The sequence below is a fragment of the Izhakiella capsodis genome (genome assembly GCF_900115045.1).
Classification (GTDB): domain Bacteria; phylum Pseudomonadota; class Gammaproteobacteria; order Enterobacterales; family Enterobacteriaceae; genus Izhakiella; species Izhakiella capsodis.
Genome location: NZ_FOVC01000006.1, coordinates 55,928 through 113,598, shown reverse-complemented (window position 1 = coordinate 113,598; position 57,671 = coordinate 55,928). Strand labels below are relative to the sequence as shown.

Genomic DNA, 57,671 nt, shown 5'->3' with positions numbered 1-57,671 from the left:
CCGATTAGCGCACCGGTTTTATGGCGATGAATCTGCTCCAGTGCTGCGAGCGAAATCTGCTTGCCTTCGGCGGCGAGATCTAACGCCTGGCCGCCGCACATACCGGCTACGCCGCTAGCGCGGGCCAACTCGGAGAGCATTGCGATGCGCGTCTGGCTGTTAACGTCGGGTAATGGACTGTCCAGCAAAATGGAAAAGGCCAGCGTTTGCAGTGCGTCACCGGCCAGAATGGCGGTATCTTCGCCATACTTAACATGGCAGGTCGGTTGTCCGCGACGCAGCTGATCGTTATCCATCGCCGGAAGATCATCGTGAATCAATGAATAGGCATGAATGCATTCTACCGCTGCTGCCGGTACATCGAGACTTTGCAGATCGGCACCTAGCATGCTGCCGGTTGCATAGACCAGAAATGGTCTCAGACGCTTACCACCAAGCAACGCGCCGTATTTCATGGCTTCGACCAGCGGATGATCTTGCAATGGCAGCCCGACAAGATAGCGGTTTAATGCCGCGTTGATACGAGCCTGATGAGCGTCAATTAAATCGTTGAACTCCATCTACTCGGCATCCGGTGTAAACGGGGTGAGCGGTGCATCGCGATCGTCACTTAATAATATTTGTACTCGCTGCTCCGCCTGCTGTAGCTGTTGCTGCCCTGTACGGGCCAGTTGCACGCCGCGTTCGAATTCATTTAACGCCTCTTCCAGCGGTAGATCACCACTCTCCAGACGGGAAACAATCTGTTCCAACTGTTGCAGCGCATTTTCAAAACTGACGGGCTTTTCGGCTTTTTTAGGCATAGTGGCTTATCTGGCTCAGTCGTGATTTTCTATCCGGGAAGCACTCATGGTAGCTGACCCCAAATGATTAGCAAAACAATGGTTGATATAACAGATGAATAAGCAACGCTGTCACAAAAGTGGTATACTCGCGGCCCTTGAAGGCAAAGGGCCATGAGCCATTTTGCTCTACGCCTATTTTATCAGTTAAGTGGCAATAATTTTAGCCTCTAATCACCAGACGAATCTGCGCTGCTATGAAGTTTATTATCAAGCTTTTTCCAGAAATCACCATCAAAAGCCAGTCGGTACGCCTGCGCTTTATTAAAATCCTTACCGGCAATATCCGTAACGTGCTGAAAAAATTTGATGAAGATATCGCAGTGGTGCGCCACTGGGATCATATCACCGTTCGCGTAAAGGCACCGGAACAGCAAAAGGTGGTACGTGATGCGCTTACGCGTATCCCTGGTATTCACCACATTCTGGCGGTTGAGGATCGCGAATTTAGCGATGTTCACCATATTTTCGAGCAGGCGCTGACCCAGTATCGTGAGGCGATTGTTGGTAAATCTTTTTGCGTGCGGGTTAAGCGACGTGGTAATCATGAGTTCAGCTCACAGGACGTTGAGCGATACGTTGGTGGCGGGTTGAACCAACATGTTGAAAGCGCATGGGTGAATCTCAGCGCACCTGAAATCACGGTGAACCTGGAGATTGAGGACCGTCGTCTGCTACTGGTAACCGGCCGATATCCCGGTATTGGAGGATTTCCTATCGGCACCCAGGAAGATGTGCTGTCGCTGATTTCCGGTGGCTTTGATTCCGGCGTGTCGAGCTATATGCTGATGCGCCGTGGCTGTCGCGTCCATTACTGCTTTTTTAATCTTGGGGGCGCCGCCCATGAGATTGGTGTACGTCAGGTGGCGCATTATTTGTGGAGCCGCTTCGGTAGTTCTCACCGTGTACGCTTTGTTGCCATCAATTTTGAGCCGGTGGTCGGTGAGATCCTGGAAAAGGTGGACGATGGTCAGATGGGCGTAGTGTTGAAACGTATGATGGTCCGTGCAGCCTCTAAAGTTGCCGAGCGCTACGGGGTGCAGGCTCTGGTTACCGGTGAGGCGCTGGGTCAGGTTTCCAGCCAGACGCTAACCAATCTGCGCTTAATTGATAATGCTTCAGACACGCTGATCCTGCGCCCGTTAATCTCTCATGACAAAGAGCACATCATTAACCTGGCGCGTGAAATAGGCACCGAAGATTTTGCCCGCACCATGCCGGAATACTGCGGAGTGATTTCTAAAAAGCCGACGGTGAAAGCAGTGAAGGCAAAGATCGAGGCGGAAGAGGAACGGTTCGATTTTTCTATCCTCGACGCGGTAGTGGAAAACGCGACCAATGTTGATATTCGCGAGATTGGCAGCCAGGCTACCGGAGAGGTACCAGAGGTAGAAACCGTAGCGTCTTTCGGTCCACAAGATGCTGTGCTGGATATCCGCTCGCCCGATGAACAGGAAGATAAGCCACTGGCGCTGACCGGCGTTGAAGTTGAAGTCCTGCCGTTTTATAAATTGAGCACTAAGTTTGGCGATCTCGACCAGAATAAAACCTGGTTACTTTACTGCGCTCGTGGCGTCATGAGTCGCTTGCAAGCGCTCTATTTGCAAGAGCAGGGTTTTAAAAACGTGAAGGTTTACCGGCCCTGATGCTAGAGTAAACGCCGGCTTATGATCAAACCGGCGGAGTCAGTTAATCCTGGTAATTATAGATACCGGCAGCCAGAACCAGCTGAGCTGCCACGTCAGCGGCTTTCTTTTTTCCGACTAACAAATCTATAAGCTTCAGGGCAAAATCTATCGCTGTTCCCGGCCCCTGGCTGGTTAACAAGTTAACGCGCGGATCCCAGACAACGCGTTTTTCCATCCACTTGTCAGCCGGAATATTCTCTTTCAGGCCGGGGAAGCCAGTCATGTTGCCGAGCGGAAAAAGGTCGTGAGGAACCAGAACCGTGCCGGGTGCAGCGCAGATTGCGGCAACAATCCGGCCTGAAAGATGAAACTGGCGCACGGTTTCAATCAGCAACGGGCTGTCATGAAATGCCTGGGCGCCTTGCAGGCCGCCAGGCAGTACAATGGCGTCAAAGTTGCCGTCTGCTACCTCAACCAGCGCGACATCGACCAGCAGCTGCACGCCGCGCGAACAGCGAATCTTCAGTGAGCCATTACTGGCCACGCTGGCTGTGGTTACGCTGATACCTGCTCGCACCAGCAGATCGATAGTGGTAACCACTTCGGTTTCTTCACTGCCAGGTGCGAGACAGACCAGTACCGAGGCTTTCGTGCTCATAAAATTGCTCCTTACGCTTAATCAAATCGTACAGGCGGCTGTTCTCAGGTGCCGCCATGCCCTGAGCACGGGCGCGTCGGACCACATAGCCGTTGATATAATCAATTTCAGTGAGCCGCTGGGCACGAACGTCCTGCAACATGGATGAAAGGTTGTCTGCGGTACTTTCAATAATTTGCATGACGTAGTTGTACAAGTTTTCTTTGGAACTATGATAGCCCTCGCGCTCCATAATGTGTGCTATCTCGGCGCACAGTCGCAGAATTTCAGCCTGCTGCTCCTTTAATGCACCGTTGCGGCAATCGTACTGTACGCTCAGTGGATTGATAATGCAGTTAACCGCCAGCTTTTGCCAGGCGGCGGGGGCCACGTTGTTGTGCCATGCTACGTCTGGTAAAGCCTGATGCAACGGCTCCGCCAAATCGCTCAGTCGGGCAGCCGGGGCGGAGGTTGGGCCAATATGGGTGATACCGCTGGCGGTGTGAACGATCACGTGACCATCCCGGGTGGCCGCGTGAGTGGTCACGCCCTGCAAAATTGGCTGTGGCAGACCCCTTAGCTCTTCCAGAATGCCAAGACCGTTATTCAGCAGCAGGATTGGACAGGATGGAGCGATTAAAAATTCCAGATTCTTTAGCGCAGAGGCAACCTGCCAGGCTTTGAGGGTGACAATGAGTAAGCTGCTTTGATTAAGAAAATCGGGATCGTTGGCAACGTAAGTTCCATTACTGACGCTGCCATCCAGGTGAACCACATTGGCTGAACAATAAGGTTGCGTAACGCGTAGCCAGCCTTGTACCTCATGTCCCTGACTTTCAAGCGCGGTCAGCCATAACTGACCTAAAGCACCGCATCCCAGCACGGTAATTTTCATTTTCCCTCCCTCAGTTCGGGTTGGATCCACAACACATTTAATTATCGACCAGCAATTTCACTTACTGCGCGCATGGCGGTATTATGCCTGTCAATTTATATTCAGGAGAAAAATATATGCCATCCTTCGATATCGTTTCCGAAGTTGACATGCAGGAAGTGCGTAATGCGGTTGAAAATGCTAACCGTGAGCTGGCTACTCGCTTCGATTTTCGTAATGTGGAGGCCAGCTTCGCGTTTAAAGAAAAAGAGAAGAGCGTGTGCATTTCCAGCGAATCTGATTTTCAGGTTAAACAGCTGGTGGACATTCTGCGTGAGAAACTGCTCAAACGCGGCATTGAGAACGCGGCACTGGACGTACCGGAAAATATTGAACACAGCGGTAAAACCTGGAGTGTCGATGTGAAAATGAAGCAGGGAATTGAAAGCGATGTGGCGAAAAAACTGGTGAAGCTTATCAAAGACAGCAAACTCAAGCTGCAATCTCAGATTCAGGGAGAGGAGGTGCGGATAACCGGCAAATCACGCGACGATTTGCAAAGCGCAATGGCGTTAGTCCGCGGTGGCAATCTGGGACAGGCGTTCCAGTTTAAAAATTTTCGCGATTAAGCTCCTTCGCGCAGCCGTAGTAGGCTGCGCTGTTGCCCTGTGTCACAAGATGATAACGGTGCTGTGGAGCAATAACGGGTTTTGATTAGCACGGGATTAAATTCAGCAGTGCGCAATTTGCCACACTGTTCCTTCCCCCACAGGTGAGTAAAGCTCACCGCGCATGAATGCATATTATTGCGACGCTGGCGTGCGGAGAGGGTAACGTACACAGTCGGACAGCGCAGCGCCGGGTTATTTGTCAGTATATACGGTTCGCCAGTCTGCTTAGTCTTACCATCTCAACCTCCATTCATCATCCTATTCTTCCCTGTGCAACAAATAAGTTTCATCCCTTCAGCCGATAAGCTGCGCGGTAAGTTATTTGACACCGGCCCGGACGATATATGTGCGCCGGGCCGGAGTTTGTTAGTAACACGGTGTGTGGCTTAGTGAGGGCTGTTTCAATCAGGAATAAGTTGGAATTCATCCTGTTTGCGCTGATTCATAAATGGATACATCAGCTATTTATGGTGAAGGGATGATGCACGTTGCCGCGATTGAACGTGGCGATTAATCCCGGTGAAGACCTTTAGGTCCGGGGCTAATGTGCTGGGTTTGGCAAAACAGAATGGCCAGCGAGTCAACGCAGGAGATTGAAGCCGCTCGGAATGGAGTGAGTGGCATCACGCTTATTCACTCCTGCCGCTTTTAGTGTGATGAGTCGCCGGGTCTCATAAGATGGTGCCTGATTAACATCACCAGTTAAGCGCTTATTCGTCAGTGCCGACATACCGCCAGATCGGTCAATAGATTAGATGAAAGACGAGGTGATTTATGCAGACTCTGAAAGCCGCTATCGTAAAATCTTTTGGTGAACCGCTGGTTATTGATCAGATGTCGGTGCCTGACGTGGGAGCAGGACAAAATCTGGTAAGAATAGATGCTACGGGAGTCTGCCATACTGACCTTCATGCCGCTGAAGGAGACTGGCCCGTTTAGCCAAAACAGCCATTTATTCATGGTAATAAAGGCGTGGGTGAAGTTGTAGCTTCGGGCGCGGGCGCCACGTATCTCCACTTGGGTGAACGGGTTGTTATTCCCCGGCTGTACTCTGCTTGCGGGCATAGCGAACATTGTCTGGATAGCAGGGAAACCTTGTGCCATTCACCGCAGAATGTAGGTTATTCGGGCAAGGGTAGTTTTGCAGAAGACTGCCTGGCTGATGCCACTATGTTGGTATTCTGCCGGATAACATGAGTTATCTGGAGATTGCGCCGATTCTTTGCGCGGGGTGTGACCGTCTATAAAGGATTGAAAATGACCGATACCAGGCAGGAGATTGGATTGTTATTTCGGGGATTGAAGGGCTGGGTCACATGGCTATTCAGTATGCTGCAGCAATGGGGCTTACTGTGGCCGCTGGCGATATCGATGTTAGCAAATTGAAGTTTGCAAAATGTCCTGGTGCCAGTGTAGTTGCGAACGCACGCAGCGTCGATCCCGCTGAAGTTTTCAACGCGAATTCGGTGGAGCACATGGGATGCGGGTGACGGCGGTATCGCCGAAGGCGTATGAACAGGCTGTTGGCGTTATGCGCCGTGGTGCTTAACGGTTTGCCGCCGGGTAAATTCGACGGGTCAATTTTCGCCATGGACCTGGATGGCATTACCGTGCGCGGTTCTATTGTCGGGACGCGCAAGGATCTTCAGGGGGCGTTAGATTTTGCCGGCAGACATAAGGTTAAGGCCAGTATAACCGTAGAGCCATTGAAAAATATCAGTGATATTTTCGCCCATATGCCTGCCGGTAAAATTGAGGGCAGAATCGTCGTTGATATGAACATCTCATGAAGTGCGCCGCTGAGAAGGGCCACTAAACCGGACGACCAGATATATCTGAGTCGTCCTCTCTGAATTCCTCCGGCAATTCAGCAGCGGCTTTAGCGTCAGGTGCTGGCGACGAGCGCTTCCAGCTCAGGTCGGCTGATGACTTTGCTGTCAATTTTTACGTAGGCGCTTCTCTCTTCGGCAGCGATGAATACTGCAGAGACGCCGGGCTGAGCCTTGAGGCGCTTCTCCAGATGGTCAAAATCGACCACATCGTTAAGTACGATGCGCAGGCTGCTGACGTACGGCGGTTCATGCATGGTGATACTCAGCAGTAGCCAGGCTGAGGCAATAACTGCCCCAACGAGAAATACGGTCTGCGCCTCGAAGTTGCCGAATATCCAGCCACCGAGGCTACCCCCGATGGCAACACCGATGAACTGGCTGGTAGAATACAGTCCCATTGCCGTGCCTTTGTAGCCAGCAGGGGACTCTTTGCTCACCAGTGAAGGCAAAATAGCCTCCATCAGGTTAAAACCAATAAAGAACAACTGGACACCGAAAACCAATGTCCAGAAATGGTTACCCGCATGCCACAAAATGATTTCAGCCATCAACAGCAGCGCCACGCAGCCGATAAATACAGATTTCATTTTGCGTTTTACCTCTGCGTAGATGATAAACGGGATCACCATCACAAAGGCAACCAGCATGGTCACCAGATAAACTTTCCAGTGCTGCGAGGCCGGGAAGCCTGCTTGCTCAAACTGACCGGGTAGCGCAACAAAGCTCGACATCAGCAGAATGTGCAGGCAGAGAATACCAATATTTAACTTCACCAGCCGCTGATTAGTTAATACCTGACGAATAGAGCCCTTTACCATGCCGGACTCGCGGTTCAGCAGATGATGTTTGGCTGATGGAACCAGCATCAGGGTAATGACAATAGCGCAGCAGGCGAGAATGGCGATCATCCAGAAGAGGGCGTGCAGCCCGAAATAGTGAGTAATTACCGGCCCCAGCACCATAGCGATGGCGAAGGTGATGCCAAAAGAGATACCGATAAAGGCCATCGCTTTGGTACGATTTTGCTCGCGGGTAAGATCGGACAGCAAGGCCATTACCGCTGCGGCTATGGCACCGGAACCTTGTAATGCGCGGCCGAGAATTACCCCCCAAATACTCACGGTGCTGGCGGCGATAACGCTGCCCAGTACGAACAATAGCAGCCCGCCGACGATAAGGGGTTTACGGCCAATCCGATCGGATAACAGCCCGAAAGGGATCTGGAATACGGCCTGCGCCAGCCCATAAATACCAATGGCCAATCCGATTAATGTTTCACTTGCTCCTTGCAGCGCCATACCATAGGTTGTGAGTACCGGGAGAACCATAAACATCCCTAACATCCTGAGAGAGAAAACTGTTCCCAGGCCCCATGTCGCCCGTAGTTCGACCGACGTCATTTTATTATCGTTCATTACAACCTCAGTAATTCGCCTAACCGTATTTTATGCGTGAGTGCATGAGCAGTAAAACACCACTTATTAAGCAGTCGTTACAGAACGGTCCAGGGGGCCAAACAAAAAGGGCGCGATGGTCTATCGCGCCCTGATATCAGATTATTGGAGCGTTGGGTTTTACCGGACGAAGGTCAGCAAGTCTTTTGATGCTGGTGTCATAAAGTCTACGGACATCATGACGCTCAGTGAAGTAATGGCAACGATAGAGAATACGAACAGTTTGCGTGCCCATACGCGATCGTCATTCGCAGTTTTGTAACCGGAAAGCGCCATACCCAGCCACCAGACGCTGACTGCTGCTGCAACCACCAAATACTTATAACCGGCATAGCCACTGAGCGTCAGCATCAACGTTGCAACCATAAACGCCAGAATGTACAGCGTGATATGATTCTTCGCCACTGAAATGCCTTTGACGACGGGCAGTACCGGAATATTGGCGGCCTGATAATCTTTAAGACGGAAGATAGCAATCGCATATGAATGCGGCATCTGCCACAGGCTAAAGATCGCCAGCAGGATCAGTGCGCCGGCATCGAACTCGTGGCTAACGGCGCAATAGCCGATCACTGGAGGCGCCGCGCCGGAAAGACTGCCTATCAGCGTGCCGTAGACGGATTTGCGTTTCATGTAAAGGCTGTAAATGCCCACGTAAACCACAAAGCCTATCACCGCCAGCCACATGGCTAGCGGGTTAGCGCCAAAATACAGCAACGCAAATCCAGCAATACCCAGGATGGTTGCATAAACCAGGCTAACTTTCGGCGAAATGAGTCCTTTAACCAGCACCCGATTTCTGGTTCTCTCCATTTTTCTGTCAATATCGCGGTCGATTACGTTGTTATAAACGCAACCCGACGCCACAACCAGTGACACGCCAACCATGGTGGTGAGAAACAAGGTGTAATCGATGCTGCCCTTTGAGGCCAACAGGAATCCACCGATGACAGAAATTAAATTTCCGAAAATAATTCCTGGTTTTGTAACTTGCAGGTATCGCTTAATCATTACGGTAACTCGGTTAGTGGTCCATCATCATGTTGTAGTTGAGGTTCCACATAATCCATAGTGAGCCGATAACGACGATCAGGATAATGATGGACGCAAATACCATTGCCACCATGTTCCAGCCGCCTTCAGATTTTGTATTCAGGTGCAAGAAGTAAATCAGATGAACTACAACCTGCACTAACGCGCATATTACAACGACGCCGATAATCACGGCGTGAGAGGCTGATCCTTCCATTACCATCCAGAACGGGATCGCTGTCAGGATGATTGAAAGTATGAAGCCTACTATGTAGGACTTCACACTACCGTGAGAAGCACCATGCTCGCTTACAGAATGACTCATTACATGGCTCCCATCAGATAAACTACGGTGAATACGCAAATCCACACCACGTCGAGGAAGTGCCAGAACAAGCTCAGACACATAATGCGTGTGCGGTTTGCTGGCGTCAGGCCGCGTGTTGCAATCTGGTACATCAGCACAGCCATCCATATCAGGCCAGAGGTTACGTGCAGACCGTGGGTACCGACCAGGGTAAAGAAGCTGGACAGGAAACCACTGCGGTTTGGACCGTAACCTTCCATGATTAGATGATGGAATTCATAGATTTCCATTCCGATAAACCCGGCACCAAACAGAAAGGTTAATGCCAGCCAGCCATTAACTGCGCTCTTACTATTATGGTTCATGGCGATGACCGCCATGCCATAAGTAATCGAGCTGAGCAGCAGCAGGGCGGTTTCCACTGCCACAAAAGGCAATTCGAAGATGTCTTTACCTGCCGGACCACCGGCAGTGTTGTTGACCATGACCGCATAGGTTGCAAACAGTGTTGCAAAGATAATGCAGTCGCTCATCAAGTAGATCCAGAAACCAAATACTTTTCTGGCTCCCGTTTCTTGCTCATGGTGCGCATGGTTGTCATGCGCGCCGTGGTGGTTTGTCAGAGTTTCAGTCGACATTATTTCAGGCCTGCTTTGCTGATTTCGTCAAAGTGTTGTTTTTCAATCTGCTCGATCTCTTTGACCGGAACGTAGTAGTCCACGTCGTCATCGAAACTTTTGATGATCCAGGTTGCGATCATGCCGATAAAGCAGATGGCAAACAGCCACCAGATGTGCCAGATAGCGGCGAAACCAAACACCGTCGCGAAGGCAGCGATGACGATGCCCGCGCCACTGTTCTTGGGCATATGAATTTCTTCATAATTTTCAGGCTGTTTGTATGCCTCGCCTTTTTCCTTCATTTCCCAGAACGCATCACGCTCGTGAACCTCAGGAATAACTGCGAAGTTGTAGAACGGCGGCGGCGAAGACGTTGACCACTCCAGAGTACGAGCGCCCCAGGGATCGCCAGTGAGATCGCGGTTTTGTTCTCGGTCGCGAACCGAAACCCAGAACTGGATAACCTGGCACAGGACGCCGCACGCAATCAACGCTGCGCCGAACGCTGCAACCACCAGCAGCGGATGAAATTGTGGGTCGATGTTCTGGCTGATACGGCGTGTCATGCCCATAAAGCCAAGGGCATACAGCGGCATAAAGGCGGTAAAGAAGCCAATAATCCAGAACCAGAAGGCACGTTTACCCCAGGTTTCGTTGAGGGTAAAACCGAAGGCTTTCGGGAACCAGTAGGTAACGCCGGCAAAGCAACCGAAGACCACGCCGCCAATGATAACGTTATGGAAATGCGCAATCAAAAACAGGCTGTTGTGCAGAACGAAGTCAGCGCCTGGTACTGCCAGCAGCACCCCTGTCATACCGCCTACCGAGAAGGTGACCAAAAAGCCGACGGTCCACAGCATGGCCGAGTGCATTTGAATACGGCCCTGATACATGGTGAACAGCCAGTTAAAGATTTTCACGCCGGTAGGAATGGCGATGATCATCGTCATAATACCGAAGAAGGCGTTAACGTTGGCTCCGGCACCCATGGTGAAGAAGTGGTGTAGCCAGACGACAAACGACAGAACAGTAATGGCAATCGTTGCCCATACCAACGAGGTATAACCAAACAGGCGCTTCTTAGAGAATGTCGCGGTCACTTCTGAGAACACACCGAATACCGGTAGAACCAGAATATATACTTCCGGGTGACCCCAGATCCATATCAGGTTGATATACATCATCATGTTACCGCCCATTCCATTGGTAAAGAAATGGAAGTCGAGGTAACGATCGAGGGTCAGCAACGCAAGACTAACGGTTAGCACCGGGAACGCAGCGATAATCAGTACGTTTGTGCAAAGTGCAGCCCATGTGAAAACGGGCATTTTGAACAGACTCATGCCTGGCGCGCGCATTTTCAAGATGGTAACGAAGAAGTTGATGCCTGTTAATGTCGTACCAATACCGGATAGCTGTAGACTCCATATCCAGTAGTCAACTCCGGTACCGGGACTGTATTCCAGCTCTGATAGTGGTGGATAGGCCAGCCAGCCTGTCTGGGCAAACTCACCAATACCTAGCGACAGGTTAACCAGAATAACCCCGATAATCGTAAACCAGAAGCTGATGTTGTTCAGGAACGGAAAGGCAACGTCGCGTGCGCCAATCTGTAATGGAACAACTACGTTCATCAGACCCACCACGAAAGGCATGGCGACGAAGAAGATCATGATAACACCGTGAGCGGTGAATATTTGATCGTAGTGATGGGGAGGCAGGAAGCCCGCTTCACCTGCCGAGGCGAGTACCTGCTGGCTACGCATCATAATGGCATCGGCAAAGCCGCGTAGCAGCATCACAAATGCCAGTATGACATACATGATACCCAAGCGTTTGTGGTCAACGCTGGTCAGCCACTCCTTCCATAAATATTGCCATTTACCAAAATAAGTTATGGCAGCAACAACCGCCAGACCGCCAATAATGATGGCAGCGCACGTAACCATGATAATCGGCTCATGGTACGGGATCGCATCCAGTGTTAATTTTCCAAACATCGTATTATTCCTCGGCTCCGGCGTGAGCGGAATGATTCATGTCCATGTCTCTGTGCTCGGACATATTCATGTTATTTCCGTGGCTCATGAATTTTTCAACAACATCTTTGAACAATTCAGGTTTGACACTGGAAAAAAACTCAACCGGATGGTTTTCGCTAGGAGCGGCCAGTTTCTCGAAGTCTTCCATTGTGTTAAGCGTATTGGGAGACTGCTTAGCCTGAGCTATCCATTGTTCAAAGGTCGCATTATCCGGGGTGGCAATGGCTTTAAATTTCATACCAGAAAAGCCGCGACCGCTGAAGCTAGATGAAATACCGTCGAAGGTGCCTGCCTGATTGGCAATCAGGTGCAGTTTGGTCTGCATACCCGCCATGGCGTAAATCTGGCTGCCAAGAGTGGGAATAAAGAAGGAGTTCATTACGGAGTTCGAGGTGATACGGAAACTCACCGGTGTGTCAACCGGGAAGGCAAGCTGATTAACGGTAGCGATACCCTGCTCCGGATAGATAAACAGCCATTTCCAATCAAGTGCTATCACTTCTACTTCAATCGGCTTCACATCTGAGGCCAGTGGTTTACTTGGCTCCAGAGCATGCGTTGACTTCCAGGTCAAAATGCCGAGAAAAAGAATGATAAGGATAGGAATTGTCCAGACTACGGCTTCCACTTTGTTCGAGTGTGACCAGTTAGGACTGTATTTAGCATTTGTATTGGATGCCCTATATTTCCAGGCGAAGATAACAGCCATCGCAACTGCAGGAATAACGACGATCAACATCAGGCCGAAAGCCGTCAGAATCAGTGAACGTTGCTCCAGAGCGATTTGGCCTTTGGGATCTAACAAAGCACTGTTACAACCACTTAACAATAAAGTGCCTGCAATTAATGACAAAATCCCCAAACTTTTATTGTATTTCCTGAGTCTCATTTAACGACCTCAATGACAAGGGCTCTATTGTCGCTTAAGTGTGTCGGTATTTTACGGGAAGGTTTCCATACTGTAAACCAACTTCAAGACCTGTCAGGATTGTGTAGGCACCTTTTGCTAAGCAGGTCACAAATGATTTAGGTGGAGGAGAAAATGCTGTGCTGGCAGAAGGTTGAGGCCAATATAACAAAATTCAATTAAGGAAGTTTTTTAATAATTACATGGCTATAAAAAGTTAAAAATAATTGCATTTCGTTAACATCAAGGCGTTATTTTGATGGTGGGAATGATACAAAATTAAATTGTTCACCCAATTTAATTTTACGTGAAAAAACAAGCCAGCCCCGTGATGAAGTGATGAAATAATTTTTTTGATCTGGCGCAATAAATTTGCAGATTTGCGGCGGGTAAATTGATTAACAATTAATACATATTATTAATATTGTGAGTGCCAATTAATTTCAAGTTTTCATTGCTTAATAGTTAAAAATTGTGACAGAGCGGATGGGGGATTTCTCAAATGACTCATCAGCCATCACTTAACTTATATCTCAGGGCGACAATGCTGTGATCGCAAATCTAACAGCGTTCCAGCTGTAACCCCTGCGAACAGGCAAATAATTCCGCCTGCAAACAGCCATTCGCTGAAGGTGATAACGTTGAACCATTTCAATGCCCCCAGAGTGATCAGCAGTAGCCAGCAGGCCAGCAGAACCGCTCCAGCCATCGCCAGATAGCGCGCCAGCCGGTAACCGGTCTCAAAGCGATGGCGCAGGGTAAAAGCCATATCATCCCGAAGATGGGAAAAACTTTGACGGCTGGCAATCAATAACAGTAGGCCGGGCAGCGAGGCGATAAGGGAAATAGCAAAAAGTGTTGACCAGCCCCATCCGGCAGCAATCCATCCTGCTGCGGGTCCCACGTATACCCGGCCTATCGCCGAAAGCGCGGAAAGTAAGGCAAACTGGGTTGCAGAAAAGGATTTATTACACAGGGCCATCAGCAAGGCGACAAAAGCAGCCGTTCCCATACCGCCACAGAGATTTTCAATCGTCACGGCCATCGCCATGCTCCAGATGTGCGGAGGCGTGACCGCCAGTAGCCAGTAACCCAGGTTGGAAATTCCTTGCAAAATACCGAATAGCACCAGGGCGCGAAACAGCGTCATGCGCTGCATTAATATTCCGCCAAACAGTGCACCAATAATGGTAGCGGCCAGTCCCAGGGTTTTATTGACGATACCGACCTGGCCGGGATCAAAGCCTAATCCCTTGAGTAAAAAAAGCGTCGACAGGCTGGTAGCAAAGGCATCACCCAGCTTGTAGAAGATAATTAATGACAGCATCATCCAGGCGTTACTGCGACTGAAAAATTCTTTCAACGGTGTGAATACGGCTGCATGTAACGATTGCGGCACCTCAATTTTTTGGCTCGGTTCCGGCGCCAGCAGCGTGGCGATAACACCAGGGATCATGGCTAGCGCCATCAACCAGTAAGTTGCCTGCCAGCCAAGATATTTGTCTGCAAGCCATAGCGCCAGACCGCCGGATACCATCATCGCCAGGCGATAGCCCAGGACGGTAATGGCTGCGCCAGCCCCACGCTCTTCGGCGGATAAAATATCGGTCTTCCATGCGTCAAAAACGATATCCTGTGACGCCGAGCAAAATGCAACCAGCACCGCCAGCGCTGCCAGCATGGTCAAGTCCCGCGAGGGCTGTAAGGTACCCATCAGTGCGATCGCCGCGATTAATGCAATCTGGGTAAGCAGTAGCCAACCACGACGACGACCAAGGAAAGGCAACGTGAAGCGGTCCATCAGCGGCGACCAGAGGAATTTGAGTACGTAAGCCTGACCAACCAGCGAAAAGAATCCGATAGTTTTGGTATCGACATTTTCAACGGACATCCAGGCTTGCAGAGTGCCTGCAGTCAGCGCCAGCGGCAGTCCGGATGCAAATCCGAGAATGAGCAAAATTGCGGATTTACGCTGAGTAAAAATTTTAAGATAGTGGCTGGTCATACGGTTCCGAAAGATATACCCGGCCGGTTTGCCGGGCGTTACGCGTATTAGCGTGCGTTTTGCTTAATGAAATCCTGGGTGCTGGTATCCCGGGCCATATCGGTGATAACGTCACTTAGTGTCTGATTAACCGCTTTCGCTATTTTGTCGTTTGTGGCTGCAAATGCACCTTCTACGCTGTATGTCTGGCGGTAATTTTTGATTTGTTTGTTGCCATTTTTGGCGGTGGCGATAATTGAGATATCGGCGTTAGTGGTAATGCCGTAGCGCAAGTTGCCCTGAGTGACGTCGGCATAGAGTTTATTGACCACTATTTGCAAATTAACCTGAGCGTTAGCCCCAACCATGTAACCACGAGCGGTCATCTGTTTTTCCAGCGCCTCTTGTAGCAAAAAACGCAGGTCGCGTTGAGCAGTGAGAGTGACTATTTGCCCATCGCGATCCACTTGCGCCAGTGCCTGGCTCGGACGCTGATCTGCGCCGGTAATGCTGATCGTTATCGGGGTCAGTGTTGGGTCGCGCTGGGGCAATTGAATTTTAGGATTGATATCGAGAGTATTGCTGCCGCTGCTGACACAACCCGCCAGAAACGATGCAGCCAGGAAAGCCACGATGATTTTTTTTAACATGATTAGCGTCTCTTGCGTGTGAGTTGTATTGCTGGAAAAATTCGCCGCCATCATAACATTGCTTATTATAAGAAAAAGCCCCGGTGGCGTGTAAAATCATCCTGATGAAGGCTTTCAGGCCCATTATGCCTGACCGACGAATTGATTAATTACCTGCGACACACCAGGATATGCTGGCTTATCAGCGGCTATACGTCCGAGGGTTTATCTCTCGGGCCGGGATTGTTAATCTACACCGCTGGTTTTAGCCAGAAAAAACGTACTGATCCTGAGGAGGTTAACGATGCTCCGCGAGCAAATTGAAGTTAAACTTCGGGCTGCTTTTAACCCTCAGCACCTGGAAGTTGTTGATGAAAGCTTTCGCCATAATGTGCAGGTGGGGAGCGAAAGTCATTTTAACGTGGTGATAGTCAGTGAATGTTTTATCGATCAGCGTTTTCTTCAACGCCATCGGGCCATTTACAGTGAGTTAGCTGAAGAAATGGCAGGTAGCATTCATGCGCTGGCACTTCATACCTACACTGGCAAAGAGTGGGAGGATCAACAAGATCGGACTCTGTCCTCCCCGAACTGCCGTGGTGCTGGTATCCAGGCCTGACAGCGGCGCTCTCTTGCTCATCGACTGTTTTTTAACCGTCTGGCGACGACAATGTCATGATTTTGCCCGTCAGTTGAAGCCTGGCAGCCTCGACGAGCTTAATTCATACCGCTATAATGCCGCGTCTGATTATTCCTGTATGTCTTCGGGATGCTTCTGGTAACAGGGAATACGGTTCTGACATCAGAAGCCGTCCCGGTTGTTAGGCGGTTGCCAGGTTAATATTTAGCCACAAACCGTCTGAAGTTGACCGAGCACGTGATTTTTTGAGGTAACAAGATGCAAGTTTCAGTAGAAACAACTCAGGGCCTTGGCCGTCGCGTAACCATCACTATTCCTAAAGATGTGATTGAAAATGCGGTCAAAAGCGAGCTGGTCAATGTCGCTAAAAATGTACGCATCGACGGCTTTCGTAAAGGGAAAGTGCCGATGAACATTGTTTCAAAGCGTTATGGTGCTTCCGTGCTGCAGGACGTTTTGGGTGATTTGATGCAGCGTAATTTCGTTGACGCGATTATCAAAGAAAACATCAATCCGGCCGGCGCACCAAAATATGCGCCGGGCGAATATAAAGCGAATGAAGACTTCACCTACTCAGCAGAGTTTGAAGTCTATCCGAAGATTAAACTGAAAGGCCTTGACGCTATTGAAGTTGAAAAGCCAGTTGTTGACGTTGCTGAAGACGACATCGATACGATGCTGGAAACTTTGCGTAAGCAACAAGCAACCTGGAAAGATAAAGATGGCGCTGCCACGGCGGAAGATCGCGTAACCGTTGATTTCACCGGTTCAATTGATGGTGAGGAATTCGAAGGGGGTAAGGCGTCTGATTTTGTGCTGGCAATGGGCCAGGGTCGAATGATCCCTGGTTTTGAAGACGGCATCGTTGGACATAAAGCAGGGGAAGAATTCAGCATTGAAGTTACTTTCCCGGAAGACTATCACGCAGAGAACCTGAAAGGGAAAGCGGCCAATTTTGGCATCGTGCTCAAAAAAGTTGAAGAGAGTGAACTGCCTGAGCTGACGGACGATTTCATTAAGCGCTTTGGTGTAACAGATGGTTCGATTGCCGGTTTACGCGCAGAAGTGCGTAAAAATATGGAGCGCGAGCTAAAAGGCGCAGTGCGCAATCGCGTAAAATCTCAGGCGATTGACGGACTGGTCAAAGCCAATGAAATCGATGTGCCTTCTGCACTGGTCGATGGTGAAATTGACGTACTGCGTCGGCAGGCTTCGCAGCGTTTTGGTGGTAATGAGCAGCAGGCTCTTGAACTGCCGCGCGAGTTGTTCGAAGAGCAGGCGAAACGTCGCGTAATTGTTGGGCTACTGCTGGGTGAAGTTATTCGCACCAACGAGCTGAAAGCTGACGAAGCGCGTGTTAAAGGCCTGATTGAAGAAATGGCCTCCGCCTACGAAGATCCTAATGAAGTTATTGAATTCTACAGTAAAAATAACGAACTGATGGATAACATGCGTAACGTTGCGCTGGAAGAACAAGCTGTTGAAGCGGTATTGGAAAAAGCTAAAGTGACTGAAAAAGCCACTAACTTCCAGGAACTGATGAACCAGACTACGCCAGCATAAGCTTTCCGCATCAGGTTCTATTCAGGCTCGCGGCTTTGGCTGCGGGCTTTTTTTGTCTCTAACACCTGCCTGAAACCAATTTAGTGCGCTTGGTTGTTCATTTAAACAGCAAATACTCAAATAGGCAGTTTTTCCTGGTTAGTGAATAAAAAAAAGTTGTTATGCTTGAATTATCGGGCTTAGATCCCCAAATCGAACCTCATGCTAGCGAAGCTGTCTGATTGATCATCCTGATAGCAGCAGGGAGAGGTAATGAGCGCAGGATGCCAGGTGCACTGCCTCATGCCCGGATAGAATCGATAAAATTATTCAGGAGACGGAAATGTCATACAGTGGCGAACATGAACAAACGGTACCTCATATGGCACTGGTACCGATGGTGGTAGAACAAACCTCGCGCGGCGAGCGTTCTTACGACATCTATTCCCGCCTGTTAAAAGAGCGTGTGATTTTCCTGACCGGGCAAGTTGAAGATCACATGGCAAATTTGATTGTCGCCCAAATGCTGTTTCTGGAAGCGGAAAACCCGGAAAAAGATATCTATCTGTACATCAATTCTCCCGGTGGTGTGATCACCGCGGGGATGTCAATTTATGATACGATGAAGTTTATCAAGCCTGACGTAAGCACCATATGTATGGGGCAGGCTTGCTCAATGGGCGCGTTTTTGTTAACGGCTGGCGCCAAAGGAAAACGCTTTTGTCTGCCTAATTCCCGTGTGATGATCCATCAACCTCTTGGGGGCTACCAGGGCCAGGCGACGGATATCGAAATTCATGCCCGCGAAATTCTTAAAGTCAAGCAGCGTATGAATGAATTAATGGCTGAACATACGGGCAAATCTCTTGAAGAAATAGAGAGGGATACTGAAAGGGACCGTTTCCTGTCAGCAAACGAAGCTGTAGAGTATGGCTTGGTAGATTCTATCCTGACGCACCGTAAGTAACGCGAAGGCTGCTTACCCCGGTTTTAGCATTTTTGTAGCGTCAAAAAATCGGTTTTGATACGGGTATTGCTGACGATACCCTCGCCACATCAGGCGGATGAGACTAATGAAGAGGTTTGCAGATGACAGATAAGCGCAAAGACGGTTCAGGAAAGTTACTGTACTGCTCTTTCTGCGGTAAAAGCCAGCATGAAGTGCGCAAGCTTATTGCCGGACCATCCGTGTATATCTGCGATGAATGCGTCGATCTTTGTAACGACATTATTCGCGAAGAGATTAAAGAGGTTGCACCGCATCGCGAACGAAGTGCGCTGCCCACGCCCCATGAAATTCGCCACCATCTTGATGATTACGTCATTGGTCAGGAAAGGGCGAAGAAAGTACTGGCGGTAGCGGTTTACAACCACTATAAACGCCTTCGTAATGGCGATACCAGCAACGGCGTTGAATTAGGCAAAAGTAACATTTTACTTATCGGGCCGACCGGCAGCGGAAAAACCCTATTAGCCGAAACGCTTGCGCGCCTGCTTGACGTGCCTTTTACCATGGCGGATGCGACTACGCTAACTGAGGCGGGTTACGTTGGTGAAGATGTAGAGAACATCATTCAGAAATTGCTTCAGAAATGCGACTATGACGTGCAAAAAGCGCAGCGTGGCATCGTTTATATTGATGAGATCGACAAAATTTCCCGTAAATCGGACAACCCTTCGATCACCCGGGATGTTTCCGGTGAAGGAGTTCAGCAGGCCCTGCTGAAGCTCATCGAAGGTACTGTTGCGGCGGTTCCTCCTCAGGGCGGTCGTAAACATCCGCAGCAGGAGTTTTTGCAGGTTGATACCTCAAAAATCCTGTTTATCTGCGGAGGCGCGTTCGCTGGCTTGGATAAAGTCATTTCTCAGCGGACCGAAACAGGGTCAGGTATTGGCTTTGGCGCTACGGTGAAAGATAAATCGCAGAAAGCCTCTGAAGGTGAACTCCTGTCTCAGGTAGAGCCGGAAGATCTGATCAAGTTTGGTTTAATCCCTGAATTTATTGGCCGCTTACCAGTGGTCGCGACGCTCAATGAGCTCAGCGAAGAAGCGCTGATTCAGATTCTGCGCGAACCGAAAAATGCGCTGACCAAGCAATATCAGGCGCTTTTCAATCTGGAAGGTGTCGAACTTGAGTTCCGCGATGAAGCGCTGACGGCTATCGCTAAGAAAGCGATGTCCCGTAAAACTGGCGCTCGTGGTCTGCGATCCATTGTTGAAGGTGCGTTGCTGAATACTATGTACGATCTGCCTTCAAAGGACGATGTCGAAAAAGTCGTTATCGACGAATCAGTTATTGGTGGTGAATCCGATCCGATTTTGATTTATGGTAAGAATGAGGCACAGCAGGCATCCGGGGAATAAATATCCGATGCTTTCCAGCCAGTTAACAAAAGGGGGATTTTTCCCCCTTTTGCTTTTCTGTCATCCTTAAACATTGAATGCCAGATAATCATCCCCATATATTCGAATTAATAGGGGCAGACTGCATGAGTAATTGCGAAAGAAGAGCCCCGGAACCTGGCGGAAAATTAAACTAAGAGAGAGCTCTATGAATCCTGAGCGTTCTGAACGCATTGAAATCCCTGTGTTGCCGTTGCGTGACGTAGTGGTTTATCCGCATATGGTGATTCCGTTGTTTGTTGGCCGTGAGAAGTCGATTCGCTGCCTGGAAGCGGCGATGGATCATGACAAGAAAATCCTGCTGGTTGCGCAGAAAGAGGCTTCAACGGATGAGCCCGGCATTAATGATCTTTTCTCAGTAGGAACGATAGCTTCCATTTTACAGATGCTAAAACTGCCTGACGGCACGGTAAAAGTGCTGGTTGAGGGATTACAGCGTGCCCATATCACCAGCCTTGCAGACAATGGTGATCACTTTACCGCGCAGGCTGAATATATGGTCTCGCCGGAAATCGAAGAGCGCGAGCAGGAAGTGCTGGTTCGAACTGCGATTAATCAGTTTGAAGGCTACATTAAGCTTAATAAAAAGATACCGCCGGAAGTGCTGACATCTTTAAACAATATTGATGATGCAGCACGCCTGGCCGACACCGTCGCCGCTCATATGCCGCTTAAACTGGCTGATAAACAATCAGTGCTTGAGATGTCAGACGTCAATGAACGTCTGGAATATCTGATGGCGATGATGGAGTCAGAAATTGATCTGCTGCAGGTTGAAAAGCGTATTCGCAACCGAGTGAAAAAGCAGATGGAGAAAAGCCAGCGCGAGTATTACCTGAATGAGCAGATGAAAGCAATTCAGAAAGAGTTAGGTGAAATGGACGATGCACCTGACGAAAACGAAGCGCTGAAGCGTAAGATTGATGCGGCTAAAATGCCTAAAGAGGCTCGTGAGAAAGCAGATGCTGAACTGCAGAAGCTGAAAATGATGTCGCCGATGTCAGCGGAAGCTACGGTGGTTCGTAGCTATGTGGAATGGATGGTACAGGTACCCTGGAATGCGCGCAGCAAGGTGAAAAAAGATCTACGCAAAGCACAGGAAACCCTGGATACAGATCACTTCGGTCTGGAGCGCGTAAAAGATCGCATTCTTGAGTATCTTGCGGTGCAGAGTCGCGTCAGCAAAATTAAAGGGCCGATTCTTTGCCTTGTAGGGCCGCCAGGGGTAGGTAAGACTTCGCTTGGACAGTCTATCGCGCGTGCCACAGGACGAAAGTATGTTCGCATGGCGCTGGGAGGAGTGCGCGACGAAGCTGAGATTCGCGGTCATCGTCGGACTTATATTGGTTCTATGCCGGGTAAACTAATTCAGAAAATGGCGAAGGTTGGGGTGAAAAACCCGCTATTTTTGTTAGATGAAATTGACAAAATGTCTTCGGATATGCGAGGTGATCCAGCTTCGGCATTGCTGGAGGTATTGGATCCTGAGCAGAACGTAGCCTTTAACGATCATTATCTTGAGGTCGATTACGACCTTTCAGACGTGATGTTTGTTGCCACATCAAACTCAATGAATATTCCGGCAGCGCTTTTGGATCGTATGGAGGTCATTCGTCTTTCGGGGTATACCGAAGACGAAAAGCTAAATATTGCCAGACAGCATTTATTACCCAAGCAGATTGAGCGTAACGCGCTTAAAGCCAGCGAACTGACACTGGAAGACAGCGCCATTGTTGGCATTATTCGATATTACACGCGTGAGGCGGGCGTTCGTAGTCTTGAGCGCGAGCTGTCGAAGCTTTGCCGCAAGGCTGTTAAAGCACTGCTTATGGATAAGTCTCTGAAAAATATCATCATAAGCGGTGATAATCTGAAGGATTACCTCGGAGTCCAGCGTTTCGATTACGGTCGTGCCGACAGCGAGAATCGTGTGGGACAGGTTACCGGACTGGCATGGACTGAAGTCGGTGGCGATTTGTTGACCATCGAGACGGCCTGTGTGCCAGGTAAAGGTAAGCTAACTTATACCGGTTCTTTGGGCGAGGTGATGCAGGAGTCGATACAGGCTGCGTTGACAGTTGTTCGTGCTCGTGCTGATAAGCTGGGTATAAACGGCGATTTCTATGAGAAGCGCGATATTCACGTCCACGTGCCTGAAGGTGCTACGCCGAAAGACGGTCCGAGTGCGGGCATTGCTATGTGTACCGCGTTAGTTTCCTGTCTGACAGGTAATCCCGTGCGTGCTGATGTCGCAATGACTGGTGAAATTACACTGCGTGGTCAGGTTCTGCCAATTGGAGGCCTGAAGGAAAAATTGCTGGCAGCACACAGAGGGGGGATCAAAAAAGTACTTATCCCTGATGAGAACAAACGCGATTTGGAAGAAATTCCGGATAATATCATCGCCGATTTGGATATCCATCCGGTAAAACGCATTGAGGAAGTGTTGATGTTAGCACTAGAAAATGCGCCCTGTGGGATGCATGTTGCCACGGCAAAATAGTGATAGATGGCAAAAACAACGTAAAACCGGGGCTGGCAAGTAAATTGGTACTTGCCAGCTTTTTTTTGTGCCGTTAACTTAGAGGCAGTCAAACCAGTCGCGGCAAGATGTAGCAATGTCGCAGTCTGCCTGACTCAGGCAAAATGCCTGTATAATTACTGCGCGATAGTGGCAGATGATTAATCTGACCGCAAAGTAAATAATTAAGAGGGGATGAATAGCGTGAATAAGTCACAACTGATAGATAAAATTGCTGCAAATGCTGATATTTCTAAAGCAGCTGCTGGGCGTGTATTAGACGCCTTTATGAGCTCAGTTTCTGACGCTCTTAAGTCTGGTGAGGAGGTTGCTTTAGTTGGTTTTGGGTCCTTCTCAGTACGTGAACGTGCTTCACGTACTGGCCGTAATCCGCAGACCGGAAAAGAAATCACGATCCCTGCCAGTAAGGTTCCAGGTTTCCGCGCTGGTAAAGCGTTGAAAGACGCTGTTAATTAATGGAACTCTCACGTCAGCTTGCAGAATAATCTGGCTGAATGAGGACTGTTCGGGCGTTATCAGGTAATCTAATAGGCACATCAGGGTGACGATGTGCCTTTTTATCTTTGAGTGACAATTCTCTTTATCTGATTGTCATACGACGTGAGAACGCGCTGCGTAAGACGGCTTAACGGACAGGCCGCTCAAGCGCTGAGATTTATATACATAATACAGCGGAGTGTTGTCACACGATGATGGACAATTTACGTACGGCATCAAGCCATGTCGTGCTCAAAATCATACTGGGGTTGATTATTCTGTCATTTGTGCTGACGGGGATAGGTAACTATTTGGTCGGTGGAAATGCGAACTATGCTGCCAAGGTAAACGGGGACGAAATTAGTCGCATACAGATGGAGCGTGCTTACGCGAACGAACAAGCGCGTCAGCAGCAGATGCTGGGCGATCAGTTTTCTGCGTTGGCGAGTAGCGCAGGTTATATGAGCCAGATGCGGCGGCAGGCGCTTTCTCAGCTGATAGATGAGAAACTGCTCGATCAATACGCTAAAAAGATTGGCCTGTCTATCAGCGATAATCAGATTAAACAGGCTATTTTTAGTCAGCCTGCCTTCCAGAATAACGGTAAGTTTGACAATGCGAAATATAATAACATCTTGTCGAATATGGGCTATTCACCTGACCAGTACGCAGAAGCCCTGCGTAAACAGCTGGCTGTACAGCAACTAATTCAGTCTGTCGCGGGTACTGATTTCCTGTTAAAAGGTGAAGAGGATGCGTTGGCCGCACTGGTTTCTCAACAGCGTATCGTTCGTGAAGCGACTATTAGCGTGGACGCCCTGACAGCAAAACAAAGCGTCAGCGAAAGCGAAATTGAAAATTACTACGAACAGAACAAAGTCAGCTTTATGGTGCCTGAGCAGTTCCGCGTCAGCTACATTAAGTTGGATGCAGCCAGCATGCAGGTGTCGGTCAGCGAGAGCGATATTCAAAATTGGTATGATCAACATAAGCAGGATTTTACCCAACCAGAACGTAGTCGTTTTAGCGTCATTCAAACCAAAACTCAGGCTGATGCACAGGCGGTGTTGAATGAACTGAAGAGCGGTGCTGATTTTGCCACCCTCGCTAAACAAAAATCTATCGATCCTATCACCGCACGCAAAGGCGGCGATATGGGATGGCTGGAACCGGAAACCATGCCGGATGAGTTAAAAAATGCTGGCCTGAAGAATAAAGGTCAGCTGTCAGGAGTAATTAAGTCTTCAGTTGGCTATCTTGTTGCGCGGTTGGATGATATTCAACCGCAGCAAATTAAGCCACTGGCGCAAGTGCATGATCAGATTGCGGACAAAGTGAAGCAGGAAAAAGCAATAGAAGCCTATTATAAGCTGCAGCAAAAAGTGAGTGATGCTGCCAGCAACAATAACACATCGCTAGCGGGAGCCGAGCAAGCCGCCGACGTTAAGGCGGTTGAAACCGGCTGGTTCACCCGCGATACCGTCCCGGCTGTGTTAGCTTTTAAACCGGTTGAACAGGCTATTTTCAATGGCGGTTTGCGGGGTCATAACGGTGCTCCGGGCAGTAACTCCGATATTATCACCGTTGATGGCGATCAGGCTTTCGTACTGCGTATTGCTGACTATAAAGCACCGGCGGTGAAACCACTTTCTGAGGTTCGTGCACTGATAACGCAAGATATTCGCCGCGAAAAGGCTAGCAAAGAGGCTAACGCTCAGGCAGAAAAATTACTGGTATCGCTAAAAAGTGGTAAAGGCGATCAGGCGATGAAAGCGGCGCAGTTGACGTTTGGGGCCCCACAAACACTAAGTCGTACAGATCAGTCGGCGATCACTCAGGCGGTGTTTGAGCTACCGCTGCCGCCAAAAAATGGGACATCATACGGTGTAAGCGAGGATGGCACAGGAAACGTCGTGCTGCTAGCGCTGGATAAAGTACAGGCTGGCAGTATGCCTGAAGCGCAAAAAAATGCGTTGGCTCAGGGCATCACGCAGAATAATGCTCAGATAGCTTTCGAGGCACTGCTGAGTAGTCTGCGCAAAGAAGCCAAAATAAAATATGGTTCAGGAGTTGACGTTCAGTAACCGTCAACAAATTGATTATAAGGCCGAGGCAACTTGCCCGGCCTTTTTTATTATCTTCTTCCCGACGTTTTCTTCTCTTAACCGGAATATTCTGCGCCATCGCGCAAAGATGGATGACGTTGCTGCAATTCAGGATTTTTTTTCCGGCCAGTTTTCCAGCGAGTGAATGAGCGGATTGTGGTGTTTTCACCGGTTGTTTACTTTGGCTGTGCCCTGACAAATAAGGAGATGACATATGGAAAAATCATGGTATCAGGCAATTATTCTTAGTGGCCTTTTGATGGCTGGCATGGGGCAGACGCTTGCTGCGCCGCCAAAGTCAGCTGAACCAACAAAGCTACCTGATCAGGTAGAAATAACAGACAGTAAAAGTAGTGCTGTAAATGGCGAGCAAGTCAGTATCAATCAGGCGAGTGCTTCTGAGCTGGCAAAAATGCTGAATGGTGTGGGACTGAGGAAAGCGGAGGCCATTGTTAGCTATCGCAAGCAATATGGTCCGTTTACAGCGATTGAGCAGCTAAGTGAGGTGCCCGGTATTGGCGAAGCGTTGCTGAAAAGAAATCTGGTAAATCTTAAGCTGTGATCGTGCCCTCATTACGTTACTGACCGAATGGATTTATCCAACATGGCTGCCATGCCTTGAGGTCGCACCAGTTGGTCCGGCCTCTTATTGGCGCATTGGCTGGGGCAGGAGCCACTTTTCCGCTGGTTGCAAGAAAGTCAATACGGTTTTGTGGTGATCAACATCAACATCAACATCAACATCAACATCAACATCAACATCAACATTAACTTTTGCCGCCCAGCACTATTAGAGGATGTACTGAGAGTGGCAAGTGAGCTGGTTGAATTTTGTCGGCATAGCGGTGTTATCAGCCAGACGATCACGTTGTCACCTGATGGTGCAGTGATAGCCTATGCCTGACTGACTTTTGTGTGCATAGATCTGAAAACACATAAAGCACTGCCAATGGAGGGAGAGTTGAGGCAGCGGCTAAGCAGTGTGAACAAATAATGTCGGCGGTGTAATTTCGCTTCAATAAGAACAAAACCGGTTTCAGGTGAGGCCTGTTTTGCTTTTCATTGCCTGCATGATGGTTGTGGGGTTTTGCTGGTACTGCTGAAGACCATTGGCGCGCAGATGACAGGCTGCACATTCACCGCAGCCATCTCCCTGAATACCGTTATAACAGGTAAGCGTTTTTGTGCGAACTAAATCGAGTTGCTGCCAGTAGTCAGCTAGCGCCCATGTTTCCGCCTTGTTAAGCCACATTAATGGTGTTTCAAAACGAATCGTGCGGGCCATACCCAGTTTGACGGCATGATTCAGCGCTTTTACGAACTCATCCCGACAGTCGGGATAGCCGGAAAAATCTGTTTCACAAACACCAGTGATCACGGCCTCAGCGTCGACCTGATAAGCATAAATAGAAGAGAGCGTCAGAAAAAGGATGTTACGGCCTGGGACAAAAGTATTGGGTAGACTGTTCGCATCAGGATCATAATTCGGAATTGGTATGTTGTCGCGCGTCAGGCTGCTGATTGCCAGTTCGTTGAGCAGGGTTACGTCCAGCACTTTATGCGCGCTGACGCCCAGATGCGCACTTAAATGTCTGGCGGTATCAATTTCTGCCCGGTGACGCTGACCGTAGTCAAATGTTATGCAGTGGACATCCTCATACTGTGCCAGTGCCTGGATCAGACAGGTTGTTGAATCCTGACCTCCGCTAAAAACTACAACCGCACGCTTCATCTCTTCTCTCCGGTTAATTCAGATGCATATGGTAGCGTTAGCAGCGAAGAAATCCCAGCCGGATCATCTTATCCCGGAGCCACGCCACGCCCTGGTGAAATTACATCCTCCCTGGCCTTCAGATGTATATCTTTCGCGTCGGACGGCGCGTTGGGTTGAAAGCGATGATAAGAGGGCAGGATGAATCGCCACCAGGCTTATGATGGGCAAGTCAGAAAGGTTGATCCGCGCTGGTATCATTAACCTTCAATAATAGCTGTTTGAGTAAATCCGCTTCGTTAAGCAATGTAGGTAGTGTGCAGACTTAAGCCGTTAGCTGATGTCATAAAGCAAATATCACACTTGCAGAGCGCTCCAACGGATGCTCACTCATATTGAATTGATTCCCCCGGTGGACGCCTCAGATGCTACAGACTGTGTTCGCCCTGTCTGACCGGTACAACGTTAAAGTTGGTCAGCTGGTGACTCTGGGAAGGACTATGGCTCACTACAAGACGAAACGTTGCCTTATTGGAGAGCACAACAAGTTGTGCCGGTTGAACGTATAGCAGCGGGAGCACATCTTTGTTGTTCGTCCTTAGTGTGTTTTGTAGATATGTCCACTGTTTCGTCTGAGTGCGGGACTGTCACCACTGCTTGTCATTGATCTATGTGCGACGCAGCATGCTTACCATTTTCTCAATCATTGTTGGTGTAAACCCTACCCCGCCTGTTCACCCTCGAATATAGTGGTGTTTTAAACAGTGCCGGGCTTGAACGCCTGGTTTTATTGATATCAATAAACTAGCTTACCTGGCGAGTGTTATTGGTGGCCGTCGAAACCTGTGGTTTGGAAGCTGGCCCACGATAGAGAGTTAGCAGTATCCCTGATAAAAAGGGGATAAGCAGCAGCAGTGAATCCCGGCTGATGCTCGTACCACTTAGCTGGTTTTCAAGAGCTATCGCCACCAAGGGGAAAACCAGGAACACAAGTGAGGCTTGAAAAGGTTTAGCAAACTGCTGCAAAGCAAAGTAGCACAGGATGCCGCCAACACCCGCTACAATGCCCAGATAGGCAATTGCCAGCAGCGCCTGAGGTGCAAAATGGCTGAAGTCAGGAGCTTCGCTTAATCCGATCAGTGTGAGTAGCATACCCGCCCCCAGGCAAGGCAAGGCGTTATAGCTCAATACAGAAATTCCCGCACAGCGCTTTTTACACTGTACGTACATGGTAGCGTGAATCAGAACGGCGGCAACCAGGGCTGTAATTCCCTGCAGTAAACTGTCACCTCTGGAATGTGTTTCCTGCCACAGAATAGTACAAAGTGTGACGGTACTGATTGCCAGGCCAATCAGCTGTTGTAAACTGGTTTTTTCCCCAAGGAAAATCATTGAGGCCGCGAGTACTGCCGCTGGCATGGTGGCGAAAATAATGGCCGCCAGGCTGGAAGTAGTAAAACGTTCCCCATAGATCATCAACGTAAAGGGAATTGCAAAATAAAACAACATTACGGCAAGCTGGAAAAACCGCTGCCCGGCAGGAAATAGCAGCGGCGCTTTTTTGTAGCGCGCCAGCGCTATCAGCAGCGGTGACGCACAGAGAAAGCGTAGGCCGGTGGCGAATATCGGGGGAACCGTCGCCACGGTAATTTTCATTGCCATCCAGGTCGTACCCCATGTCAAAGCAACAGCGATGAATAACCCGCTGATTAGTAGGTTCCGTTTTATTTTCTGGTTCATGCTGACTTTCCCTGAGGTATATTAATTTGTGCATATTAACCAAAATATGAGAGAAAAGGTTACTATAATGGCACTACGTAAATCTCTTTTTGGAGAAATTTTTGCTAAACAATAACCTCGATGATAAAGATCTTATGCTGCTTAATTTGCTGCAGAAGGATTGTATGCTATCTCTGCAGGCGCTGGCGGATGCAGTACATTTGACGACAACTCCATGCTGGAAGCGTCTGAAACGTCTGGAGGATGAGGGATATATCCTTAGTAAAGTAGCGCTGCTTAATAATGAGAAGCTTGGGTTATCGCTTACGGCATTTATGATGATTAAAACGCAGCAGCACAACCGGGAATGGCTCGGGCAGTTTGCCGAAGCGGTGCAAGTCATGCCGGAAGTCATGGCCTTTTATCGTATGGCAGGTGAGTATGACTATTTGCTGCATGTTCAGGTGGCGGATATGAAAAGCTATGATGCGCTTTATAAAAAGCTGCTAAATAACGTTGATGGACTCATTGACGTAACTTCCAGTTTTGCAATGGAGGAAATAAAATACACTACTGCACTGCCAGTGCTGATACACGAGGCCTGAAATTCGCTCGTTAATTGAGGTTTTTTTGTGAGACTGTTCAGTCAACTTCGTCACTTTTTCCTGCGCGAATGGCGTCGCTATCTTGGAGCGGTATCGCTGTTAGTAATAATAGCGCTGCTTCAGCTTATACCGCCAAAACTGGTAGGAGTCATCGTCGACGGAGTGGCTCAACAGCGCATGACAAGCGCGACGTTGCTCATGTGGATTGGTCTGATGCTGTTGGCCGCCCTGATAACTTATCTGCTGCGCTATGTGTGGCGTATATTGCTCTTCGGCGCCTCATACCAGCTGGCGGTAGAGCTAAGAGAGGACTTTTATCGCCAGTTGAGCCGCCAGCATCCTGCTTTCTATCTGCGCCACCGTACCGGTGACCTTATCGCCAGAGCGACCAATGACGTTGATCGGGTAGTGTTTGCTGCTGGCGAAGGCGTGTTGACGCTAGTGGATTCGCTGGTGATGGGCATCATGGTCTTGCTGGTAATGAGTACTTCTATTAGCTGGCAGTTGACACTGCTGGCTTTACTCCCCATGCCGATCATGGCGGTGATCATCCACCGCTATGGTGAGCAATTACATCAACGCTTTAAAACTGCGCAGGCGGCTTTTTCCTCGCTAAACGATCAGGTTCAGGAAAGTCTTAGTAGTATACGCATGATCAAAGCGTTTGGTCTTGAAGAGCATCAGTCAAAAAAGTTTACCGCAATCGCTGGCGACACGGGTGCAAAGAACATGCGCGTCGCTCAGATCGATGCCCGTTTTGACCCCACGATTTATCTGGCAGTTGGTTTGTCAAATTTGCTGGCGATGGGGGGTGGAAGCTGGATGGTATGGAGGGGAATTTTATCCCTCGGACAGCTGACCAGTTTCATCATGTATCTGGGATTGATGATTTGGCCGATGTTAGCACTGGCCTGGATGTTTAATATCGTTGAGCGCGGCAGTGCGGCCTGGACACGTATTCAGGCGCTACTGGCCGAGGTGCCGACCGTTGTAGATGGTTTCGTTACTGTACCACAGGGGCGTGGATTACTGCAGATTGCGGTTCGTCAGTTTAGCTATCCTGGTAGCCGGCAGACTGCCTTACTTCATTTGATTGTGGACCTTAAGCCGGGACAGATGCTGGGACTTTGCGGTCCTACCGGCAGCGGAAAAAGCACGCTACTGAGTTTGATTCAGCGTCATTTTGATATTGAGCAAGGTGAAATTCGCTTTCACGGAAAGTCATTAACGCTTTTCCGGCTGGATAGCTGGCGCAGTCGCCTGGCTGTGGTCAATCAGACGCCTTTTTTGTTTTCCGACACGGTGGCTAATAACATAGCACTTGGACGTCCCGGTGCAAGTCGCGAAGAAATTGAGCAGGCTGCGCGTCTGGCGAGTGTTCATGATGATATTTTGCACCTGCCGCAGGGGTATGAGACTCAAGTGGGGGAGCGCGGCGTTATGATGTCGGGAGGACAAAAACAGCGTATTTCAATTGCGCGGGCACTACTACTCAATGCAGAAATTCTGATCCTTGACGATGCGCTATCCGCAGTAGACGGGCGGACTGAGCACCAAATCCTGCACAATTTACGGCGCTGGGGGTGCGGAAAAACACTCATCATCAGTGCCCATCGCTTGTCGGCTTTAGTGGAAGCGAATGAAACGTTGGTATTGAAAATGGGCGCAGTGGAGCAGCGAGGAACACACAGCCAGCTCATCCAGCGGCCGGGCTGGTATCAGGATATGTACCGGTATCAGCAGTTAGAAGCGGCGCTGGAAGATGAGGATCACGAGGTGCCTTACTGTGGCTAATGTTTTTCAGCTTTGGCCAACGCTACGCCGACTGCTTGGCTATAGTTCTCTCTGGCGTAAGCCAATAATAAAAGCTGTACTTATGTTGTGGATTGCTGCTTGTGCAGAAGTGCTTGGGCCAGTTTTGATCAGTTATTTTATCGATAATATGGTTGCACAGCGAAGCATGCCACTCGGACCAGTTATCTGCATATTTTCTGCGTTTGTGCTGTTACAGGTACTGGCTGCGTTACTTCACTATGGTCAGTCGATGCTGTTCAGCCAGGTGGCGGTTGGCGTGGTGCAACGCCTGCGTAGCGACGTCATGGACGCGGCATTACATCAGCCACTTAGCACCTTCGATATGCAGCCGGTAGGGCAGATTATTTCCCGCGTAACCAACGATACGGAAGTGGTCAGGGATCTGTATGTTACTGTGCTGGCGACAGTGTTACGCAGCGCTGCATTGATCGGTGCCATGTTGATCGCTATGTTCAGCCTTAACTGGCAAATGGCGCTCGTTGCGCTGATTATTTTTCCACTGGTACTGGCGGTGATGCTCATTTATCAGCGTTACAGCACCCCTATCGCCCGACGCGTTAGAAGTTATCTTGCTGATATAAATAACGGTTTTAATGAAGTTATTAACGGAATGAGCGTCATCCAGCAATTTCGCCAGCAGGCGCGTTTTGGCGAGCGAATTGGAGAGACGAGTCGCTCTCACTACCTGGCACGTATGGAAACGTTGCGCCTTGATGGCTTTTTGCTGCGACCGCTACTGAGCCTGTTTTCTGCCTTTATTTTGTGCGGGTTAATGCTGCTGTTTGGTTTTTCTCATGCAGGTTCAGTGGAAGTGGGCGTTCTGTACGCTTTTATCAGTTATCTTGGGCGTCTCAATGAACCGTTGATTGAACTAACCACTCAGCAGTCGATGCTGCAACAGGCGGTGGTTGCCGGTGAGCGAATATTTGAGCTGATCGACGCGCCACGGCAGGCGTATGGATCTGATGATCGGCCGATGCAGAATGGTGAAATCACTATCTGCGGTCTGAGCTTTTCTTACCGCAGTGGTCATAAGGTGCTGCAAAATATTAACCTGTCGGTCGCGTCAAGAAGCTTCGTTGCGCTGGTAGGTCACACCGGCAGCGGTAAAAGCACTCTTGCCAGTCTGCTGATGGGCTATTATTCCCCGCAACACGGCACAATCTTGTTATCTGGCCGGCCGCTATCGAACTATTCCCATCGATCTCTGCGTCAGGGCATTGCTATGGTGCAGCAAGATCCGGTTGTTATGGCGGACTCGTTTTACGCTAACGTTGCCCTGGGCCGACCGCTCTCAGAGGCAGTGATCTGGCAGGCATTGGAAAGCGTGCAGCTGGCCGGGTTGGCTCGGGCGATGAGCGAGGGCTTGCATACGCCTCTGGGAGAGCAGGGTAATAATCTCTCCGTGGGGCAAAAGCAGCTGTTGGCGCTGGCCCGGGTGCTGGTTGATCCCCCGGAGATACTGATCCTTGATGAGGCCACGGCAAACATCGATTCAGGTACCGAACAGGCTATCCAACAGGCGCTACGAGCAGTACGAGAGAAAACAACGCTGGTGGTGATTGCCCATCGTCTTTCTACCATTGTTGATGCTGAAAACATTATGGTTTTGCACCAAGGCCAGGCTGTGGAGCAGGGGCGTCACGAAGAATTGCTGGCTCATAAAGGGCGCTATTGGCAAATGTACCAGTTGCAGCAAGCCGGTAAAGCGCTGTCAGAAAACGTCATCTCAAAAATCTAGCCTTTTTTACGACAAACCGGCGTACAACCATCCATTCGCGGTTAACGCACTGCTTTAACGCACGGCGCACCTTAATAGTGCGCAGCGTTGTTTCCGTATCCTTTTTCTTCCCCATTTTTCCCCGAATATCTGGTGGGGAGGCCCGCGAGCCATGTTTAACGTGGTGGAAATTTAACTATCGTCATTTTTGGCACAGCCTTTGCTTTAAAAAGCATATGTAAGGTGTCTGACCTTATCTAATACCTGGAGGGGATCACATGAAGCTGGTTACCGTAGTCATTAAGCCATTCAAGCTGGAGGATGTCCGCGAGGCGCTCTCTTCTATAGGTATTCAAGGTCTGACAGTGACCGAAGTTAAAGGGTTCGGGCGTCAAAAAGGACACGCAGAGTTGTATCGTGGTGCTGAATATAGCGTTAACTTTTTGCCTAAAGTGAAGATTGATATTGCGATTGCAGACGATCAGATCGATGAAGTTATTGATGTAATCAGTAAAGCGGCTTACACCGGAAAGATTGGCGATGGCAAAATTTTTGTTGCCGAATTGCAGCGGGTGATCCGTATCCGTACTGGCGAGGTTGATGAGGCAGCGCTGTAACTATCTGGCAGCAATAGGGTAAGGGGACGGTGAAAATGAATAAAAAAATGATGAAATCCGCACTGGCAAGCCTGGTATTTTTACCATCGCTGGCGATGGCTGCGGCGCCTGCTGTAGCCGATAAGGCTGATAACGCATTTATGATGATTTGTACAGCGCTGGTATTGTTCATGACTATTCCCGGCGTCGCAATGTTTTACGGCGGGTTGATCCGCAGTAAAAATGTGCTCTCAATGATGACTCAGGTTTCAGTCACTTTTGCGCTGGTTTGTGTCTTGTGGGTACTGTACGGCTATTCGCTGGCTTTCAGCGAAGGTAATGCCTTCTTTGGTGGCTTAGGCTGGGGAATGCTCAAAGGCATTGCTCCTACGGCATTGATGGGCTCTTTTTACCAATATATTCACATTGCCTTTCAGGCATCGTTTGCCTGTATTACGGTTGCATTGATTGTCGGTGCGCTGGCTGAACGTATTCGCTTCTCGGCTCTGCTGATTTTCTCGATTATCTGGTTAACTCTGGCTTATCTGCCAATTGCGCATATGGTCTGGGCTGGTGGATTTCTCGCAGCAGATGGCGCTATGGATTTTGCCGGTGGTACTGTCGTTCACATAAACGCTGCCGTAGGCGGGTTGGTGGGTGCCTACCTGCTTGGTAAACGTGCCGGATTCGGTAAAGAGGCCTTTAAGCCACATAGCTTGCCAATGGTGTTTACCGGAACCTCCATCCTCTATGTGGGCTGGTTTGGTTTCAACGCAGGGTCTGCTGGTGCTGCAAATGAAATCGCCGCGCTGGCTTTTCTTAACACCGTTACGGCAACGGCTGGCGCGATGTTAAGCTGGACCTTCGCCGAATGGGTGCTGCGTGGAAAACCGTCTTTGCTGGGGGTGTGCTCCGGAGCAATTGCCGGACTGGTTGCTATTACGCCGGCCTGTGGCTATGTCGGTGTAGGCGGTGCATTACTCATCGGCCTGATTGGTGGTGTGGCTGGCGTATGGGGTGTCTCCGGCCTGAAGCGTTTGTTGCAGGTTGACGATCCCTGCGATGTATTTGGCGTTCACGGCGTGTGTGGCATCGTTGGCTGTATCCTGACCGGCGTTTTTGCCTCTTCTACTCTGGGCGGCGTCGGCTATGCCGCAGGTGTAACGATGGGGCATCAGATATGGGTTCAACTATTTAGTGTGGGCGTTACCATCATCTGGACAGCGATAGTTGCACTGATTGGTTTTAAAGTGGCGGATATGATTGTTGGACTGCGCGTACCTGAGGATCACGAACAGGAAGGGCTCGATGTTAACAGCCACGGTGAGAATGCCTACAACCAGTAAGTGAGTGTCGGAATCTAATCGTTTTAAAGGGAGGGGGGAGCTAACGGCTCCTCCCTTCCCGCGTTTACTGGTTTTAAGATTGATGAACCCTTATTACGCCTTCCTGCGCGCTTGAAGCAACTAACTTGCCGCTCTGAGTGTAAAACTCACCGCGAACGAAACCCCTTGCGCTTGATGCAGAGGTGCTCTCCACACTGTAAAGTAACCATTCGTTTAAATCGAAGGAGCGATGAAACCACATGGAGTGGTCGATAGTTGCTACCTGCATTTCCGGTTCGAGAAAACCTTTACCGTGCGGCTGAAGTGCCACCGCTAAGAAGTTAAAGTCTGAGACGTAACCCAGTAAATATTGGTGAAGATGATAATCGGTAGGAACTGGACCATTTGCCCTCAGCCACACGCAACGATGTGGTTCGTCAACATGACCTTTCAGCGGGTTGTGAAAAGTCACCGGGCGGATTTCAAATGGCTGCTCTGCCAGAAACTTATCGCGCATGGCGAGAGGAAGTGAATGGGCCAATTGCTTTGCGTTGTCTGCTTCAGAGCATAATCCATCGGGCCCCCGAACGTCAGGCATCGTCTTCTGATGCTCAAATCCTTGTTCATATCCCTGAAAAGAGGTCGTCATATAAAAAATAGGCTGGCCCTTCTGCATAGCTTTAACGCGGCGGGTGCTAAAACTTTTACCATCGCGTAGAGTTTCAACGTCATAAATTATGGCTTTTTTGCTATCGCCTGGTCGTAAAAAATAGCTGTGGAAAGAGTGGATAATGCGATCCGTCGGTACTGTTTGTTTTGCTGCACAGATAGCCTGGCCGACAACCTGTCCGCCGAATACCTGACGTAAACCCAGGTCCTCGCTTTGACCCCGAAACAAACCTTCTTCCAGTTTTTCAAGATTGAGCAGCGTAAGTAAGTTATTGAGCGCTTGTCCCATAGCTGTCGTCTCCTTAGCTATAAAGCAGTGTGTGAAAATGCATTCGTTAACGCAATCGCTGAGGTTAAAAATACCCTGAACTGACAGCAATAACGTTGTCCGATGGGGGTCAGGCAAAAAACAGTAACCTGTGCCAAAATTAATTCAACGGGGTATCTGGTCTGTAGATTTCAGCTGCCTGTGTCGTCTCACATTAATTATAAGGGGAAAACAATAATGAAATTCTGGCTGGTTTTAAGCGCTGTTGTGCTGGCGGCAACCATCTCTGGCTGCACGAATAAAAGTAACGATGTTGCTACGCCTACCTTGGGATCGGAGGTAAGGGGGGTGCAAACTGCGTTGAGACAACCAAACGTCAGTGGTGACGTATTGATACGTCAGAAAGTGGCTTTACCTGCTGACTCCGTACTGACAGTTACGGTTTCAGATGCTTCCTCCTCCAATGCTCCTTCGAAAGTTATCGCCCAGCGTGTGATGAGAACCGATGGCAAACAGCCACCATTTCACTTTGTGCTGCCTTACAATCCCCGTGAAATTCAACCCAATGCGCATATTATTTTGAGTGCAGCGGTGGTGGTGAAAGGCCAGCTGGTTTTTATCACTGAAAATGCCAAACCGGTTATTAATCAGGGGGGAATCCGGCAGGATCTGGTACTGATTCCGGTTCCTTCAGTAGCCGTACCTGCCGGTACAGGAGCAACAACTAAGGTACCTTCAACCTCGCCAACTCAGGTAACATCTTCTGTAGCCGTCCCTGCGCCAACCAACATGTAAATTTGAATAAAGCGGTGTCTGGCGCCGCTTTATTTTTAGATCTTCCAACGGTAGCGAGACAGTGAAATCTTGCCTTCATGGCTGACATCAATACCTTCTGCTATCAATGCTTCGCGCTGACGAGATAAATCCGGTCCGGTTAAAGATATCTGTCCGTTCCGGTTAACCACCCGATGCCAGGGGAGTTTGCTTCCCTCTGGTAAATGTTTAAGTACTCCACCAACCTGGCGGGCGGCACAAGGCGAACCTGCCAGCATGGCAATATCACCATAGGTTGAAACGCAACCACGGGGAATTGCGGCAAGTACCTGATAAACCCGTTGATAAAAGTTAGCCCCGGCGTCCATTTTCAGAACCAAAATACCTTCAGTTGTTGAATAAGGGATTATTTAAATAAATTTTGAGCGATTATGGGCAAGAAATCATCGTTTGCCCTGGCTGAGCTTGCATTTGGCAGGTTCATCATCGATAATGCCTGCGCTCTGGAAACAGAGCAATCAATGGAGGCTTTGTTGGTTCTCCCGCAATGCTAACCTGTGAACCCGGTCAGGTCCGGAAGGAAGCAGCCGCAGCAGATGACGCGTGTGCCGGGATGTGGCTTGCAGAGCCTCCACCACTTATGACGCTAAGTCAATTCGCTCTCACCCATTTCCAGTAATAAATTCTATTTCAGCGAACATATTTCCAGACAGAAACAGGGACTTTGTCATAAAGTTTGTTCATCGTTAGTTCTGCCAGTCTATGATCGGCAGCTGAATAGAATATCGCCAGCTCTTCATCAGATAATTCGTACTTGTTTTTTTCTATTACTCGTTCGAGTGTGTCGATAGAACGACAGCGGCGAAGCCGCATAAGATAATCATTTTTAGTAAGAACTTTTTCAGTCATTTTTAAACCGTAGTATAAATAATGAGTTACTGATAAGTGTGGCTGGGATCAGACGCCCATTGCCTACTTTTTTCAGCAAATATATTAAACAGATTGCCAGCAGAGTGTTGCCAGCTCTGTAGCTGCTGGGCGTTGATTCCATAATTGCTAAAAAGCATATAGGTATCGTCCAGGTATTCATCTACTTGAGCTGAGAAATCATCTTGCTGGTGTTTAATCTTGTAATTCATCATAAAAGCTGCAATGTGTTCAACCAGTTCATTGAGCTGAATATTGAGTGCTGATGTTGGATCATTTACCCAGCCATGATGACTTTCACCCAAACTCGCAAGACTTTCATCATATAGGTACTGGCATAAGAATTTTAACTGAGCGATATCATGCCTTTTTGGTGAGTATTCGTCCATCTTTTTCCCCTTAGGTAGCAAACAAACTGCCACGTTAAACACACCTGTACAGCGAGTGATTAGTCAGGAAATGAGCAAACTCTGTGTAAACTAATGTATCATATTATTGTGTTGAAATGAGTAACGTTGCGCATCAATAATGATGATTAGAAAAATTTAATTTTTAAATTTATCATTAGTAAAGGATATATAACCGTATTATTAAATAATAAATTAACAATGAGAATTTTTAAGTTCAGCAAACGCTCGTGTAAGACATCGACTAACGAGAGCGCTGAGTTATGACCTGTATTGTTGCGTAATTTCCTCAAACCCTTCGAAAGTAATAAGTCTGTTGTCGTAGAATAAAATACGCTCAGCTTACGTGGATCTATCTAAAATATTCTTTAAATTTATTTCTAATTCTCTCTGTTTCTGAAGCAAAAAACTTGCCAACTAGTGTTGATTGCGATGATTTACGTTATTTGAGAGATAATATTCTGTGCTCTGCCACATGAGCGTAAACCACTGATACAAACGACAACAAGAAGTATAGATTATCCACTTAATGTTCATACAAAATGCCTCATTAGTAGAAAAACTATTATATATCATAGCTGAATTTTCATAATTTTCCTGCACATTGTCGAGTTTTTAGCTCCTTGATTCATCTGGTTATTATAAAATATTTTCTGCAATAGTTAGAAACACTTTTGCATTGCAAGAATTACGCTGTAGAGAATAATATGGTTGTTATGTTATAACATTTTTGGTTGTTTGATGCAGATGTTTTCCTCTAACTTTAGCTTGCTGACCTTATCCGCTCTGGTTCGATGCGCATTAGTTTTAATGCCAGCCGCCATGTTGTTGCTTATGTGTTGGTGGGCAACACTGGTATGATTACATTTAATCAGCTTCGCGTAGGATACCGGGGAAGGCCGGTAACCCCCGAAATCGATGGCGATTTAACGCAAGGATCGATGACCGCGCTGGTTGGCGCCAATGGCTGTGGGAAATCAACACTATTAAAAACGCTTGCCGGTGCTATTCCGCCCGTTAGCGGTTCAATTAGCCGCCCTATTCCGCCTGTGCGGTTTGCCTGGCTCCCCCAACATGCTGATATTGAAAAGCAGTTTCCGGTGTCTGTGTTTGATATCGTCGCAATGGGATGCTGGCCTTGTAACGGTTGGCTGCGGGCTGTTTCGCGCAGCCAGCGTGATGAGATTATGCTAGCGTTAGAAACCGTTGGCATGGATGCTTTTGCCAAAGCACAGCCGGGCACTTTGTCTGGCGGTCAGCTACAGCGTGTCTTATTTGCACGTATGTTAATGCAACAGGCGCAATTATTGCTGTTGGATGAACCCTTTAGCGGTGTTGATGAAAAAACCGTTGAGCTGCTGCTCTCTCTGCTCCATGAACGCCATCAGGCAGGTTGTACTTTGGTGGTCGTTTTACACGATTCGCAAACAGTAGAACGCCATTTTATGCAGACTCTGCGCATTACAAGTGAAGAGGTCAGCTGGGAGCAGGGTAGTGCAACGGTCGTTCCGCTGGCGACAGCATGCCGGGGAGAAGTGCCGTGTTAATGCATTTTATTCAACCCCTGCTCGAGTTTGGTTTTATGCGTCGGGCATTAGTCGCTTGTCTGGCACTGTCTGTCAGTTCAACGCCACTAGGCGTGTTTCTCTCTCTGCGACGAATGAGCCTGGTTGGTGATGCGCTCTCTCATGCGGTGTTACCTGGTGCAGCGCTGGGTTACCTTATCTCCGGATTATCATTGGTATCGATGGGAATCGGCGGCGTTATTGCCGGACTAACAGTAGCGATACTTTCCGGCGCAGTTAGCCGCTTCACCCCGCTGCGTGAAGATGCCAGCTTTGCGGGATTTTATTTGGGATCGTTGGCGCTTGGCGTGACGCTTGTTTCACTTAAAGGATCCAGCGTCGACTTGTTGAACGTTCTTTTTGGTTCATTACTCGCAGTGGATAACCCCTCATTGCTGCTGGTCACTAGTATTTCTTGCGTAACTCTGATTGTTATGGCGCTAATTTATCGTCCGTTGGTCATTGATGCGTTTGATCCCGGTTTTTTGCGCACGCAGAATCGTTGGAGCCCACCGCTAGTCCACGGCATATTTCTGCTATTGGTTGTTATCAACTTGGTTGCTGGTTTCCAGGTGCTGGGCACATTGATGTCCGTTGGGTTGATGATGCTGCCTGCCACGAGTGCCCGCTTCTGGAGCCAGCGCCTGCCCTGGCAAATTATCTGTGCAGTACTACTGGCGATCCTGGCTACTTTTACTGGTTTACTACTCTCATTCTATCTTTCATTGCCCGCCGGTCCGGCGGTAGTGCTCAGTGCGACAGGGCTATTTTTTATTTCGATTTTACTGGGATCTAACGGTGGCTTACTCAGTCGTCGTTCTCCTGTTTTTATGGCAAAGGAGTCAAAATGAAAAAGTTTCCCCTTACGTTGGCAGTAGCTGCGTTAAGTGTTAGTGCGGTTGTTCAGGCGAAGACGGTTGATGCTGTAGCCAGTTTTTCCATTCTGGGCGATATCGTCAAACAGGTTGGCGGTGAGCATGTGGTAGTTAAGACGCTGGTTGGTCCAAACGGTGACCCGCATACTTTTGAACCTACTCCACAAGATGCCCAGGCATTATCTAAAGCCAATGTCGTTTTTATTAGTGGACTGGGTCTGGAAGGTTGGATAAACCGCTTGATCAGCGCTTCAGGCTATCACGGTAAAGTCATTGTTGCTTCTGATGGGGTATCAACACGTTCAATGGAGGAAGATGGCAAGCAGATTACCGATCCCCATGCGTGGAACAGTATGAAGAATGGCATTATATATGCGCAAAATGTGATGAATGCACTTATCGCTGCCGACCCGAATGATGCGGCTTATTTTCGTCAGCACGGCACCGCTTATATAGAGAAATTGCGTACACTGGACCATTGGGCTTTAGATACGTTTGAAAAAGTGCCGCCAGCTAAGCGTAAAGTTCTCACCAGTCATGACGCCTTCGGCTACTTTGGCCAGCGCTATGGTATTACCTTTTTGTCGCCAGTGGGATTTTCCACTCAGTCAGAAGCCAGCGCCAGTGATGTCGCAAAACTTATTAACCAATTGAAACAGGAAAAAATACATACCTATTTCATTGAGAATCAGACCGATCCACGGCTGGTAAAACAGATAGCCTCTGCCAGCGATGCGAAGCCAGGCGGTGAACTTTATCCTGAAGCGCTGAGCAATAAAGGGGGTGTAGCTGCCACTTATATCCAGGCTTTTGAGCATAATGTTAAGGTGCTGGCAGCTGGCATGAAGTAAATGAATTGTGCTTTGATTATGTAAAAATCCTAAAGATTGGCTATCCAATAAATCGGGGTTTCGTATCTTTACTCGGCAGAAAAGAGTGATAGAAAAAGGCGGATCACATTCGATCCGCTAGCTGTCACTTCTACTTCATCTGAAGGCGATCCTTCAGCGCTTTTTCTTTCTTCCTTGCACCGCTTTAAACCGCGGATTAGTTTTGCAAATTACGTAGATGCGGCCATGACGCCGGACTACTTTGCAATCTTTATTGCGTGTTTTCGCCGTACGTAGTGAACTCAATACCTGCATAACTCAACCTTATCAGCGTGAATTGGCAAAACGGCCAAAACGCTGATTAAAGCGGGCAGCGCGACCCTCTCGAGTCAGATCTTTCTGCTTGCCGGTGTAAAATACGTGTGAAGCTGAAGAGACGTCGAGAGTAATATAGGGAAACGTCTTCCCGTCCATTTCAATAGTTCGTTCAGTTTTAATAGTCGAGCCGACTTTAAAATAGGCGTCGGCAGAAGTGTCATGAAAAACTACTGTCCGATACTCGGGGTGGATACCTTCCTTCATCATAATTTCCTGTATGTTATAACGTAACATATATTATGGCGATTTTATTCTCATTCGGCAACACTATGGGCGGTTTAAGAATAAAAAAAGAGGCCGCAGCAGGCGACCTCTTGATTAACATAACAGAGCAATTTAATGATGGTGTTGTGCTGTGTCTTTACCGGATTCAAAATTGGTTTTATGTCGTGAGAACCTTCGACGTACGACAACAAAGAATACCGGAACAAAGAATATTGCCAGTACCGTTGCCGTCACCATTCCGCCCATAACACCGGTACCAACCGCATTTTGCGCACCTGAACCTGCGCCGGTGCTGATAGCCAGTGGCAGTACCCCGAGGATAAATGCCAGAGAGGTCATCAAAATAGGACGCAAACGCATACGTACGGCATCAAGGGTGGCTTCGACCAGCCCTTTACCTTCAATTTCCATCTGATCTTTAGCGAATTCCACAATCAGTATGGCATTTTTCGCCGACAGTCCGATTGTGGTCAGCAGGCCGACAAGGAAGTAAACGTCGTTGCTTAGCCCGCGCATTGTCGTAGCAATTAGCGCGCCGATAACCCCCAGCGGAACAACCAGCATTACCGAAAACGGAATCGACCAGCTCTCATACAGTGCTGCAAGGCAAAGGAATACCACCACCAGTGAGATAGCAACCAGCGCTGGTGCCTGACTACCGGAGAGGCGTTCCTGATACGACATGCCTGTCCAGTCAAAACCAATGCCTTCTGGCAGTTGATGAGCCAGCTGTTCCATCAATGTCATTGCCTCGCCAGAACTCTTACCTGACGCAGCCTGGCCCAGAATCTCCATTGAGGGAAGGCCGTTATAGCGCTCCAGACGTGGCGAACCATAAATCCATTTTCCGGTAGCAAAGGCGCTTATAGGTACCATCGAACCGTTGCTGGCGCGCACGAACCAATTATCAATATCGCTTGGTAACATACGATACGGTGCCTGAGCCATGAGGTAGACTTTTTTCACGCGTCCGCGATCGATAAAGTCGTTAACGTAGCTACCGCCCCAGGCTGTACTGATCGTTGTATTGATGTCGCTAAGTGATACACCCAGCGCCATTGCTTTTTCCTGATCGATGGTCAGCTTGTACTGTGGGGTATTTTCAAGGCCGTTAGGACGAACACCAACCAGAGTATCGGGGTGCTGAGCAGCCATGCCAAGTAGCTGGTTACGTGCCTGGGTAAGCTTGTCATGACCGAGGTTCGCCTGATCAATGAGCTCAAAGTCGAAACCGGTAGCGGTACCTAGCTCAACAATCGCCGGCAGATTAAATGGAATAACCGTCGCGTCTTTGATCTGGCTGAGTGCTTTCATTGCCCGACTGGCAATTGCCGGAACTTTGTTCTCAGCGCCCTGGCGCTCATTCCAGGGCTTTAGGCTCATAAAGGCGATCCCGGTATTTTGCCCACGACCGGCAAAGCCAAAGCCGTTAACGGTAAATACCGACTTAACGTTATTCTTCTCCTTAGTCAGGAAGTAGTGGGTTACCTGATCGAGTACTTTCTCTGTTCGCTCCTGGGTAGCGCCGGCCGGCAGCTGCACCTGAGCCAGCAGCAGACCTTGATCTTCCTCAGGCAAAAAAGATGACGGCAGTTTAATAAACAGATATCCCATACCCACTACAATAACAAGATAGATAATCAGATAGCGCCCGGTGCTGCGAATAATATGGCTGACACTGTCCGTATAGTGATGAGTGCTTTTTTCGAAAACCCGATTAAACCAGCCAAAAAAACCGGTGGTTTTGCCATGGCTGCCTTTTTGCACCGGTTTAAGAATGGTGGCACATAGCGCAGGGGTCAGGATCAGTGCGACGATGACCGACAGGATCATGGCCGATACAATGGTAATGGAAAACTGACGGTAAATTACGCCAGTTGAGCCGCCGAAAAAGGCCATCGGAATAAATACCGCCGATAACACCAGCGCGATCCCAACCAGTGCGCCCTGGATTTGCCCCATGGACTTTCGCGTTGCTTCTTTGGGCGGTAATCCTTCTTCAACCATCACGCGCTCGACGTTTTCGACCACGACGATAGCGTCATCCACCAGTAGCCCGATCGCCAGCACCATACCGAACATTGTTAGCGTATTTATTGAATAACCAAAGGCGCTGATAATAGCAAATGTACCGAGCAGCACCACCGGAACCGCAATGGTTGGTATAATGGTGGCACGAAAGCTTTGCAAAAACAGGTACATGACTAAAAATACCAGCACGATAGCTTCGGCTAGGGTTTTTACCACTTCATTAATTGAAATTTTAATAAAGGGCGTAGTGTCATAGGGATAAACCACTTTCAACCCTGCAGGAAAGAAGGGTTCCAGTTTACTCAGTGTGGCTTTTACCGCATTAGCGGTATCGAGTGCATTTGCACCGGTGGCCAGCTTAATACCGATACCAGATGCTGGCTGGCCGTTATAACGAGCGATCACATCGTAGTTTTCACCGCCAAGCTGAATTTTTGCTACGTCCCGTAGCAGTACGCGTGAACCATCGTTATTAACCTTCAGCAGAATTTTTCCAAACTCATCGGTGGACGTAAGGCGAGTTTGAGCAATGATAGAGGCGTTTAGCTGCTGACCTGGCACTGGCGGTGTTCCGCCTAACTGGCCTGCGGCAATCTGGGTATTTTGTGCTTTTAACGCGTTGATTACATCAACCGGCGTCAGTTGATAATCATTAAGTTTGTGCGGATCCAGCCAGATTCGCATTGCATACTGTGCCCCAAAGATTTGCGTATCGCCAACGCCAGGTGTACGACTAATGGGATCTTTAATATTCGAGGCAACATAGTCTGCGATGTCATTTTGGTTCATGGTGCCGTTGGTACTAATAAAACCGGCCACCATAAGGAAGCTGCTTGATGACTTCTGCACTTGGACACCCTGTTGCTGCACCTCCTGCGGCAACAGCGGCATTGCCAGCTGAAGTTTGTTTTGCACCTGAACCTGGGCGATATCCGGATTGGTACCGGACTGGAAAGTCAGCGTCAGCTGCATACTGCCGGATGAATCGCTGCTTGAGGACATATACATCAGTCCATCAATGCCATTCATATTCTGTTCTATAACTTGTGTCACCGAGTCTTGCAGGGTCTTGGCATCAGCACCCGGGTAGCTTGCGTTAATCTGAATCGCCGGTGGAGCAACTTCAGGATATTGCTCGATCGGCAGTTTCAGAATCGACAACGCGCCAGCCAGCATAATAATGATGGCGATTACCCAGGCGAAGATGGGGCGATCGATGAAAAACTTAGCCATGGATCAAAATTTCCTTTGAGGCTTATTTATTTTATTCAGACAGGGTCTGAGGCGCAGCGTTCTAATTTTTTGCATCCTGGTCGCCCACTTCCTGTGGTTTGACTGAAATGCCGGGTTTCACACGTTGCAGACCGGTAACGATGACACGATCGCCAGGTTTAAGCCCTTTAGTAACCAGCCACTTGTCCCCGATGGCCTGTGTGGCATCGATTGTGCGCAATTGGACTTTATCGTCTGCCCCTACAACCATGGCAGTTGCCTGACCAGTTGGCGTGCGTGTTACTGCCTGCTGGGGGACCAGCAACGCATCTGGATTGGTGCCTTCTTCGAGGCGAGCACGGACAAACATGCCGGGTAGCAGGTTTCCATTAGGATTCGGGAAAATAGCCCGCAGCGTAATTGAGCCGGTAGTTTGATCGACCGTCACGTCTGAAAACTCCAGCGTACCGGTCTGAGGATAAAGAGTACCATCCTGGCTGATCAGCCTGACCTGAGCTTTACCCGCAATCTGCTTAAGTTTTCCGTCCTCCAGCTCATTGCGTAGGCGCTGATAGTCTTCACTTGGCTGGGTAACGTCAACATACATCGGATTGAGCTGCTGCACGGTTGCCAGCGCAGAGGTTTGTCCGGAGCTTACCAGCGCCCCTTCAGTGACGGCTGATTTACCAATACGACCACTAATGGGCGAGGTAACCTTAGTGTAGGCAAGATTGATACGTGCGCTTTCGACTGCAGCTTCGGCGACTTTCACTGCCGCTGCGGTTTGTGCTTCGTTGCCCAATGCGGTGTCATAATCCTGTTGGCTGATATATTGGGTCTTTAACAGAGACTTATAGCGATTCAGCGTCATTGCGGCCACTTTTGCATTAGCTTGCGCCTGAGCCAGTTGACCTTTGGCGCTGTCATAGGCGGCCTGATAAGTTGCCGGATCAATCTGATAAAGCGATTGTCCTGCCTTTATTTGGCTGCCTTCCACAAAGTTACGCTTGAGAATAATGCCGGAAACCTGAGGGCGAACCTCGGCTATACGGAACGGCAAGGTGCGACCTGGAAGGTCGGTAGTGATGGTCATTGATGTGCTTTTTAGCGTAACAACTCCAACTTCAGGTGGTTGCTGATTGGCTTGCTGACCATTTTTATTATCACAACCTGTCAACGCTAAGCTGCCAGAGAGCATCAGAACGACCGCCAAAGGCGAGATCCTTCTGTTTTTGTTCATAAATAACCCTCGAATATCCAATATCGAATGTTTTGTTCAATGGCGTCGTAATATCTGATAACCCATTGCTACGTTTAAATTATGGTCGTACTATGGTACATACGTTCACAACTGTATGTAAATCGGCCTGAATGTAAAGAACCTCCTTTATGGCACGAAAAACCAAAGAACAAGCTCTTGTTACAAAAAAACAGATCATTGATGCGGCCATTGCCCGTTTCCTGGAGTTTGGCGTTTCGTCTACCTCGTTGTCAGACATCGCCAGCGCGGCTGGTGTGACGCGTGGTGCCATTTACTGGCATTTCAAAAATAAAACGGATTTATTAGATGAAATACTGATTCAGTCAGCATCAGGCTTAGAAAACTTAGAACGAGAGTATCGATTAAAATACCCCGCAGATCCACTGTCTGTGATGCGGGCAATGCTGACATACATACTCCAGGCGACGGCTTGCGACAAGTATCGACGTTCACTTTCGGATATCATCTTCCACAAATGCGAATTTGTTGGCGAAATGAAGACTCTGCAGCTGATGCAGCAAAATCTCTATCTTGAATGCTATGAAAAAATTGAAGATGTATTACACGAGTGTATCGCTGCAGGTCAATTGCCGTCGGGGTTGATGACGCGCCAGGCTGCAGTCATTATTCGTGCCTACATGACGGGCCTGATGGAGAACTGGCTGTTCATGCCGGACAGCTTCAATCTGGAGCAGGATGCACCTAAGCTGGTTTCAACATTGATTGAAACCTTACAGCACAGCTCATTGCTGTCTCAATCAGCGATGGAGTTCTCCTGACCAGACTGCAATCTTCTTTGGAAATCACGTTTAACAATCTCCAGAGCTGCAAGAATGGTCTCAGTCTCGATGGTGTTTTCTTCTAATAGCATGATTAGATCTACCGCCAGTTTGACTTCTGGCGGTGCCTTTTCCAGCGTCATTTATTCCTCCGGCAAAAAAATGGCGTGATTGCTGTTTCAGTTAACCATCGTCACTGTCCTGTTATTGTAGTGTTATTAGTCGTTTTCGCGGTATTCAATGCGTCGTTCTATTTTTTTCAATGCCTGTCGGCAGCGTTGAAGTCTACCTTCCAACGCGGCAATTTCGCGCTGAAGCTTTGGCGCACCGGAGGAGGCACACTGTTCAAGCTGTCTTTCACGATCGGCTATCATAGCTTGTAGGCGACGTTCATAATCCTGATGTTCGGAGAGTAACTCATAGAGGGTTTTACCCGGCTCCGCGTGTGCTGGTTCTGTCTTGCGCAGCGATTGCGTGGCCAGCTCACGCTCCAGTGCAGCGATTTGTTGTACCAGACGTTCGGCAGACCATGCTACTTGCTCACTGCGATCATGGGCTACGGCATGGCTGAGTTGTGTCATATTACGCTCGGCTTCCCGCAGGCAATCTATAAGCCTCAGACTCTGGCTATGAAATAACTGATTGTCAAAACGCGCCCGTACGCTACGCTGTTGAAATACCGGTTCCAGTCGTTCAGCCAGTCCATTCAGCTTGGCCCGAAGCTGCGCCAGCAGTCGATCGCTTTTCATCATTTATCCCTGTCAGAATCCACACGCTGACAGGAAGCATAACAGGTAAGAGATGCAACGAACTATTTTACTGATTGCTGGTTGGTTGGCGATGTTTCTGGCACTGATGGGCGTGTTGTTACCCTTGCTGCCCACGACACCGTTTTTATTGCTCGCGGCATGGTGTTTTGCCCGTTCATCGCCGCGCTTTCATTACTGGTTGCTGAACCGCTCATGGTTTGCTTCTTATTTACGTCACTGGCAAACCCATCGAGCTTTACCCGTGGGGGCCAGACGGCAAGCCATTGGCGTTACCATTCTGAGCTTTGCCATTTCATTATGGCTGATCAAGTTACTTTGGCTACGCGTTATATTGTTGCTCATTCTCGCGGTGTTGCTGTGGTTTATGCTGCGGTTACCGGTCATAAAAGACGATGGCGATCAAGTCTGAAGGGCGTTATTTGGTTGCAATCGTTGAGTGTTTTGCATAGATTTAGGGGTTTTCGTGCGTGGCTTTCCAGCAAAATCCGACAGGCAGCCGTTCTTACTTACGGCGTGGCGGAACGAAGCTGCGCGAGTCAGATTCGGCTTTTACCAGGCGTATGATTATGACTGCTACAGCAGAGCAGATTAAGTTTCTTGAAAAGAGTATTAAGAGTATTGCCGATTACCCTAAACCGGGAATACTGTTTCGTGATGTCACCAGTCTGCTGGAAGATCCGAACGCTTTTGCCCTCAGCATTGAGCTGCTGGTTTCGCGCTATCGTGATAAAGGAATTACTAAAGTCGTGGGCACGGAAGCTCGGGGATTTTTGTTTGGTGCCCCTGTTGCTCTTGGTCTTGGCGTTGGTTTTGTTCCTGTGCGTAAACCGGGCAAGCTGCCGCGCAAGACGCTGAGTGAGAGCTACGAGCTGGAATATGGCAGCGACGCGTTGGAGTTACACCAGGATGCGATTCGCGCAGATGATCGCGTTTTGGTTATCGATGACCTGCTTGCCACTGGCGGAACCATTGAAGCAACCATTAAGCTGATACGCCGCGCGAGCGGTGAAGTTAAGCACGCGGCTTTCATCATTAACCTGTTCGATTTGGGCGGTGAAAGCCGACTTAAAGCCCTTGGCGTCGAAAGCTACAGCCTGGTGAATTTCCCTGGTCATTAACCGCCAGAATAACAGCCTCGCTGTAACGGTGGGGCTGTGTTAGCATTATCTACCGGTAAACTCAACTCTCTCCATAAATCCATGAGCTATCAGGTACTTGCCCGCAAGTGGCGCCCCCAAGCATTTTCCCAGGTTGTCGGACAGCAACATGTGCTGTCCGCGCTGGCCAATGGCCTTTCGCTAGGTCGTATTCACCACGCATGGTTGTTTTCAGGCACGCGTGGTGTTGGCAAAACGACGATTGCTCGCTTGCTGGCGAAAGGGCTGAATTGCGAAAGGGGTATCACTGCGACGCCATGCGGACAGTGTGATAATTGTCGCGAGATCGAGCAAGGACGTTTTGTTGATCTCATCGAGATAGACGCGGCCTCACGCACTAAGGTTGAGGATACCCGTGAGTTACTGGATAACGTGCAGTACGCGCCGGCGCGTGGCCGCTTCAAAGTTTATCTGATTGATGAAGTGCATATGCTCTCCCGCCATAGCTTCAACGCGCTGTTAAAAACGCTGGAGGAGCCGCCTGAACACGTTAAATTTCTGCTTGCCACCACCGACCCACAAAAGCTACCGGTAACGATTCTGTCACGCTGCCTGCAATTTCATCTCAAGGCGCTTGATCCCGAGTTAATCGGTCAGCAGCTGGCCTATGTGCTTGAGCAGGAGAAGATTACGACTGAGCCACGGGCGCTGCAGTTGCTGGCGCGCGCCGCCGATGGCAGCATGCGAGATGGGCTGAGTCTTACCGACCAGGCGATTGCTATGGGAAAAGGGGCAATCAGCGTGGAAACTGTCAGCGCGATGCTCGGTACGCTGGATGACGAGCAGCCGCTGGCATTGATTGAAGCGCTGGTGCAAGGCGATGGCACGGTGATGATGGCGCAGCTGACCCAGGTAGCCAGCCGGGGTGTGACCTGGGATTCTTTACTGGTGGAGATGCTGGCGTTACTGCACCGGATAGCGATGACGCAGCTGATACCCGGCGGGCCGAAAGATGATCCCGGTAGTGAGCCTCGTCTGAGCGAGCTGGCACGCACGCTGCCGCCCGCTGAACTGCAACTCTACTATCAGACGCTGCTGATGGGCCGCAAAGAGCTACCCTACGCGCCGGACCCGCGTATGGGCGTCGAAATGACCTTGCTGCGGGCGCTGGCCTTTCATCCTTTGCAGACCATCACCGAACCTGCGTCACGTCTGGTGATGACGACACAGGCGGAGCCGCAGCCTGATATCCCAGCTGTTATTCCCGCGGCGGTGAGCGTTCCGGCTGATATTCCGGCATCGCCGCCATCTGACATATCGTCAGCCTTACCTGCTAGCACCAGTCAACTGTTGAAAGCCCGGAGCCAGTTACAGCAGCAGGGAGAAAACAAAGGAAAAAAGAGTGAACCGGCGGCGCGGAACGCGCGGCCGGTGAGTCCGGCGCTGGAGCGGCTGGCTGCTGTTGCCGAACGCGGGCAAACGCGTCAGCAGGCCGCGCCGGAGAAAAACGCCCCCATGGCTAAGAAGGAAGCCTATCGCTGGAAGGCCCAGACGATAACCGAGATTGTTGAGGCTCCGGTTACCACGCCGAAAGCGTTGCGAACCGCGCTGGAGCATGAAAAAACGCCGGAGCTGGCTATTCAACTCTCATTGGAGGCGCAGCAGCGAGATAGCTGGGCTCAGCAGCTCAATGAGCTAAACTTGCCTAAGCTGGTGCAGCAGCTGGCGCTAAATGCATGGAAGGAAGAGACGGGCGACGGTATCTGCCTGCATCTTCGTAGTAGCCAGCGCCATCTCAACTCACCCGGTGCGCAGCAAGCGCTGAAAGAAGCGTTAAGCCAGCATGCGGGTCGCCATCTTGAACTCCGGGTTGTGGATGATGATGATCCACAGGTGAAAACCCCGTTAGAATGGCGTCAGGCAATCTATGAAGAAAAGCTGGCGCAAGCGCGCCAGTCAATTCGTGCGGATAATCATATTCAAACGCTATGCCGCTTCTTTGATGCGGAAGTCGATGATGAGAGTATTCGCCCTGTTTAACGAGCCGCTCGCATATCGCAGGTGCGGCCTGATCTAAGAGAGAAGACTATGTTTGGTGGTAAAGGTGGCTTGGGTAACCTGATGAAACAGGCTCAGCAGATGCAGGACAAAATGTCCAAGGTTCAGGAAGAGATCGCCGCGCTGGAAGTCACCGGCGAATCCGGGGCTGGTTTGGTAAAAGTGACCATCAACGGTGCGCATAACTGCCGTCGTGTGGAAATTGATCCCAGCCTGATGGAGGACGATAAAGACATGCTGGAAGATTTGGTTGCCGCGGCATTCAATGACGCAGCGCGCCGTATTGATGAGGCGCAGAAAGAGAAAATGGCTTCCGTCTCTTCTGGTATGCAGTTGCCTCCCGGCTTTAAGATGCCGTTCTGATGCAGACCAGCCCGCTTCTTGAATCCTTGATGGAGTCGCTGCGTTGTTTGCCTGGTGTAGGGCCTAAATCGGCGCAACGCATGGCGTTTCATCTGCTGCAGCGCGATCGCAGTGGCGGAATGCGACTGGCGCAAGCGCTGACGCGGGCAATGTCAGAGATTGGTCATTGCGCTGACTGTAGGACTTTTACCGAACAAGAGGTTTGCGCTATTTGTTCTAACCCTCGCCGCCAGCTGAATGGTCAGATCTGCGTGGTGGAAAGCCCGGCGGATATTCATGCCGTCGAGCAGACCGGTCAGTTTGGTGGTCGCTACTTCGTGCTGATGGGCCATTTGTCACCGCTTGACGGTATTGGCCCCAATGATATCGGTCTCGATCGCCTTGAACAGCGGCTGGAGCGGGAAACCATTTCTGAGGTAATCCTTGCCACTAATCCAACGGTAGAAGGCGAGGCAACTGCCAACTATATTGCCGGGCTTTGTAGTCAATACGCTGTAGATGCCAGTCGTATCGCCCACGGCGTTCCGGTCGGGGGGGAGTTGGAAATGGTAGACGGAACCACGCTATCACATTCGCTGGCGGGACGTCAGAAGATCAAGTTCTGAGCAGTCAGGGGGGGGTATTCCATCGCCCCCTTGAAAATCTCTACGTTAACCCCATCTGTAATCTCAACGTTTGTAATAACCTGTATCCAGTTGAGGTAGCAATGACCATGAAAGGACAAGAGACCCGTGGCTTTCAGTCTGAGGTAAAGCAGCTTTTACATCTGATGATCCACTCTCTGTATTCAAATAAAGAAATTTTTCTGCGTGAGCTAATCTCCAACGCCTCAGATGCCGCTGATAAATTGCGCTTCCGCGCGCTTTCCAACGCGGAACTTTATGAGGGGGACGGCGAACTACGCGTCCGGGTTACGGTCGATAAAGAAAAACGTACGCTGACGCTGAGCGATAACGGCATCGGGATGAGTCGTGATGAAGTCATTGAAAACTTGGGCACTATTGCTAAATCAGGCACCAAAGCCTTTCTCGAATCTCTCGGCTCCGATCAGGCCAAAGACAGTCAGCTGATTGGGCAGTTCGGTGTCGGTTTTTACTCCGCGTTTATTGTCGCCGACAAGGTTACGGTGAAGACTCGTGCTGCCGGTGCCAGCGCCGATTCAGGCGTATTCTGGGAGTCGGCCGGTGAGGGTGAATATACTCTTGCAGATATTAACAAACCGGATAGAGGCACGGAGATCACGTTACACCTGCGTGAAGGTGAAGATGAGTTTCTCGATGCCTGGCGGGTGCGTAACATTATCAGCAAATACTCTGATCATATTGCGCTGCCGGTGGAGATCGAACAGCAAGACGATGAGAGTAGCACCACCACCTGGGAGAAAATCAATAAGGCTCAGGCACTGTGGACACGTAATAAATCCGATATCAGTGATGCTGAATATAAAGAGTTTTATAAGCACATTGCCCATGACTTTAATGATCCATTAAGCTGGAGCCACAACCGCGTCGAAGGTAAGCAAGAATATACCAGTCTGCTCTATATTCCGGCTCAGGCGCCCTGGGATATGTGGAACCGCGAACATAAGCATGGCCTTAAACTGTACGTGCAGCGCGTGTTCATCATGGATGATGCTGAAGTCTTCATGCCAAACTATCTGCGCTTTGTGCGTGGTCTTATTGATTCCAGCGATCTGCCGCTCAATGTTTCCCGTGAGCTCCTGCAAGATAGTCGCCTGACTCAAAGCCTGCGCGGTGCGTTGACCAAGCGCGTCTTGCAGATGCTGGAAAAAGTGGCAAAAGACGATAACGAAAAGTATCAGACTTTCTGGCAGCAGTTTGGTCTCGTACTGAAAGAAGGACCAGCGGAAGACTCTGCCAACAGCGAAGCGATCGCTAAGCTCCTGCGTTTTGCCTCTACCAGCAGTGAAGGATCGGCGCAGACCGTTTCGCTGGAAGATTATGTCAGCCGCATGGTTGAGGGCCAGGAGAAAATCTACTTCATTACCGCTGACAGCTATGCGGCGGCTAAAGGCAGCCCGCATCTGGAACTGTTCCGCAAGAAAGGAATTGAAGTGTTACTGCTCTCCGATCGTATCGATGAATGGATGATGAGCTATCTGACCGAATTCGATGGTAAATCCTTCCAGTCTGTCAGTAAAGCGGATGAATCGCTGAGCAAACTGTCGGATGAAGAGAGCAGCGAAACGCAAAAAGAGGCCGAAAAAGCGCTGGAGCCTTTTGTTGAGCGTGTTAAAACCCTGCTTGGCGAAAGGGTAAAAGAGGTGCGCCTGACCCATCGTCTGACCGATACTCCGGCAATCGTGACGACCGATGCAAATGAAATCAGCACCCAGATGGCAAAATTGTTCGCAGCGGCGGGCCAGGAGGCGCCGGAAGTGAAATACATTTTTGAAATTAACCCGGATCATGCCTTGGTTAAACATATTGCGGATACCACGGACGAAACGCGCTTTGGCGAGTGGATCGAGCTGCTGCTGGACCAGTCGCTGTTTGCTGAAAGGGGTACGCTGGAAGATCCCAATCAGTTTATCCGGCGTATGAATCAGCTTCTGCTGGCCTAATCGGATTTATCCTGACAGAGCTTGTTTATCGGTCTGATGCCGATCATTAAAAGGGCAAGCAATCTGCTCTCTCATTGACGTGATAAGGTTCATGTTTTGCATGAACCTTTTTTTTGCGCGCGTGATCGGCAAGTCATAATTTTATGCCCTGAGACGCTTTGCCTTGCCAGCGCGGTGAAAGTTCGTTATTACCATAATCAGTAACATCAGCAGTTAGTAGGTGATAACATTGGCGTGCTCATCCGGGTTGCGGGTTCTGTAGGTATTTTCTTTGCCGCTACAGATGTATGAGAACGTTGCGCGTCAGGTCAATGAGAAGAATTAGGTGCAAATAAAGGGCATATTTGATCTTTTGCTTTGCCTCTGGGTGAGACAGAATCTGAATCTGCCGCATTTGAAAATCAGCACTATTATAGGAACAGGACAGGCAAGTCGCGATCTGAAACAGGGATTGAGTCGATCGCAATATTACGTTACGCCCGTCTCCTCTGTAAAATCGCGCTAGTTTTACTATCTCGCGAAAGTGTTATGCCATTGCTGTATTGAAATGAGTTAAAAATTGATAGACGCATCTTCACTGATATCCCGGTTTCAGTAGGTTCAAGGCGAACAATTTTACAAGCGAGCGCATATCTATGCTTAGAGACGAACTTCGTGAATCCTTGTCACATATTTATAAGCTTGACGACTACGACATTTTCTTTGTGCAGTCAGTTCGCGTCGGGCTGGTAATTCTGTCACACCTGTTTCACAAACAGGAAACTGCCCGTTGCCTGGCAAAATATGCGCATTCCCTGCCGGTAAGTGAGCTTTTTAATGTGCCTGGCTGTATTGCCGGCCCAGGCAGCGTGCGTGTGATCAACCACGTGGAACCGGACACCGGAGAGATCAACAGCCTGAAAGATAGCAGGGGGAAAGGCGTCGTTGATGCTTCCCACAGCTTTGCGACTAACCTTCACGGCGTGTTAATCCGCGACAGCTCAATCTTTGTTGCGCCGTTACATGAACACGCCTCGCTGGCGCAGGGACTGGCGATTATTGCGCTGCGACCTGAACACTTCAGCACGCTTATGCGTAGCGAGCTGCGTCTTTTCGAAGAGTCCACCTCGGCGGTGAAACCACTGCAAGAAGCGTTGGCGCACATTGGCAGCACCGACTGGAAACCCTATAACATGTCGCATGAGTTAAACCGGTAAAAAAGCTGAACATCGGTGGGATTGATTTTACGTCCATCCATAATTTAAACCTGCCTTTTAGCTGTTGAGACGTTTCAAGGCTGAGTGAGGCACTGCAACAGCGGGTAAAGATGGCCGGGCAGCTATTTACCACAATCGCATACTATTCGCCTTGTCTTCCGCTCGTGTGGCGATGGACCCAAAGCGGTAGATGTGAGCGCCGCGGTGCAGCAGGTGTTGTTGTGGCTCTGGGATCGGCGACAATGAATGATTGCCTGATACAAACTCAGGATTTGCGGCAGGCACCTTGGCATAAATCTCCGAACAGGATGCCGGGCTCCTTTAAGAGCTATCCTGCAATCTGAAAAGGGGTTCAATTTCTATTTTGTTTCTGGCATAGCTACCAGTGAAAACGCCAGGCTGTCTTTTCCCTCGTTCCGATGCTCATGCGGCAACGTCTACTGCTTCATCAGCCCTTCCTTGTCGGCTGGATGGCTTAATGATATGTTCATCCACTTCTTATTTGATTCATTAAGCAATTCGCAAGGGGATTTACGCAATGCGTATTATTCTGCTCGGTGCTCCGGGCGCTGGTAAAGGAACTCAAGCTCATTTCATCATGGAGAAGTACGGTATTCCACAAATCTCCACCGGCGATATGTTACGTGCTGCTGTTAAAGCGGGATCAGAACTGGGCATGCAGGCTAAAGCATTGATGGATGCGGGTAAACTGGTTACCGATGAGCTGGTTATCGCCCTGGTCAAAGAGCGTATTACCCAGGACGATTGCCGCAAGGGCTTTTTGCTTGATGGCTTTCCGCGTACTATCCCGCAGGCAGATGCAATGAAAGACGCGGGTATCAACGTCGATTACGTTCTTGAGTTTGCGGTTCCTGACGAGCTGATTGTTGAGCGCATTGTTGGTCGCCGGGTGCATGCACCTTCCGGACGTGTTTACCATGTCACTTTCAATCCGCCTGAAGTTGAGGATAAAGATGACGTAACCGGTGAAGAACTTACTATCCGTAAAGATGATGAAGAAGCAACGGTGCGTAAACGCCTGGTGGAATATCATCAGCTGACCGCGCCACTTATCGCCTACTACGGCAAACAGGCGCAACAGGGTCAAACTGAGTATCATAAGATCGATGGTACCCGCCCGGTAAAAGAAGTTAGCGCTAAACTGGTAGAAGTCCTCGGCTGACCCAGGCAGGGGCTGGCTTCCGGCCCCTTTTGCAACAATCGATTTTACCGCGTTTGTTTTCCGCTACAATACATCTCAGATTATCATTCGCATCCTCCGCCACAGGACGGTTTTGCGCATCTTTCTAGCAAGGAACAACCATGCGTCATGAAAAGACAGGCATTCTGTTGGCTAATCTGGGTACACCTGACGCGCCGACTTCCGCAGCGGTTAAACGCTACCTCAAAGAATTTCTTAGTGATAAAAGGGTAGTCGATTCCCCACGTTGGTTGTGGTGGCCTATTCTCAACGGGGCAATTTTACCGCTTCGTTCACCGAGAGTTGCAAAGTTGTATGCCTCTGTCTGGATGGAGGAAGGATCGCCCTTAATGGTATGGAGCCAACGGCAGCGGGCTGCACTGGAAGCGCGTTTGCAGATGCCGGTAGTCCTGGGAATGAACTACGGCAATCCCAGTATGAAATCAGCGCTTGATACTCTGATGGCGCAGGGGGTGACGCGATTGATCGTATTACCGCTATACCCGCAATTCTCCTGTTCAACCGTTGCTGCGGTCTGGGATTGCATTTCCCGGGCTTTCACTGGCTATCGGTCGCTGCCGGAAGTCCATTTTATTCGGGATTATGCGACTCATCCCGCTTATATTTCGGCTCTGAAAGTTTCAGTCGAACGTGCTTTCGTATGTAATGGTAAGCCTGATTTACTGGTGATGTCTTTCCACGGCATACCACAGCGTTATGCTGACGAAGGCGACGATTATCCATTAAGGTGCCGTGAAACCTTCAATGCACTGACAAAGGCGTTGGGTCTCAGTGAGAAACAAGCGATGATGACCTTTCAGTCACGTTTCGGACGTGAACCGTGGCTCACACCTTACACCGATGAAACCATGCGCCAGCTACCGGCTCAGGGTGTTGAGCATGTACAGGTAATGAGCCCTGGATTTTCGGCAGACTGCCTGGAAACGCTGGAAGAAATCAGCGAGCAAAACCGGGAGTTCTTTTTGCACGCTGGCGGCAAGCGCTTCGACTATATTCCTGCGCTCAATGATGACGTTGAACATATTGAGATGATGGTCGCGCTGGTCAAACCCTGGCTTGGCGACCTAGCTCCTGAATGATCCTGAGCATGGAGAGGATTGCAGGCTGACGATGTGCTATCATCGCCCGCCTGTTCCATCTCCAGTCAAATCAGCATGAAATTTCCCGGAAAGCGTAAGTCCAAACACTATTTTCCTGTCAACGCCCGTGACCCCCTGATTCAGCCGGTACAGCCTGAAGCTGATACCGGCAGTACCTGCTGGATCGTCGGTATCGACCAGACTCTGGTCGATATCGAAGCGAAAGTGGATGATGAATTTATCACGCGCTATGGTTTGAGCCGCGGCCACTCACTGGTAATTGAAGATGATATTGCCGAGGCGCTCCATGCTGAACTCACGCGAGATAATCTGATAACGCATCAGTTTGCTGGTGGAACGATTGGCAATACCTTGCACAATTACTCGACGCTGGCCGATGACCGCTCGGTTCTGTTGGGCACCATGTGTAACAATATTCAGA

56 protein-coding genes, 1 other RNA gene, 1 pseudogene and 1 other annotated feature (2 of these 59 running past the window's edge) are annotated in these 57,671 nt (G+C 49.4%); of the genes and pseudogenes, 34 read left to right on the top strand and 24 right to left on the bottom strand.

The features are described 5' to 3' along the window. Positions 1–560, bottom strand: the 5' portion of a protein-coding gene (gene ispA, locus BM191_RS10400) for a (2E,6E)-farnesyl diphosphate synthase (protein WP_092877874.1). It extends 340 nt beyond the left edge of the window; 560 of the gene's 900 nt are visible here — the first part of the coding sequence; the start codon lies at positions 558–560; its stop codon lies beyond the left edge, outside the window. Beyond that, on the bottom strand, positions 561–803 hold the full coding sequence (gene xseB, locus BM191_RS10395; RefSeq protein WP_092877872.1) for an exodeoxyribonuclease VII small subunit: 243 nt from the start codon (positions 801–803) through the stop codon (positions 561–563). A gap of 236 nt (positions 804–1,039) precedes the next feature. On the opposite strand from xseB, the gene thiI reads away from it, so the two are divergent. Further along, positions 1,040–2,488, top strand: coding sequence for a tRNA uracil 4-sulfurtransferase ThiI (thiI, locus tag BM191_RS10390; protein ID WP_092877870.1), 1,449 nt, complete (start codon positions 1,040–1,042; stop codon positions 2,486–2,488). 43 nt (positions 2,489–2,531) lie between these two features. Here thiI and yajL read toward each other — a convergent pair whose 3' ends face one another. Next, positions 2,532–3,128, bottom strand: coding sequence for a protein deglycase YajL (gene yajL / locus BM191_RS10385; RefSeq protein ID WP_092877868.1), 597 nt, complete (start codon positions 3,126–3,128; stop codon positions 2,532–2,534). Further along, positions 3,082–4,002 carry a 2-dehydropantoate 2-reductase gene (panE, locus tag BM191_RS10380; protein ID WP_092877866.1) on the bottom strand — a complete coding sequence of 307 codons (921 nt, stop codon included), beginning with the start codon at positions 4,000–4,002 and terminating at the stop codon, positions 3,082–3,084. The genes yajL and panE overlap by 47 nt, the downstream gene beginning before the upstream one ends. A 116-nt stretch (positions 4,003–4,118) precedes the next feature. On the opposite strand from panE, the gene BM191_RS10375 reads away from it, so the two are divergent. Both BM191_RS10375 and BM191_RS10370 read left to right on the top strand, forming a co-directional pair. After that, positions 4,119–4,610: a YajQ family cyclic di-GMP-binding protein gene (locus BM191_RS10375; protein WP_092877864.1), complete on the top strand. Its 492-nt coding sequence runs from the start codon at positions 4,119–4,121 to the stop codon at positions 4,608–4,610. Between the two features lie 816 nt (positions 4,611–5,426). Beyond that, positions 5,427–6,442, top strand: a pseudogene (locus BM191_RS10370) (zinc-dependent alcohol dehydrogenase). Between the two features lie 95 nt (positions 6,443–6,537). Here BM191_RS10370 and BM191_RS10365 read toward each other — a convergent pair. From BM191_RS10365 to BM191_RS10330, 8 genes are all read right to left on the bottom strand, one after another. Continuing rightward, the gene (locus BM191_RS10365; protein WP_092877862.1) at positions 6,538–7,899 is read right to left on the bottom strand and encodes an MFS transporter; all 1,362 of its coding nucleotides are present in this window, start codon (positions 7,897–7,899) and stop codon (positions 6,538–6,540) included. A 159-nt stretch (positions 7,900–8,058) separates the two neighbouring features. Next, entirely contained in the window at positions 8,059–8,949 is an 891-nt protein-coding gene (gene cyoE / locus BM191_RS10360) for a heme o synthase (RefSeq protein WP_092877860.1), read from the bottom strand. A 13-nt stretch (positions 8,950–8,962) separates the two neighbouring features. Beyond that, on the bottom strand, positions 8,963–9,295 hold the full coding sequence (locus BM191_RS10355) for a cytochrome o ubiquinol oxidase subunit IV (RefSeq protein ID WP_092877858.1): 333 nt from the start codon (positions 9,293–9,295) through the stop codon (positions 8,963–8,965). Next, positions 9,295–9,915, bottom strand: coding sequence for a cytochrome o ubiquinol oxidase subunit III (locus tag BM191_RS10350; RefSeq protein WP_092877856.1), 621 nt, complete (start codon positions 9,913–9,915; stop codon positions 9,295–9,297). The genes BM191_RS10355 and BM191_RS10350 overlap by 1 nt, the downstream gene beginning before the upstream one ends. Next, the gene (gene cyoB, locus BM191_RS10345; RefSeq protein WP_092877854.1) at positions 9,915–11,897 is read right to left on the bottom strand and encodes a cytochrome o ubiquinol oxidase subunit I; all 1,983 of its coding nucleotides are present in this window, start codon (positions 11,895–11,897) and stop codon (positions 9,915–9,917) included. The genes BM191_RS10350 and cyoB overlap by 1 nt, the downstream gene beginning before the upstream one ends. Before the next feature lie 4 nt (positions 11,898–11,901). Further along, positions 11,902–12,828 carry a cytochrome o ubiquinol oxidase subunit II gene (cyoA, locus tag BM191_RS10340; RefSeq protein ID WP_092877852.1) on the bottom strand — a complete coding sequence of 309 codons (927 nt, stop codon included), beginning with the start codon at positions 12,826–12,828 and terminating at the stop codon, positions 11,902–11,904. Positions 12,829–13,372: 544 nt separating this feature from the next. Then, positions 13,373–14,851: a muropeptide MFS transporter AmpG gene (gene ampG / locus BM191_RS10335; protein ID WP_092877850.1), complete on the bottom strand. Its 1,479-nt coding sequence runs from the start codon at positions 14,849–14,851 to the stop codon at positions 13,373–13,375. Positions 14,852–14,898: 47 nt separating this feature from the next. After that, positions 14,899–15,480, bottom strand: a complete 582-nt coding sequence (locus BM191_RS10330; RefSeq protein WP_092878034.1) for a lipoprotein — start codon at positions 15,478–15,480, stop codon at positions 14,899–14,901. A 283-nt stretch (positions 15,481–15,763) separates the two neighbouring features. On the opposite strand from BM191_RS10330, the gene bolA reads away from it, so the two are divergent. From bolA to BM191_RS10280, 10 genes are all read left to right on the top strand, one after another. Continuing rightward, positions 15,764–16,078, top strand: a complete 315-nt coding sequence (gene bolA, locus BM191_RS10325; RefSeq protein WP_092877848.1) for a transcriptional regulator BolA — start codon at positions 15,764–15,766, stop codon at positions 16,076–16,078. Positions 16,079–16,357: 279 nt separating this feature from the next. Next, positions 16,358–17,662, top strand: a complete 1,305-nt coding sequence (gene tig / locus BM191_RS10320; RefSeq protein ID WP_092877846.1) for a trigger factor — start codon at positions 16,358–16,360, stop codon at positions 17,660–17,662. Between the two features lie 322 nt (positions 17,663–17,984). Beyond that, positions 17,985–18,608, top strand: a complete 624-nt coding sequence (clpP, locus tag BM191_RS10315; protein WP_092877844.1) for an ATP-dependent Clp endopeptidase proteolytic subunit ClpP — start codon at positions 17,985–17,987, stop codon at positions 18,606–18,608. Between the two features lie 122 nt (positions 18,609–18,730). Next, positions 18,731–20,005 carry an ATP-dependent protease ATP-binding subunit ClpX gene (gene clpX, locus BM191_RS10310; RefSeq protein ID WP_092877842.1) on the top strand — a complete coding sequence of 425 codons (1,275 nt, stop codon included), beginning with the start codon at positions 18,731–18,733 and terminating at the stop codon, positions 20,003–20,005. Between the two features lie 187 nt (positions 20,006–20,192). Further along, on the top strand, positions 20,193–22,547 hold the full coding sequence (gene lon, locus BM191_RS10305) for an endopeptidase La (protein ID WP_092877840.1): 2,355 nt from the start codon (positions 20,193–20,195) through the stop codon (positions 22,545–22,547). 222 nt (positions 22,548–22,769) lie between these two features. After that, on the top strand, positions 22,770–23,042 hold the full coding sequence (gene hupB / locus BM191_RS10300) for a nucleoid-associated protein HU-beta (RefSeq protein WP_092878032.1): 273 nt from the start codon (positions 22,770–22,772) through the stop codon (positions 23,040–23,042). Positions 23,043–23,275: 233 nt separating this feature from the next. Continuing rightward, positions 23,276–25,147, top strand: coding sequence for a peptidylprolyl isomerase (ppiD, locus tag BM191_RS10295; RefSeq protein ID WP_092877838.1), 1,872 nt, complete (start codon positions 23,276–23,278; stop codon positions 25,145–25,147). Next, a complete protein-coding gene (locus tag BM191_RS10290; RefSeq protein ID WP_177203324.1) occupies positions 25,134–25,313 on the top strand; it encodes a hypothetical protein in 180 nt (59 codons plus the stop codon). The genes ppiD and BM191_RS10290 overlap by 14 nt, the downstream gene beginning before the upstream one ends. 69 nt (positions 25,314–25,382) lie before the next feature. Then, positions 25,383–25,730 carry a ComEA family DNA-binding protein gene (locus BM191_RS10285; protein ID WP_092877834.1) on the top strand — a complete coding sequence of 116 codons (348 nt, stop codon included), beginning with the start codon at positions 25,383–25,385 and terminating at the stop codon, positions 25,728–25,730. 87 nt (positions 25,731–25,817) lie between these two features. Further along, positions 25,818–26,072: a hotdog domain-containing protein gene (locus tag BM191_RS10280; protein WP_092877832.1), complete on the top strand. Its 255-nt coding sequence runs from the start codon at positions 25,818–25,820 to the stop codon at positions 26,070–26,072. Positions 26,073–26,204: 132 nt separating this feature from the next. On the opposite strand, the gene queC is transcribed toward BM191_RS10280, so the two are convergent. Next, entirely contained in the window at positions 26,205–26,900 is a 696-nt protein-coding gene (gene queC, locus BM191_RS10275; protein WP_092877830.1) for a 7-cyano-7-deazaguanine synthase QueC, read from the bottom strand. A 783-nt stretch (positions 26,901–27,683) separates the two neighbouring features. Beyond that, positions 27,684–28,619, bottom strand: a complete 936-nt coding sequence (locus tag BM191_RS10270; protein ID WP_092877828.1) for a DMT family transporter — start codon at positions 28,617–28,619, stop codon at positions 27,684–27,686. Between the two features lie 101 nt (positions 28,620–28,720). Between BM191_RS10270 and BM191_RS10265 the strand changes: the two genes are divergently transcribed. The 5 genes from BM191_RS10265 to amtB all read left to right on the top strand — a co-directional run bounded on the left by BM191_RS10265 (position 28,721) and on the right by amtB (position 34,680). Further along, entirely contained in the window at positions 28,721–29,203 is a 483-nt protein-coding gene (locus BM191_RS10265) for an Lrp/AsnC family transcriptional regulator (RefSeq protein ID WP_092878030.1), read from the top strand. A 27-nt stretch (positions 29,204–29,230) separates the two neighbouring features. Further along, positions 29,231–30,997 carry a SmdA family multidrug ABC transporter permease/ATP-binding protein gene (locus BM191_RS10260; RefSeq protein ID WP_092877826.1) on the top strand — a complete coding sequence of 589 codons (1,767 nt, stop codon included), beginning with the start codon at positions 29,231–29,233 and terminating at the stop codon, positions 30,995–30,997. Further along, the gene (locus BM191_RS10255; protein ID WP_092877824.1) at positions 30,990–32,759 is read left to right on the top strand and encodes a SmdB family multidrug efflux ABC transporter permease/ATP-binding protein; all 1,770 of its coding nucleotides are present in this window, start codon (positions 30,990–30,992) and stop codon (positions 32,757–32,759) included. Before BM191_RS10260 ends, BM191_RS10255 begins: the two co-directional genes overlap by 8 nt. A 257-nt stretch (positions 32,760–33,016) precedes the next feature. Then, a complete protein-coding gene (gene glnK / locus BM191_RS10250) occupies positions 33,017–33,355 on the top strand; it encodes a P-II family nitrogen regulator (protein ID WP_092877822.1) in 339 nt (112 codons plus the stop codon). 35 nt (positions 33,356–33,390) lie between these two features. Beyond that, complete coding sequence (gene amtB, locus BM191_RS10245; RefSeq protein ID WP_092877820.1) at positions 33,391–34,680, top strand: ammonium transporter AmtB; 1,290 nt, start codon at positions 33,391–33,393, stop codon at positions 34,678–34,680. 73 nt (positions 34,681–34,753) lie between these two features. Here the strand turns inward: amtB and tesB are convergent, their stop codons facing one another. Next, entirely contained in the window at positions 34,754–35,617 is an 864-nt protein-coding gene (gene tesB, locus BM191_RS10240; RefSeq protein WP_092877818.1) for an acyl-CoA thioesterase II, read from the bottom strand. Positions 35,618–35,833: 216 nt separating this feature from the next. Here tesB and BM191_RS10235 point away from each other — a divergent pair, with 216 nt between their 5' ends. Beyond that, on the top strand, positions 35,834–36,391 hold the full coding sequence (locus BM191_RS10235) for a YbaY family lipoprotein (RefSeq protein WP_092877816.1): 558 nt from the start codon (positions 35,834–35,836) through the stop codon (positions 36,389–36,391). Between the two features lie 35 nt (positions 36,392–36,426). Here BM191_RS10235 and BM191_RS10230 read toward each other — a convergent pair whose 3' ends face one another. Beyond that, positions 36,427–36,738: an MGMT family protein gene (locus BM191_RS10230; protein ID WP_092877814.1), complete on the bottom strand. Its 312-nt coding sequence runs from the start codon at positions 36,736–36,738 to the stop codon at positions 36,427–36,429. 163 nt (positions 36,739–36,901) lie between these two features. On the opposite strand from BM191_RS10230, the gene ffs reads away from it, so the two are divergent. Continuing rightward, positions 36,902–36,998, top strand: an RNA gene (gene ffs, locus BM191_RS10225) — signal recognition particle sRNA small type. Positions 36,999–37,060: 62 nt separating this feature from the next. Here the strand turns inward: ffs and BM191_RS10220 are convergent. Further along, positions 37,061–37,279 (bottom strand): HHA domain-containing protein, encoded by a 219-nt coding sequence (locus BM191_RS10220; protein ID WP_092877812.1) that lies wholly within the window; start codon positions 37,277–37,279, stop codon positions 37,061–37,063. Positions 37,280–37,305: 26 nt separating this feature from the next. After that, entirely contained in the window at positions 37,306–37,686 is a 381-nt protein-coding gene (tomB, locus tag BM191_RS10215; protein ID WP_092877810.1) for an Hha toxicity modulator TomB, read from the bottom strand. A gap of 812 nt (positions 37,687–38,498) precedes the next feature. Here tomB and BM191_RS10210 point away from each other — a divergent pair. Genes BM191_RS10210 through BM191_RS10200 form a run of 3 tightly spaced genes read left to right on the top strand, consistent with a single transcriptional unit; the run spans position 38,499 to position 40,995 of the window. After that, the gene (locus BM191_RS10210; protein WP_230479573.1) at positions 38,499–39,251 is read left to right on the top strand and encodes a metal ABC transporter ATP-binding protein; all 753 of its coding nucleotides are present in this window, start codon (positions 38,499–38,501) and stop codon (positions 39,249–39,251) included. Further along, positions 39,251–40,120 carry a metal ABC transporter permease gene (locus tag BM191_RS10205; protein WP_092877808.1) on the top strand — a complete coding sequence of 290 codons (870 nt, stop codon included), beginning with the start codon at positions 39,251–39,253 and terminating at the stop codon, positions 40,118–40,120. Before BM191_RS10210 ends, BM191_RS10205 begins: the two co-directional genes overlap by 1 nt. Beyond that, on the top strand, positions 40,117–40,995 hold the full coding sequence (locus BM191_RS10200) for a metal ABC transporter substrate-binding protein (protein WP_092877806.1): 879 nt from the start codon (positions 40,117–40,119) through the stop codon (positions 40,993–40,995). The genes BM191_RS10205 and BM191_RS10200 overlap by 4 nt, the downstream gene beginning before the upstream one ends. A gap of 153 nt (positions 40,996–41,148) precedes the next feature. Here the strand turns inward: BM191_RS10200 and ykgO are convergent, their stop codons facing one another. The 4 genes from ykgO to BM191_RS10180 form a co-directional block, all read right to left on the bottom strand. Then, entirely contained in the window at positions 41,149–41,289 is a 141-nt protein-coding gene (gene ykgO, locus BM191_RS10195; RefSeq protein WP_092877804.1) for a type B 50S ribosomal protein L36, read from the bottom strand. 12 nt (positions 41,290–41,301) lie between these two features. Beyond that, positions 41,302–41,556, bottom strand: a complete 255-nt coding sequence (locus BM191_RS10190) for a type B 50S ribosomal protein L31 (RefSeq protein ID WP_092877802.1) — start codon at positions 41,554–41,556, stop codon at positions 41,302–41,304. Between the two features lie 132 nt (positions 41,557–41,688). Further along, on the bottom strand, positions 41,689–44,841 hold the full coding sequence (locus BM191_RS10185) for a multidrug efflux RND transporter permease subunit AcrB (protein WP_092877800.1): 3,153 nt from the start codon (positions 44,839–44,841) through the stop codon (positions 41,689–41,691). A 61-nt stretch (positions 44,842–44,902) separates the two neighbouring features. Next, on the bottom strand, positions 44,903–46,060 hold the full coding sequence (locus tag BM191_RS10180; protein WP_092877798.1) for an efflux RND transporter periplasmic adaptor subunit: 1,158 nt from the start codon (positions 46,058–46,060) through the stop codon (positions 44,903–44,905). A gap of 149 nt (positions 46,061–46,209) precedes the next feature. Between BM191_RS10180 and acrR the strand changes: the two genes are divergently transcribed. Next, positions 46,210–46,860, top strand: a complete 651-nt coding sequence (gene acrR, locus BM191_RS10175; RefSeq protein WP_092877796.1) for a multidrug efflux transporter transcriptional repressor AcrR — start codon at positions 46,210–46,212, stop codon at positions 46,858–46,860. On the opposite strand, the gene rsmS is transcribed toward acrR, so the two are convergent. Both rsmS and priC read right to left on the bottom strand, forming a co-directional pair. Beyond that, positions 46,836–47,003 (bottom strand): pleiotropic regulatory protein RsmS, encoded by a 168-nt coding sequence (rsmS, locus tag BM191_RS10170; protein ID WP_092877794.1) that lies wholly within the window; start codon positions 47,001–47,003, stop codon positions 46,836–46,838. The two genes, acrR and rsmS, sit on opposite strands and share 25 nt — an antisense overlap. A 75-nt stretch (positions 47,004–47,078) precedes the next feature. Next, positions 47,079–47,609 carry a primosomal replication protein PriC gene (gene priC / locus BM191_RS10165; protein WP_092877792.1) on the bottom strand — a complete coding sequence of 177 codons (531 nt, stop codon included), beginning with the start codon at positions 47,607–47,609 and terminating at the stop codon, positions 47,079–47,081. A 52-nt stretch (positions 47,610–47,661) separates the two neighbouring features. On the opposite strand from priC, the gene BM191_RS10160 reads away from it, so the two are divergent. From BM191_RS10160 to BM191_RS10115, 10 genes are all read left to right on the top strand, one after another. Continuing rightward, positions 47,662–48,039 (top strand): DUF454 family protein, encoded by a 378-nt coding sequence (locus BM191_RS10160; protein ID WP_092877790.1) that lies wholly within the window; start codon positions 47,662–47,664, stop codon positions 48,037–48,039. Between the two features lie 157 nt (positions 48,040–48,196). Further along, positions 48,197–48,748, top strand: coding sequence for an adenine phosphoribosyltransferase (gene apt, locus BM191_RS10155; RefSeq protein WP_092878026.1), 552 nt, complete (start codon positions 48,197–48,199; stop codon positions 48,746–48,748). Between the two features lie 81 nt (positions 48,749–48,829). Continuing rightward, entirely contained in the window at positions 48,830–50,767 is a 1,938-nt protein-coding gene (dnaX, locus tag BM191_RS10150) for a DNA polymerase III subunit gamma/tau (RefSeq protein WP_092877788.1), read from the top strand. Further along, positions 50,103–50,164, top strand: a sequence feature (DnaX frameshifting element). (Overlaps the previous gene by 62 nt.) Positions 50,768–50,815: 48 nt before the next feature. Continuing rightward, positions 50,816–51,148: a YbaB/EbfC family nucleoid-associated protein gene (locus BM191_RS10145; protein WP_092877786.1), complete on the top strand. Its 333-nt coding sequence runs from the start codon at positions 50,816–50,818 to the stop codon at positions 51,146–51,148. Beyond that, positions 51,148–51,753 carry a recombination mediator RecR gene (gene recR / locus BM191_RS10140; RefSeq protein WP_092877784.1) on the top strand — a complete coding sequence of 202 codons (606 nt, stop codon included), beginning with the start codon at positions 51,148–51,150 and terminating at the stop codon, positions 51,751–51,753. Before BM191_RS10145 ends, recR begins: the two co-directional genes overlap by 1 nt. Positions 51,754–51,854: 101 nt before the next feature. Further along, positions 51,855–53,732, top strand: coding sequence for a molecular chaperone HtpG (gene htpG / locus BM191_RS10135; protein WP_092877782.1), 1,878 nt, complete (start codon positions 51,855–51,857; stop codon positions 53,730–53,732). A 635-nt stretch (positions 53,733–54,367) separates the two neighbouring features. Continuing rightward, on the top strand, positions 54,368–54,928 hold the full coding sequence (locus BM191_RS17150; protein WP_230479572.1) for a DUF6024 family protein: 561 nt from the start codon (positions 54,368–54,370) through the stop codon (positions 54,926–54,928). Positions 54,929–55,466: 538 nt separating this feature from the next. Further along, positions 55,467–56,111 (top strand): adenylate kinase, encoded by a 645-nt coding sequence (gene adk, locus BM191_RS10125; protein ID WP_092877780.1) that lies wholly within the window; start codon positions 55,467–55,469, stop codon positions 56,109–56,111. A gap of 140 nt (positions 56,112–56,251) precedes the next feature. Further along, positions 56,252–57,229 (top strand): ferrochelatase, encoded by a 978-nt coding sequence (gene hemH / locus BM191_RS10120; RefSeq protein ID WP_092877778.1) that lies wholly within the window; start codon positions 56,252–56,254, stop codon positions 57,227–57,229. A 75-nt stretch (positions 57,230–57,304) separates the two neighbouring features. Beyond that, positions 57,305–57,671 carry the 5' portion of an inosine/guanosine kinase gene (locus BM191_RS10115; RefSeq protein ID WP_092878024.1) on the top strand. It continues 941 nt past the right edge of the window, so the window shows 367 of its 1,308 coding nt (coding positions 1–367); it begins with the start codon at positions 57,305–57,307; the stop codon falls past the right edge of the window.

Bases quoted from the DNA above. Each gene is read 5' to 3' on its own strand.
- recR (WP_092877784.1), top strand. From the start codon at position 51,148: ATGCAGACCAGCCCGCTTCTTGAATCCTTGATGGAGTCGCTGCGTTGT.
- BM191_RS10180 (WP_092877798.1), bottom strand. From the start codon at position 46,060: ATGAACAAAAACAGAAGGATCTCGCCTTTGGCGGTCGTTCTGATGCTC.
- priC (WP_092877792.1), bottom strand. From the start codon at position 47,609: ATGAAAAGCGATCGACTGCTGGCGCAGCTTCGGGCCAAGCTGAATGGA.
- rsmS (WP_092877794.1), bottom strand. From the start codon at position 47,003: ATGACGCTGGAAAAGGCACCGCCAGAAGTCAAACTGGCGGTAGATCTA.
- BM191_RS10145 (WP_092877786.1), top strand. From the start codon at position 50,816: ATGTTTGGTGGTAAAGGTGGCTTGGGTAACCTGATGAAACAGGCTCAG.
- BM191_RS10230 (WP_092877814.1), bottom strand. From the start codon at position 36,738: ATGGACGCCGGGGCTAACTTTTATCAACGGGTTTATCAGGTACTTGCC.
- BM191_RS17150 (WP_230479572.1), top strand. From the start codon at position 54,368: ATGCTTAGAGACGAACTTCGTGAATCCTTGTCACATATTTATAAGCTT.
- tesB (WP_092877818.1), bottom strand. From the start codon at position 35,617: ATGGGACAAGCGCTCAATAACTTACTTACGCTGCTCAATCTTGAAAAA.
- BM191_RS10205 (WP_092877808.1), top strand. From the start codon at position 39,251: ATGCATTTTATTCAACCCCTGCTCGAGTTTGGTTTTATGCGTCGGGCA.
- BM191_RS10190 (WP_092877802.1), bottom strand. From the start codon at position 41,556: ATGAAGGAAGGTATCCACCCCGAGTATCGGACAGTAGTTTTTCATGAC.
- BM191_RS10355 (WP_092877858.1), bottom strand. From the start codon at position 9,295: ATGAGTCATTCTGTAAGCGAGCATGGTGCTTCTCACGGTAGTGTGAAG.
- BM191_RS10185 (WP_092877800.1), bottom strand. From the start codon at position 44,841: ATGGCTAAGTTTTTCATCGATCGCCCCATCTTCGCCTGGGTAATCGCC.
- BM191_RS10210 (WP_230479573.1), top strand. From the start codon at position 38,499: ATGCGCATTAGTTTTAATGCCAGCCGCCATGTTGTTGCTTATGTGTTG.
- bolA (WP_092877848.1), top strand. From the start codon at position 15,764: ATGCTCCGCGAGCAAATTGAAGTTAAACTTCGGGCTGCTTTTAACCCT.
- dnaX (WP_092877788.1), top strand. From the start codon at position 48,830: ATGAGCTATCAGGTACTTGCCCGCAAGTGGCGCCCCCAAGCATTTTCC.
- apt (WP_092878026.1), top strand. From the start codon at position 48,197: ATGACTGCTACAGCAGAGCAGATTAAGTTTCTTGAAAAGAGTATTAAG.
- BM191_RS10220 (WP_092877812.1), bottom strand. From the start codon at position 37,279: ATGACTGAAAAAGTTCTTACTAAAAATGATTATCTTATGCGGCTTCGC.
- BM191_RS10285 (WP_092877834.1), top strand. From the start codon at position 25,383: ATGGAAAAATCATGGTATCAGGCAATTATTCTTAGTGGCCTTTTGATG.
- ampG (WP_092877850.1), bottom strand. From the start codon at position 14,851: ATGACCAGCCACTATCTTAAAATTTTTACTCAGCGTAAATCCGCAATT.
- htpG (WP_092877782.1), top strand. From the start codon at position 51,855: ATGACCATGAAAGGACAAGAGACCCGTGGCTTTCAGTCTGAGGTAAAG.
- BM191_RS10200 (WP_092877806.1), top strand. From the start codon at position 40,117: ATGAAAAAGTTTCCCCTTACGTTGGCAGTAGCTGCGTTAAGTGTTAGT.
- amtB (WP_092877820.1), top strand. From the start codon at position 33,391: ATGAATAAAAAAATGATGAAATCCGCACTGGCAAGCCTGGTATTTTTA.
- cyoA (WP_092877852.1), bottom strand. From the start codon at position 12,828: ATGAGACTCAGGAAATACAATAAAAGTTTGGGGATTTTGTCATTAATT.
- hemH (WP_092877778.1), top strand. From the start codon at position 56,252: ATGCGTCATGAAAAGACAGGCATTCTGTTGGCTAATCTGGGTACACCT.
- lon (WP_092877840.1), top strand. From the start codon at position 20,193: ATGAATCCTGAGCGTTCTGAACGCATTGAAATCCCTGTGTTGCCGTTG.
- cyoB (WP_092877854.1), bottom strand. From the start codon at position 11,897: ATGTTTGGAAAATTAACACTGGATGCGATCCCGTACCATGAGCCGATT.
- tig (WP_092877846.1), top strand. From the start codon at position 16,358: ATGCAAGTTTCAGTAGAAACAACTCAGGGCCTTGGCCGTCGCGTAACC.
- cyoE (WP_092877860.1), bottom strand. From the start codon at position 8,949: ATGATTAAGCGATACCTGCAAGTTACAAAACCAGGAATTATTTTCGGA.
- adk (WP_092877780.1), top strand. From the start codon at position 55,467: ATGCGTATTATTCTGCTCGGTGCTCCGGGCGCTGGTAAAGGAACTCAA.
- BM191_RS10350 (WP_092877856.1), bottom strand. From the start codon at position 9,915: ATGTCGACTGAAACTCTGACAAACCACCACGGCGCGCATGACAACCAT.
- ykgO (WP_092877804.1), bottom strand. From the start codon at position 41,289: ATGCAGGTATTGAGTTCACTACGTACGGCGAAAACACGCAATAAAGAT.
- BM191_RS10330 (WP_092878034.1), bottom strand. From the start codon at position 15,480: ATGTTAAAAAAAATCATCGTGGCTTTCCTGGCTGCATCGTTTCTGGCG.
- BM191_RS10375 (WP_092877864.1), top strand. From the start codon at position 4,119: ATGCCATCCTTCGATATCGTTTCCGAAGTTGACATGCAGGAAGTGCGT.
- panE (WP_092877866.1), bottom strand. From the start codon at position 4,002: ATGAAAATTACCGTGCTGGGATGCGGTGCTTTAGGTCAGTTATGGCTG.
- glnK (WP_092877822.1), top strand. From the start codon at position 33,017: ATGAAGCTGGTTACCGTAGTCATTAAGCCATTCAAGCTGGAGGATGTC.
- thiI (WP_092877870.1), top strand. From the start codon at position 1,040: ATGAAGTTTATTATCAAGCTTTTTCCAGAAATCACCATCAAAAGCCAG.
- BM191_RS10270 (WP_092877828.1), bottom strand. From the start codon at position 28,619: ATGAACCAGAAAATAAAACGGAACCTACTAATCAGCGGGTTATTCATC.
- queC (WP_092877830.1), bottom strand. From the start codon at position 26,900: ATGAAGCGTGCGGTTGTAGTTTTTAGCGGAGGTCAGGATTCAACAACC.
- BM191_RS10365 (WP_092877862.1), bottom strand. From the start codon at position 7,899: ATGAACGATAATAAAATGACGTCGGTCGAACTACGGGCGACATGGGGC.
- yajL (WP_092877868.1), bottom strand. From the start codon at position 3,128: ATGAGCACGAAAGCCTCGGTACTGGTCTGTCTCGCACCTGGCAGTGAA.
- clpP (WP_092877844.1), top strand. From the start codon at position 17,985: ATGTCATACAGTGGCGAACATGAACAAACGGTACCTCATATGGCACTG.
- acrR (WP_092877796.1), top strand. From the start codon at position 46,210: ATGGCACGAAAAACCAAAGAACAAGCTCTTGTTACAAAAAAACAGATC.
- BM191_RS10160 (WP_092877790.1), top strand. From the start codon at position 47,662: ATGCAACGAACTATTTTACTGATTGCTGGTTGGTTGGCGATGTTTCTG.
- xseB (WP_092877872.1), bottom strand. From the start codon at position 803: ATGCCTAAAAAAGCCGAAAAGCCCGTCAGTTTTGAAAATGCGCTGCAA.
- clpX (WP_092877842.1), top strand. From the start codon at position 18,731: ATGACAGATAAGCGCAAAGACGGTTCAGGAAAGTTACTGTACTGCTCT.
- tomB (WP_092877810.1), bottom strand. From the start codon at position 37,686: ATGGACGAATACTCACCAAAAAGGCATGATATCGCTCAGTTAAAATTC.
- ppiD (WP_092877838.1), top strand. From the start codon at position 23,276: ATGATGGACAATTTACGTACGGCATCAAGCCATGTCGTGCTCAAAATC.
- BM191_RS10235 (WP_092877816.1), top strand. From the start codon at position 35,834: ATGAAATTCTGGCTGGTTTTAAGCGCTGTTGTGCTGGCGGCAACCATC.